The 56,108-nt window shown below is 62.4% G+C and carries 55 protein-coding genes, 3 tRNA genes and 1 pseudogene (1 of these 59 running past the window's edge); 21 read left to right on the forward strand and 38 right to left on the reverse strand.

What is annotated here, in order from left to right; translation table 11 throughout:
* The coding region (locus IEX64_RS15460; RefSeq protein ID WP_229710457.1) for an IS3 family transposase at positions 1–559 on the forward strand (559 nt) is incomplete at its 5' end.
* A 60-nt stretch (positions 560–619) separates the two neighbouring features.
* Here IEX64_RS15460 and IEX64_RS15465 read toward each other — a convergent pair.
* The 4 genes and pseudogenes from IEX64_RS15465 to IEX64_RS15480 form a co-directional block, all read right to left on the reverse strand.
* A pseudogene (locus IEX64_RS15465) lies at positions 620–1,433 on the reverse strand (IS91 family transposase); the annotation flags it as partial.
* Positions 1,434–1,437: 4 nt separating this feature from the next.
* Positions 1,438–2,346: a tyrosine-type recombinase/integrase gene (locus tag IEX64_RS15470; protein ID WP_066521558.1), complete on the reverse strand. Its 909-nt coding sequence runs from the start codon at positions 2,344–2,346 to the stop codon at positions 1,438–1,440.
* A 246-nt stretch (positions 2,347–2,592) separates the two neighbouring features.
* Positions 2,593–2,934, reverse strand: a complete 342-nt coding sequence (locus IEX64_RS15475) for a helix-turn-helix domain-containing protein (RefSeq protein ID WP_066521556.1) — start codon at positions 2,932–2,934, stop codon at positions 2,593–2,595.
* An 11-nt stretch (positions 2,935–2,945) separates the two neighbouring features.
* Complete coding sequence (locus tag IEX64_RS15480) at positions 2,946–3,197, reverse strand: type II toxin-antitoxin system RelE family toxin (RefSeq protein ID WP_099185760.1); 252 nt, start codon at positions 3,195–3,197, stop codon at positions 2,946–2,948.
* A gap of 145 nt (positions 3,198–3,342) precedes the next feature.
* Between IEX64_RS15480 and IEX64_RS15485 the strand changes: the two genes are divergently transcribed.
* Complete coding sequence (locus IEX64_RS15485) at positions 3,343–3,726, forward strand: MbcA/ParS/Xre antitoxin family protein (protein ID WP_066521569.1); 384 nt, start codon at positions 3,343–3,345, stop codon at positions 3,724–3,726.
* A gap of 358 nt (positions 3,727–4,084) precedes the next feature.
* Here the strand turns inward: IEX64_RS15485 and IEX64_RS15490 are convergent.
* The 7 genes from IEX64_RS15490 to IEX64_RS15520 form a co-directional block, all read right to left on the reverse strand.
* Positions 4,085–4,160: transfer RNA gene (locus tag IEX64_RS15490), tRNA-Lys, on the reverse strand.
* Between the two features lie 26 nt (positions 4,161–4,186).
* Positions 4,187–4,262, reverse strand: a tRNA-Lys gene (locus IEX64_RS15495).
* Positions 4,263–4,366: 104 nt separating this feature from the next.
* Positions 4,367–5,479 (reverse strand): rod shape-determining protein RodA, encoded by a 1,113-nt coding sequence (gene rodA / locus IEX64_RS15500; protein ID WP_188820981.1) that lies wholly within the window; start codon positions 5,477–5,479, stop codon positions 4,367–4,369.
* Entirely contained in the window at positions 5,476–7,569 is a 2,094-nt protein-coding gene (gene mrdA / locus IEX64_RS15505) for a penicillin-binding protein 2 (RefSeq protein WP_188820983.1), read from the reverse strand. The genes rodA and mrdA overlap by 4 nt, the downstream gene beginning before the upstream one ends.
* Positions 7,566–8,006 (reverse strand): rod shape-determining protein MreD, encoded by a 441-nt coding sequence (locus IEX64_RS15510; RefSeq protein WP_229710458.1) that lies wholly within the window; start codon positions 8,004–8,006, stop codon positions 7,566–7,568. Before IEX64_RS15510 ends, mrdA begins: the two co-directional genes overlap by 4 nt.
* 113 nt (positions 8,007–8,119) lie before the next feature.
* On the reverse strand, positions 8,120–9,004 hold the full coding sequence (locus IEX64_RS15515) for a rod shape-determining protein MreC (RefSeq protein WP_188820988.1): 885 nt from the start codon (positions 9,002–9,004) through the stop codon (positions 8,120–8,122).
* Positions 9,005–9,075: 71 nt separating this feature from the next.
* A complete protein-coding gene (locus tag IEX64_RS15520; protein ID WP_188820990.1) occupies positions 9,076–10,122 on the reverse strand; it encodes a rod shape-determining protein in 1,047 nt (348 codons plus the stop codon).
* 185 nt (positions 10,123–10,307) lie between these two features.
* Between IEX64_RS15520 and mutL the strand changes: the two genes are divergently transcribed.
* The 3 genes from mutL to IEX64_RS15535 all read left to right on the forward strand — a co-directional run bounded on the left by mutL (position 10,308) and on the right by IEX64_RS15535 (position 13,576).
* Positions 10,308–12,128: a DNA mismatch repair endonuclease MutL gene (mutL, locus tag IEX64_RS15525; protein WP_188820993.1), complete on the forward strand. Its 1,821-nt coding sequence runs from the start codon at positions 10,308–10,310 to the stop codon at positions 12,126–12,128.
* 90 nt (positions 12,129–12,218) lie between these two features.
* The gene (locus IEX64_RS15530) at positions 12,219–12,935 is read left to right on the forward strand and encodes a hypothetical protein (protein WP_188820995.1); all 717 of its coding nucleotides are present in this window, start codon (positions 12,219–12,221) and stop codon (positions 12,933–12,935) included.
* A gap of 134 nt (positions 12,936–13,069) precedes the next feature.
* Entirely contained in the window at positions 13,070–13,576 is a 507-nt protein-coding gene (locus tag IEX64_RS15535) for a hypothetical protein (RefSeq protein ID WP_188820997.1), read from the forward strand.
* Positions 13,577–13,585: 9 nt separating this feature from the next.
* Here IEX64_RS15535 and IEX64_RS15540 read toward each other — a convergent pair whose 3' ends face one another.
* From IEX64_RS15540 to ychF, 3 genes are all read right to left on the reverse strand, one after another.
* Positions 13,586–14,332, reverse strand: coding sequence for a MauE/DoxX family redox-associated membrane protein (locus IEX64_RS15540; protein ID WP_188820999.1), 747 nt, complete (start codon positions 14,330–14,332; stop codon positions 13,586–13,588).
* Between the two features lie 118 nt (positions 14,333–14,450).
* Complete coding sequence (locus tag IEX64_RS15545) at positions 14,451–15,263, reverse strand: DUF1206 domain-containing protein (protein WP_188821001.1); 813 nt, start codon at positions 15,261–15,263, stop codon at positions 14,451–14,453.
* An 84-nt stretch (positions 15,264–15,347) separates the two neighbouring features.
* A complete protein-coding gene (ychF, locus tag IEX64_RS15550) occupies positions 15,348–16,448 on the reverse strand; it encodes a redox-regulated ATPase YchF (RefSeq protein ID WP_188821003.1) in 1,101 nt (366 codons plus the stop codon).
* Between the two features lie 121 nt (positions 16,449–16,569).
* Here ychF and IEX64_RS15555 point away from each other — a divergent pair, with 121 nt between their 5' ends.
* Positions 16,570–18,093, forward strand: a complete 1,524-nt coding sequence (locus IEX64_RS15555) for a tetratricopeptide repeat protein (protein WP_188821005.1) — start codon at positions 16,570–16,572, stop codon at positions 18,091–18,093.
* Positions 18,094–18,203: 110 nt separating this feature from the next.
* Here IEX64_RS15555 and IEX64_RS15560 read toward each other — a convergent pair whose 3' ends face one another.
* The 5 genes from IEX64_RS15560 to IEX64_RS15580 form a co-directional block, all read right to left on the reverse strand.
* Complete coding sequence (locus IEX64_RS15560; RefSeq protein ID WP_188821007.1) at positions 18,204–18,578, reverse strand: PEP-CTERM sorting domain-containing protein; 375 nt, start codon at positions 18,576–18,578, stop codon at positions 18,204–18,206.
* A gap of 191 nt (positions 18,579–18,769) precedes the next feature.
* Positions 18,770–19,339, reverse strand: a complete 570-nt coding sequence (gene pth / locus IEX64_RS15565; RefSeq protein ID WP_188821009.1) for an aminoacyl-tRNA hydrolase — start codon at positions 19,337–19,339, stop codon at positions 18,770–18,772.
* Between the two features lie 87 nt (positions 19,340–19,426).
* Positions 19,427–20,065: a 50S ribosomal protein L25/general stress protein Ctc gene (locus IEX64_RS15570; protein ID WP_188821011.1), complete on the reverse strand. Its 639-nt coding sequence runs from the start codon at positions 20,063–20,065 to the stop codon at positions 19,427–19,429.
* Positions 20,066–20,220: 155 nt separating this feature from the next.
* Positions 20,221–21,063, reverse strand: coding sequence for a TraB/GumN family protein (locus IEX64_RS15575; RefSeq protein WP_229710460.1), 843 nt, complete (start codon positions 21,061–21,063; stop codon positions 20,221–20,223).
* A 19-nt stretch (positions 21,064–21,082) separates the two neighbouring features.
* A complete protein-coding gene (locus IEX64_RS15580; RefSeq protein ID WP_229710462.1) occupies positions 21,083–22,012 on the reverse strand; it encodes a TraB/GumN family protein in 930 nt (309 codons plus the stop codon).
* A 127-nt stretch (positions 22,013–22,139) separates the two neighbouring features.
* Here IEX64_RS15580 and IEX64_RS15585 point away from each other — a divergent pair, with 127 nt between their 5' ends.
* The 3 genes from IEX64_RS15585 to ppdK all read left to right on the forward strand — a co-directional run bounded on the left by IEX64_RS15585 (position 22,140) and on the right by ppdK (position 28,274).
* Entirely contained in the window at positions 22,140–23,057 is a 918-nt protein-coding gene (locus IEX64_RS15585) for a glycine--tRNA ligase subunit alpha (RefSeq protein WP_188821015.1), read from the forward strand.
* The gene (glyS, locus tag IEX64_RS15590; RefSeq protein WP_188821017.1) at positions 23,054–25,540 is read left to right on the forward strand and encodes a glycine--tRNA ligase subunit beta; all 2,487 of its coding nucleotides are present in this window, start codon (positions 23,054–23,056) and stop codon (positions 25,538–25,540) included. The genes IEX64_RS15585 and glyS overlap by 4 nt, the downstream gene beginning before the upstream one ends.
* Positions 25,541–25,610: 70 nt before the next feature.
* Positions 25,611–28,274 (forward strand): pyruvate, phosphate dikinase, encoded by a 2,664-nt coding sequence (gene ppdK / locus IEX64_RS15595; RefSeq protein WP_188821019.1) that lies wholly within the window; start codon positions 25,611–25,613, stop codon positions 28,272–28,274.
* Positions 28,275–28,293: 19 nt separating this feature from the next.
* Here the strand turns inward: ppdK and IEX64_RS15600 are convergent, their stop codons facing one another.
* Entirely contained in the window at positions 28,294–29,052 is a 759-nt protein-coding gene (locus IEX64_RS15600; protein WP_188821022.1) for a methyltransferase domain-containing protein, read from the reverse strand.
* A 73-nt stretch (positions 29,053–29,125) separates the two neighbouring features.
* Here IEX64_RS15600 and IEX64_RS15605 point away from each other — a divergent pair, with 73 nt between their 5' ends.
* The 3 genes from IEX64_RS15605 to IEX64_RS15615 all read left to right on the forward strand — a co-directional run bounded on the left by IEX64_RS15605 (position 29,126) and on the right by IEX64_RS15615 (position 31,297).
* The gene (locus IEX64_RS15605) at positions 29,126–29,908 is read left to right on the forward strand and encodes a ComF family protein (RefSeq protein WP_188821024.1); all 783 of its coding nucleotides are present in this window, start codon (positions 29,126–29,128) and stop codon (positions 29,906–29,908) included.
* Positions 29,909–30,211: 303 nt separating this feature from the next.
* The gene (hisI, locus tag IEX64_RS15610) at positions 30,212–30,589 is read left to right on the forward strand and encodes a phosphoribosyl-AMP cyclohydrolase (protein WP_188821026.1); all 378 of its coding nucleotides are present in this window, start codon (positions 30,212–30,214) and stop codon (positions 30,587–30,589) included.
* Between the two features lie 426 nt (positions 30,590–31,015).
* Positions 31,016–31,297 carry a hypothetical protein gene (locus IEX64_RS15615; protein ID WP_188821028.1) on the forward strand — a complete coding sequence of 94 codons (282 nt, stop codon included), beginning with the start codon at positions 31,016–31,018 and terminating at the stop codon, positions 31,295–31,297.
* Between the two features lie 69 nt (positions 31,298–31,366).
* Here the strand turns inward: IEX64_RS15615 and IEX64_RS15620 are convergent, their stop codons facing one another.
* From IEX64_RS15620 to tyrS, 6 genes are all read right to left on the reverse strand, one after another.
* Positions 31,367–32,071, reverse strand: coding sequence for a dienelactone hydrolase family protein (locus IEX64_RS15620; RefSeq protein ID WP_188821030.1), 705 nt, complete (start codon positions 32,069–32,071; stop codon positions 31,367–31,369).
* A complete protein-coding gene (gene cysK / locus IEX64_RS15625) occupies positions 32,071–32,988 on the reverse strand; it encodes a cysteine synthase A (protein ID WP_188821032.1) in 918 nt (305 codons plus the stop codon). Before cysK ends, IEX64_RS15620 begins: the two co-directional genes overlap by 1 nt.
* Positions 32,985–34,247: an MFS transporter gene (locus IEX64_RS15630; RefSeq protein ID WP_188821034.1), complete on the reverse strand. Its 1,263-nt coding sequence runs from the start codon at positions 34,245–34,247 to the stop codon at positions 32,985–32,987. The genes cysK and IEX64_RS15630 overlap by 4 nt, the downstream gene beginning before the upstream one ends.
* 55 nt (positions 34,248–34,302) lie before the next feature.
* The gene (locus IEX64_RS15635) at positions 34,303–36,474 is read right to left on the reverse strand and encodes a TonB-dependent receptor (RefSeq protein ID WP_188821036.1); all 2,172 of its coding nucleotides are present in this window, start codon (positions 36,472–36,474) and stop codon (positions 34,303–34,305) included.
* 145 nt (positions 36,475–36,619) lie between these two features.
* Positions 36,620–36,958 (reverse strand): PilZ domain-containing protein, encoded by a 339-nt coding sequence (locus tag IEX64_RS15640; protein ID WP_188821038.1) that lies wholly within the window; start codon positions 36,956–36,958, stop codon positions 36,620–36,622.
* A 106-nt stretch (positions 36,959–37,064) separates the two neighbouring features.
* Positions 37,065–38,294: a tyrosine--tRNA ligase gene (tyrS, locus tag IEX64_RS15645; protein ID WP_188821040.1), complete on the reverse strand. Its 1,230-nt coding sequence runs from the start codon at positions 38,292–38,294 to the stop codon at positions 37,065–37,067.
* A gap of 173 nt (positions 38,295–38,467) precedes the next feature.
* Between tyrS and IEX64_RS15650 the strand changes: the two genes are divergently transcribed.
* The 3 genes from IEX64_RS15650 (at position 38,468) to IEX64_RS15660 (ending at position 40,774) form a co-directional block, all read left to right on the forward strand.
* Positions 38,468–39,004 carry a DOMON-like domain-containing protein gene (locus tag IEX64_RS15650; RefSeq protein ID WP_188821042.1) on the forward strand — a complete coding sequence of 179 codons (537 nt, stop codon included), beginning with the start codon at positions 38,468–38,470 and terminating at the stop codon, positions 39,002–39,004.
* Positions 39,001–40,206 carry an exo-beta-N-acetylmuramidase NamZ family protein gene (locus tag IEX64_RS15655; protein WP_188821044.1) on the forward strand — a complete coding sequence of 402 codons (1,206 nt, stop codon included), beginning with the start codon at positions 39,001–39,003 and terminating at the stop codon, positions 40,204–40,206. The genes IEX64_RS15650 and IEX64_RS15655 overlap by 4 nt, the downstream gene beginning before the upstream one ends.
* 103 nt (positions 40,207–40,309) lie before the next feature.
* Complete coding sequence (locus IEX64_RS15660; protein ID WP_229710463.1) at positions 40,310–40,774, forward strand: YybH family protein; 465 nt, start codon at positions 40,310–40,312, stop codon at positions 40,772–40,774.
* Between the two features lie 39 nt (positions 40,775–40,813).
* Here the strand turns inward: IEX64_RS15660 and IEX64_RS15665 are convergent, their stop codons facing one another.
* The gene (locus IEX64_RS15665; RefSeq protein ID WP_188821046.1) at positions 40,814–41,995 is read right to left on the reverse strand and encodes a vWA domain-containing protein; all 1,182 of its coding nucleotides are present in this window, start codon (positions 41,993–41,995) and stop codon (positions 40,814–40,816) included.
* Positions 41,996–42,166: 171 nt separating this feature from the next.
* Between IEX64_RS15665 and IEX64_RS15670 the strand changes: the two genes are divergently transcribed.
* A complete protein-coding gene (locus IEX64_RS15670) occupies positions 42,167–43,093 on the forward strand; it encodes a L,D-transpeptidase family protein (protein WP_229710465.1) in 927 nt (308 codons plus the stop codon).
* Positions 43,094–43,269: 176 nt separating this feature from the next.
* On the opposite strand, the gene IEX64_RS15675 is transcribed toward IEX64_RS15670, so the two are convergent.
* A complete protein-coding gene (locus tag IEX64_RS15675; protein ID WP_188821048.1) occupies positions 43,270–43,695 on the reverse strand; it encodes a GFA family protein in 426 nt (141 codons plus the stop codon).
* A 1-nt stretch (position 43,696) separates the two neighbouring features.
* Entirely contained in the window at positions 43,697–44,542 is an 846-nt protein-coding gene (locus tag IEX64_RS15680; RefSeq protein WP_188821050.1) for an AAA family ATPase, read from the reverse strand.
* A gap of 128 nt (positions 44,543–44,670) precedes the next feature.
* Here IEX64_RS15680 and IEX64_RS15685 point away from each other — a divergent pair, with 128 nt between their 5' ends.
* The gene (locus tag IEX64_RS15685) at positions 44,671–45,891 is read left to right on the forward strand and encodes a glycosyltransferase family 87 protein (protein ID WP_188821052.1); all 1,221 of its coding nucleotides are present in this window, start codon (positions 44,671–44,673) and stop codon (positions 45,889–45,891) included.
* Positions 45,891–46,610 (forward strand): NYN domain-containing protein, encoded by a 720-nt coding sequence (locus IEX64_RS15690; RefSeq protein ID WP_188821054.1) that lies wholly within the window; start codon positions 45,891–45,893, stop codon positions 46,608–46,610. Before IEX64_RS15685 ends, IEX64_RS15690 begins: the two co-directional genes overlap by 1 nt.
* A gap of 124 nt (positions 46,611–46,734) precedes the next feature.
* On the opposite strand, the gene IEX64_RS15695 is transcribed toward IEX64_RS15690, so the two are convergent.
* The 9 genes from IEX64_RS15695 to IEX64_RS15735 all read right to left on the reverse strand — a co-directional run bounded on the left by IEX64_RS15695 (position 46,735) and on the right by IEX64_RS15735 (position 54,956).
* The gene (locus IEX64_RS15695) at positions 46,735–46,917 is read right to left on the reverse strand and encodes a hypothetical protein (protein WP_188821056.1); all 183 of its coding nucleotides are present in this window, start codon (positions 46,915–46,917) and stop codon (positions 46,735–46,737) included.
* Positions 46,917–47,696 (reverse strand): MBL fold metallo-hydrolase, encoded by a 780-nt coding sequence (locus tag IEX64_RS15700; RefSeq protein ID WP_188821058.1) that lies wholly within the window; start codon positions 47,694–47,696, stop codon positions 46,917–46,919. The genes IEX64_RS15695 and IEX64_RS15700 overlap by 1 nt, the downstream gene beginning before the upstream one ends.
* Entirely contained in the window at positions 47,693–48,469 is a 777-nt protein-coding gene (locus tag IEX64_RS15705; protein WP_188821061.1) for a TatD family hydrolase, read from the reverse strand. Before IEX64_RS15705 ends, IEX64_RS15700 begins: the two co-directional genes overlap by 4 nt.
* The gene (gene metG, locus IEX64_RS15710) at positions 48,469–50,028 is read right to left on the reverse strand and encodes a methionine--tRNA ligase (RefSeq protein WP_188821062.1); all 1,560 of its coding nucleotides are present in this window, start codon (positions 50,026–50,028) and stop codon (positions 48,469–48,471) included. Before metG ends, IEX64_RS15705 begins: the two co-directional genes overlap by 1 nt.
* A gap of 29 nt (positions 50,029–50,057) precedes the next feature.
* Positions 50,058–51,032 (reverse strand): DNA polymerase III delta subunit-related protein, encoded by a 975-nt coding sequence (locus tag IEX64_RS15715; protein WP_188821177.1) that lies wholly within the window; start codon positions 51,030–51,032, stop codon positions 50,058–50,060.
* Complete coding sequence (tmk, locus tag IEX64_RS15720) at positions 51,029–51,676, reverse strand: dTMP kinase (protein WP_188821064.1); 648 nt, start codon at positions 51,674–51,676, stop codon at positions 51,029–51,031. Before tmk ends, IEX64_RS15715 begins: the two co-directional genes overlap by 4 nt.
* On the reverse strand, positions 51,673–52,845 hold the full coding sequence (locus tag IEX64_RS15725; protein ID WP_229710469.1) for a D-alanyl-D-alanine carboxypeptidase family protein: 1,173 nt from the start codon (positions 52,843–52,845) through the stop codon (positions 51,673–51,675). The genes tmk and IEX64_RS15725 overlap by 4 nt, the downstream gene beginning before the upstream one ends.
* 61 nt (positions 52,846–52,906) lie before the next feature.
* The gene (locus IEX64_RS15730) at positions 52,907–53,938 is read right to left on the reverse strand and encodes an SPOR domain-containing protein (protein WP_188821066.1); all 1,032 of its coding nucleotides are present in this window, start codon (positions 53,936–53,938) and stop codon (positions 52,907–52,909) included.
* On the reverse strand, positions 53,922–54,956 hold the full coding sequence (locus IEX64_RS15735) for a lytic murein transglycosylase (RefSeq protein WP_229710471.1): 1,035 nt from the start codon (positions 54,954–54,956) through the stop codon (positions 53,922–53,924). Before IEX64_RS15735 ends, IEX64_RS15730 begins: the two co-directional genes overlap by 17 nt.
* 141 nt (positions 54,957–55,097) lie before the next feature.
* On the opposite strand from IEX64_RS15735, the gene IEX64_RS15740 reads away from it, so the two are divergent.
* The 3 genes from IEX64_RS15740 to IEX64_RS15750 form a co-directional block, all read left to right on the forward strand.
* Positions 55,098–55,187, forward strand: a tRNA-Ser gene (locus IEX64_RS15740).
* A 138-nt stretch (positions 55,188–55,325) separates the two neighbouring features.
* Positions 55,326–55,838, forward strand: a complete 513-nt coding sequence (locus IEX64_RS15745) for a GNAT family N-acetyltransferase (RefSeq protein WP_188821068.1) — start codon at positions 55,326–55,328, stop codon at positions 55,836–55,838.
* Positions 55,839–55,988: 150 nt separating this feature from the next.
* On the forward strand, positions 55,989–56,108 hold the beginning of the coding sequence (locus tag IEX64_RS15750; RefSeq protein ID WP_229710473.1) for a PilZ domain-containing protein. 204 nt of this gene lie beyond the right edge of the window; only the first 120 of its 324 coding nucleotides appear in the window; its start codon is at positions 55,989–55,991; the stop codon falls past the right edge of the window.

Raw genomic sequence — 56,108 nt, forward strand, 5'->3', positions numbered from 1 at the left:
CGTATGCGCTGAAAGGTGCACGTACGGTTCGGGGAGGGGAAGCGCTCATGCGCTTCCTACTCCACTTCCGATGTGCCGGGGTTTCCTGTATCTGGTGGCTATCATGGACTGGGCCACCCGCAAGGTGTTGGCCTGGCGCCTGTCAAACACCATGGACGCCGGCTTCTGCGTTGCGGCACTGGAGGAGGCGCTGGCCCGCTATGGCAAGCCCGAGATCTTCAACACCGACCAAGGCAGTCAGTTCACGTCGCAGGCCTTCACCACGGTGCTGCGCGAGGCCGAGGTCCGCATCAGCATGGACGGCCGGGGCCGGTGGATGGACAATGTCTTCATCGAGCGGCTCTGGCGCAGCCTGAAGTACGAATGCGTCTATCTCCACGGCTTCGAGACCGGTTCAGAGTTGCGGGCTGGCCTTGCCCGGTGGATCACCTATTACAACACCCAACGCCCGCACTCGGGGCTAGCCGGGCGAACCCCGCTCGAGGCCTATCGGCAGATCGGGCAATCAGATCATGGGGGGCATGCCCACCATGATCTGATGATCAAACAGGCGGCATAACGACAACCGGGACTAGCGTAACTCAGCCGCCAAACTGTCCAAGAAGGCGGGACCACCTCACTCGTCGAAGGCAATGAGGCGCCGGTTCGAGATGGCAACGCGGTGCGTGTAGCGCGAGAGTTAGGCCAGTACGGCCTGTGGTCCGGCAAAGGGCGGCTTGGCATAGACCATCCAGCGCTTCCTCCGGATTGGCGACAGATACCGCAGGAAGGCCTTGCGTGTCGTGAGGTCAGCCATGGTGCCGAAGAAGCCCAGCTTGCCGGCGTCGAACAGCGCCAGCAGGCGGATGAGGAACAGTCGGCGGAACAAGGCGCCCAGCACACGCACCGGCAGCAGGAACGCGGGGCGCGATGAGATCCATCGCGTGCCGTCGAGCGCGATGCCACCACCAGGCACGATCATGTGCACATGCGGATGGTGGGTCAGCGCTGATCCCCATGTGTGCAGCACGGCGGTGATGCCGACGCGCGCGCCAAGGTGCTTGGGATCGGCAGCGATGGTCAGCATCGTGTCTGCGGCGGCGCGGAACAGCAGGTCATAGACCACCGCCTTGTTCTGCCATGCAATATCCGCGATCTCGGCAGGCACGGTGAACACGACGTGGAAGTAGCCCACCGGCAGCAGGTCGGCCTCGCGCGCGGCCAGCCACGTGCGCGCCGCAGCGCCCTGGCATTTAGGGCAATGCCGTGTAAGCGATCCGCCAGTGCCCGCAGTCGTCGCAGGCCTCGACGTGACCGCCCAGCGCGGCGGTGCGGCAATTCTCGATGGCCGTCATGACCTTGAGCTGGCCGAGGTTGAGATGCCCGGCATGGGCCGCGCGATAGGCGGGCCCGGCGCTACGAAAGATATCGGCGACCTCGAGCGAGGCGCGCAACGGCTCAGCCGGGCGGCGCTACCTGCGCCTCGAGCAGCGTCGTCAACTTGTCCAGCGGACTGATGACCGCACGCACGGTTCGAGTTGCGACCGTAGTGTAGAAGGCGGTGGTCTCAAGGTTCGCATGCCCCAGCAGCGCCTGGATGATCCGAATATCGACGCCGTCTTCCAACAGATGCGTGGCGAAGCTGTGCCGCAGGGTGTGAGGGCCGACCCGCTTCTTGATACCTGCGGCCTCTGCAGCATCGACAACAATGCGATGGAGCTGTCGGGTACTCAGCGGCTTGAGATAGTGCATTCCCGGGAACAGCCAGCCATCGGCGTGCATGACGCCTTGCTTGCGGCCCACCGTCCACCACTCACGCAAAAGAGCAAGAAGGTCAGCGGGCAGGAGCGCATTGCGATAGCGCCCGCCTTTACCGCGCTCCACTCGCAGGAGCATGCGCTTGCTGTCTACATCGCGGACCTTCAGCATCGTCACTTCGGCGGCGCGCAAACCAGCGCCATACGCAACGGACAGTGCAGCCTTGTGCTTCAGGCAGTTGGTCGCGCCGAGGAGAAGCACGACCTCTTCGCGGCTGAGGACAATGGGCAAGGAGCGCGGATTCTTGACCGTGTAGAGCTTGCGGGACAGATCCGGGCGATCAATGGTGTGAGTGAAAAAGAAACGCAGCGCAGAAACGATGCTGTTCATGGTCGGGATCCCTATACCCGCTTCGCGCTGTTCGACCTGGAATTGCCGGAGCTCTTCAACAGTCGCAGTATCGGGAGGGCGCCCAAGATATGTAGCGAACCTCGCGACATGCCGCACGTAGTCGAACTGGGTCTTCCGCGTAAACCGGCGCATATTCATGTCTTCGATCATGCGCTGACGCAGCGAAGTGACGGGGGCATCAGATAGAACATTGGTCATGATACGACTCCTTGGTTGAAAGGAGCCGCAATCGTCTGCCTACCTGGCCCAGACCTCAACTTAGACCCAGACCGCCGATCACTGACCAGGCCTCAAAACAAACGCCACTCCCGCGCCAGCGGGTTCGTACTTGTCCCAAGTCAGGTCGCTCGCTACCGCACGTCAGCTTGATGAATGAAGGGCAGGTTTCAGGGAGCCATCTTGAACGGTGGAACGTCCGCAAAGTTAGCGTTTCCTGCGGTGCCTTTAAATCAGTTCATCGAGAGTAATGCCCAAGGCTTCGGCCAGCTTCTTGACGGTCTCGATTGAACCGCTCTTCCGTCCGGATTCGATATCCGCGATCTGCACGCGGTTGACGCTCGAAGCTTCGGCGAGGGCGGTCTGGGTGAGGCCACGAAACTCGCGCCAGGCGCGCAGAGGACTTTCGCCGGAGAGCATGCGCTTCACGAACTCGGTAGGGAGCATTTCCTCATCGCCGTTTGCCAACTGCGCCAGAGCACGGTCATAGGCTTGCAGATCGGCCAGCTGTTCGGCGGCGGCCTGCAAGCTACGGTATTCCTCAAGCGGGATCGAAATCATTTCACCCATATCTGCCTCCATCAACCGTAGATGCTGCCACGTGGTCCTATATCGAGAACCGTCAGAACAACGCCTTCATCATTCATGATCACGCGCCGATCACCCACTCTTAAACGGATACCTTCCCGCCCCTTAAGAGCCGTGACATTGTTGGCCTGCGAGGTTGGGTCGGCGGCATATTGCTCGATCTTCCTTATGATCCGTTCGGCTATGTCCACGGGCATCTTGCGAAGGGCCTTCAACGCAGCCCGCGTGTAGGTGACTGGTTTCATTTCCTGCAGTGTAGCTCATGGCTTATATGTAGTCAATGGCTACAGTTTATGGGAATGGCGGGTGGCCGCCGCCGTGTGGATCACACCATGCCCTCATGTTATGAAGTCTCCGAGCAGATTTCGATTTTGCGAGGATTTGGAGCAAATGCTCGGCGAAGTTTATGCCATCGATGCCCAGCAGGAAGCTGCCGCGTTCTTTCGTACGAGCCTGAACCTTTTCGAGAAATGGGGCGTGACGGAGGAGCAGGCGGCCATGCTGCTGGATTTGCCGTTGCGGACCTATCGGCAATGGAAGGAGAAGAGCTTAGCGAAGTGCTCTTCAGAGTGCCATGCTCGATTGTCGAATTTGATGGGCATCCAGGAGGCGCTCATGACAATCTTCCGGAAGCCGGAGCGAGCCTATTCGTGGATACGAATGGACAATGCCGCTTTTGATGGCGTGAGCGCACTTCATCTCATGCTGAACGGCGAGCTGGCGGACATCATACGTGTCCGGCGCTACCTGGAAGCCGAATGCGCTGGTGGGTGATTGTCGAGGCGGAAGGTGCGGTGACTGGCGCTGAAGACTCGGCAAATCGCCGCATAAAATATGCGCTTCGCCGCATCGAAATTCTGGGGGTATCAGTGGGGGTATTTGGGGCGCGACCCTCACGGAAAGCATTATATATCAGTATGATAAATGTCTAAAAAATACTCCTCCTCCGCTACCATCCGCACGCTTCCACAAAAGTCCACATACCACCGCGTTCGATAGACATCGGCCAAACGAGCGCCGCTTTAGGATATGCGGAAATCTTGCCTGCTACCTAGAAAGCTACCTAGCCCTGGAAGCGAACGAAAAGCCCACTTCTGGAAGTAACTTAAAAGCTTGATATATAGTGAAAAAATGGTGGACGCACTAGGGCTCGAACCTAGGACCCGCTGATTAAGAGTCAGCTGCTCTACCAACTGAGCTATGCGTCCCCACGGATACCGCAGGAGGAAAGGCTTGGTGGACGCACTAGGGCTCGAACCTAGGACCCGCTGATTAAGAGTCAGCTGCTCTACCAACTGAGCTATGCGTCCACGCTGCCTTGCCGGAGGGCCTTGCAGCCCCGCGCCGATTCGGCGGCGGAGGGGCTCCTATAACGTATGTTTCGCCCATGAAAAGGGGGAAACTTTCAGGAAAGTCAGGAGAATGTGCTGGGCCTCTGATTCCAGCGGTTTACGGCCATGATCGTGCCCAGGCAGATCATGTTTGTCAGCATCGAGGTGCCGCCGTGGCTCATGAAGGGCAGGGGGATGCCCACCACCGGCGCAAGGCCCATGACCATCATCAGGTTGATGGCAACGTAGAAGAAAATGGTCGCGGTCATGCCGGCTGCCAGCAGGCTCGAGAAGCGGTCAGGGGCGTTGCGGGCGACCCGCAGGCCCCAGGCCATCAGCACACCGAACACGAAGATGACGAAGAGACCGCCGATGAATCCCCATTCCTCTGCCATCGTGGCAAACACGAAGTCGGTGTGGGCTTCGGGCAGGTATTGCAGGTGGCTCTGTGTGCCGTTGCCGAAGCCCTTGCCGAAGATACCCCCCGACCCGATCGCGATCTTGGACTGGGTGATGTGATATCCGGTGCCGAGCGGGTCGCTTTCGGGATCGAGAAAAGTCAGCACGCGCTTGCGCTGGTAGTCGTGCAGCAGTGTGAAGAAGGCAACCGGCGTGCCGACCACCGCGACACCGCCTGCCCCCAGGAACCAGGAAAGCGGCAGGCCGGCGAGAAACATGGTGACGGCGCCGCCGAAACAGATCGCCAGTGCCGTGCCGAGATCGGGTTGCAGGATGACCAGCGCTGCGGGAATCCCGATGAGGACCGCAGCCGGCACGAGCCCGCGCATGCTTGCCGTCATCGGCGGGGGCAGCGTCTCGTAGAACTTGGCCAGGACCAGCACGATGGCCGGCTTCATCAGCTCCGATGGCTGCAGCGTCATGAAGCCGAGGTTGAGCCATCGCTGACTGCCGCCGCCGACGGCGCCGATAGCTTCCACAAGCACCAGCAGCACCACGATGCCGCCATAGATCGGATAAGCCGCCATCCGAAACAGATTGCGGCTCATCAGCGAAATGACGATCGCCATGACCAGGAAGACGAGAAAGCGGATCACATGGCTCAGCGCATAGGGCTGAAGATGACCGCCCGCTGCGGAATAGAGGACGGCGCCGCCCAGCGCGACGAGCCCGAACAGCGGAATCAGCATCTGCCACGGTTGGCGGGCGACGGGCTCGGGGACAATCGAACGGCTCATTGTGGATTGGCCCCGGAACCATCACTCTCGGTCGCGGGAGGCGGCGTAGCCTCTCCGGCGGGGGCTTCGGTGCCCGTAGCGACCGGTTCGGGTGCGGGCGTCTGCGCCTCGTTGACGATGGGTTGGACGCTCTGCTGAGTGTTCTCCGCCTGTCGCACGTCCTCTGCAGAGACGGCAGGCACGTTCACGCCATATTGCGCGGCATAGGCACGATAGCGGGCATCGAGCCGCTCACTGGGAGTGCCGCCCCACTGCTTTTCGAACTCCAGCAGCTTGTCCATGGCTTTCTCTTTGTCCCAGAGATAGGTCATGACATCACGGGCAACCGGATAGGCCGCGCCCGAACCGCCCCCGTGCTCGATCACGACCGCGCAGGCATAGCGCGGCTTGTCGAACGGGGCGAAGCAGATGAAGTGGCCGTGATCCCTGTACTTCCAGAGCCCACCCTTGCCGCTGCTGACACTCAGGCTGACAACCTGTGCCGTACCGGTCTTGCCAGCTAGATTGACGCCCTCGATGGGCAGCGCAGCGCGGTGCGCGGTACCCGGACCGTTCACCACGTCCGACATGGCCTGATGCACGTAGTCCAGGTGTTCCTGCGTGACTCCCAACGAGGGTGCTCCTCCGCGCTTGTCCGAATAGAGCAGACTGGGCATCAGTTCCTGCCCGCTGGCAATGCGCGAGGCCATCACCGCCTGCTGCAGCGGATTAACCAGGAAGTAGCCCTGGCCGATGGTTGCGTTCACGGTGTCGTAGGTTTGCCATTCGCGGCCGTACTTCTTCAGCTTCCACGCGGGATCGGGGACGGTTCCGTAGGACTGCCCGACAACCGGCAGGTCGAATTCCTGCCCCAGTCCCAGGCGCCGGGCCATCGCTGCAATCGGGTCCATGCCGATCTTCTGGGCGAAGTAGTAGAAGTAGACGTCGCAGCTCTGGTAGATGCCCTTCGCCATGTTGACCCGGCCGTGTCCGCGCCGGTTCCAGCAGTGGAACACGCGATTGCCCACGCGCAGGCCGCCGTTGCAGACGACCGATTCCTCGGGATCGAGCCCGGCCTTCAGGAAGGATAGCGCCACCATCGGTTTGACGGTCGACCCCGGCGGATAGAGCCCGCGCAGGACCTTGTTGCGCAAGGGCACATGGTCGTCGTCCGACAGCATCTTCCATTCGAGACGGCCGATGCCGTCGGAAAAGCTGTTGGGATCGAAGCTGGGCATCGAGGCCATCGTCAGGACGTCGCCGGTATGGCAGTCCATGACCACGACCGCGCCGGATTCCGGACCGATCCGCCGCGCTGCATATTCCTGCAAGCCGGCATCGATGGTGAGCTTGATGGTCTGGCCCTGCACGTCCTCACGCGTTTCGAGATCGCGCACGATGCGGCCCGAGGCGGTCACTTCCACGCGGCGCGCGCCGGGCTTCCCGCGCAACTGCTGCTCGAAGACCTTTTCGATCCCGTCTTTGCCGACCTTGTAGCCGGGTGTGATGAGCAGGGGATCGCGGTCCTTTTCGTAGTCCTCTGCCGAGGCGGTGCCGACATAGCCGAGCAGATGTCCTACGCAGGGGCCCGCCGGGTAATGGCGCGAGAAGCCGCGCTGTGTGACCACGCCGGGCAGGTCTGGAAGGCGAACGCTGACTGCGGCGAAGCGCTCCCAGTCGAGGCCCGAGGAAACTTCCACCGGGGCGAACCCGCGGGCCTTGTCCAGTTTGTCGTGCAGGTCCTGCATCTGGATCGGCGTCAGCGACAGCAGCCGGCCAAGCCGGTTGATGGTTCGCTCGGGATCGCTCATCCGGTCCGGAATGATGTCTACGCGAAAGTCCGCGCGGTTCGACGCCAGCGGGGTGCCGTAACGGTCGAGGATCCAGCCGCGGCGCGGCGGGATCAGCGAGAGATTGACGCGATTGCTCTCGGCCTCGAGCTTGTACTTCTCGTTCTCGAAGACAGCGAGATAGCCCATGCGCGATGCCAGCAGGACGCCGATCCCGCCCTGAACCGTGCCGATAACCATACTGCGCCTGTCGAAACTATTGCGCAGCGTTCCTGAAGTCGTGTGGCGTTCGGGAAAGAACCGCCGGAAATTGATCTTCATCGCAAGACCGTGATCGGCGTAAGCCGCAAGCGATCCATGACTGCAACGAAGCGCCCGACAAGCGGATAGGAGAGAACGGAAATCACGATCTGCGGCAATATGATTCTTACAGGGGCACCGGCGCCGGCCAGGTTGTTAAGACCCAGACACAAAACGATATAGGATACGATCAGGCCAATCGCCAGAAGCCACTCGGTGAGAAAATTTCGCCACGGCACGCGTGCTTCGACGAATTCAAGTGCAATCGCCGCTAGCGACCACAACAACACGGCAGCACCGAACGGTTGACCCGAGAAAAGATCGTCGAACAGGCCCAGCGGCAGCGCCGACCAGATAGGCAGGAGGCCGGGCCGCAATTGCCGCCATGCAATGAAAAGCAGAAAGCCCAGCGGCGGCATGACCGGGGCTGACGCGATGAGCAGCCAGCCGGGGATCATCGAGCCCAGCAGGATCGTCAGCCAGGGCAGGGTATGGGCAAGAACCGGGGAGGGAGCGCGGTTAATCCGCCGTCTGGATGGAGGAGGCCCGCCGGAGGTAAGCCGTGGCATGCTCAGTCGCTCTCCGCATCCGGATTGAGGGGCGGGGGCGGCTCGTTCGGGCCCCAAACCTCTTCAACCATAACGAAGTCGGTATCCGAAGGGTTGCTCAGCACACGGGCAATGGCGCCGTCGCGCAGGATCTCGGTCACGATCGCCATTGGCGTGCCGGGACGGTAGAGACCGCCCGAGCCGGAGGAGACCATGACATCGCCCTTCTTGAGCGGATTGATGCCAAGGTTGATCAGGCGCACCCGGATCGTCCCGTCTCCATGACCCTGCGCGAACGCGGGCACACCGTCGCTGGCGCGACGAACAGGAACAAGGCTTTCGGTGTCGGTGATCAGCAACACGCGCGCACTCGTCGCGCCCACTTCGAGCACGCGGCCAACCAGTCCGGTTGCCGACCGTACCGGCATGCCCTTGGTGACACCGTCCTTGCGGCCAACATCGATGATGGCGAAGCGACGAACGCTCGCACTTGTGGAGCGGGTGAGACGCGCGGAGGCAACAACGTCTGGTTCGACGTCCTTGAGCGCGAGCAAGCGCTTCAGGCGACGGTTCTCGGCTTCGGTCGCCTGGGCCTCGACAAGGCGTACCTTGGCTTCTGCCAGCTCGCGTTCCAGCCGCGCATGTTCGCGCCCCGAAGTGAGATACCCGGCAATGCTCGCAAAGAAGTTCTTGCTGTAGCTACGGCCCGCTGCTGTCGCTTGCCCCATGGGCTCGGTCGCGTCCGTTGCAGCGGTGCGCACACCGGCAAAGGCTTCGGGTTTGACGATGGACACCGTAACCAGGCCGATGCCCACGACAAGACCCACCACGCCAGCAGTGTAACTCAGGAACGTCGCATTTTGCGCCCGGCGCGAAAATCCGAAGCGCCTATTGGCAGGCGGGGCCATGCGCCATGCACTCCTGTATTCCTGGCGGCGGTCCCCTTGAGAGGCTGGCGCCGCCTCTTTGGCGACCTAAGTCAGGCGGACATCAGGACGCCGCGGTAGATCGGGTCCTCCATCGCGCGGCCGGTACCCAGCGCGACGCAGGACAGCGGATCTTCCGCAACGCTTACGGGGAGGCCGGTTTCCTCGCGCAGATACTCGTCGAGGCCCTGGATCAGAGCGCCGCCGCCGGTCAGCACTATACCCTGATCGACAATGTCGGCGGCCAGTTCCGGCGCGGTGTTCTCAAGCGCGATGCGCACGCCCTCGATGATCGCACCGATCGGCTCGGCAAGGGCTTCGGCGACGTTCGCCTGATTGATGGTGATTTCCTTGGGCACGCCGTTGACGAGGTCGCGGCCCTTGATGTGGATCGTCTCGCCGATGCCGTCTTCGGGGACCACGGCAATGCCGTAGTCCTTCTTGATCCGCTCGGCCGTCGCATCTCCAATGAGGAGGTTGTGGTGGCGGCGGACGTAGGAGACGATTGCTTCGTCCATCTTGTCACCGCCCACGCGCACCGAGGTGGTGTAGGCCAGGCCGCGCAGCGAAAGCACAGCAACCTCGGTAGTGCCGCCGCCGATGTCGACGACCATGGAGCCGACGGGTTCGGTCACCGGCATGTCGGCACCGATCGCGGCAGCCATCGGTTCCAGAATCAGGTAAACTTGGCTTGCACCGGCGTTGCTGGCGGCGTCGCGAATGGCTCGGCGTTCGACCGAGGTGGAGCCCGAAGGCACGCAGATCACGATTTCCGGATAGCGGAAGAGGTTCTTTTTGCCGTGCACCTTGCGGATGAAGTGCTTGATCATTTCTTCCGCGATTTCGATGTCGGCGATCACGCCATCGCGCAGCGGGCGAATGGCCTCGATATTGTCGGGCGTCTTGCCCATCATCATCTTGGCATCATCACCAACGGCCTTGACCTTCTTGATGCCGTTGAGCGTTTCGATGGCAACAACCGACGGTTCGTTGAGCACGATTCCCCGGTCCTGGACGTAGACGAGCGTATTGGCGGTCCCAAGGTCGATCGCCATGTTCTGGGAGCCGAGTTTGAAGAATCGCGAGAAGGGGCCGGCCATCTAAAATCCGTTTTTTAACCAGTCTCTTGCCCGAAATAATTCGGAACAGTCGAAAGGCAGGTTGGCATGGAAGGGGCCCCCTTAGCCCATCGATTCGGGAAACGCCAAAATTTTGTGTCGATTTCTGGTGGGTTTCTCTCGGCATCCGTCTCGAATTGAAGCCGTTTCATCGCTAGGTCTTGGTCATGCCCACAATTCGCCGCCTCCCTGAACATCTCGTCAACCGCATTGCTGCCGGTGAAGTGGTCGAGCGTCCGGCTTCCGCGCTCAAGGAACTCGTTGAAAACGCCATCGATGCCGGTGCGAATCAGATCACGATTCGGATCGCGTCGGGCGGGCTCGACATGATCGAGGTCACCGACGATGGGTGCGGGATGTCGCCAGACGAGATCGCGCTAGCGCTCGAACGTCACGCGACATCGAAGCTGCCCGACGAGCATATCGAGCAGGTCGCCACGCTGGGTTTCCGCGGCGAGGCTTTGCCATCGATCGGGTCGGTGGCGCGGCTGACGATCGAGAGCCGGCCGCACGACGCCGGCGAGGGCTGGAAGCGCGCCGTCGATCATGGCGAGACCGTGGCGGATGGCCCCGCTGCGCTGCCACCGGGGACGCGAATTCGGGTAGAGCAGCTCTTTGGCAAGGTTCCCGCCCGGCGCAAGTTCTTGCGCACGCCGCGCTCCGAATATGCCGCCTGCCAGGATGTCGTGCGCCGTCTCGCGATGGCCCGTCCGGACGTCGGGTTCGTGCTGGAGCATGACGGTCGCCGCGTCATTGCCGTGCAGCCGCGTGAGGAACTCGCGGCCCGTGTAGCCCGCCTTGTCGCGCGTGAACTGGCGGAGGACGGCGTGGTGATCGAGGCCGAGCGGGGCACGTCGCGGCTTACCGGCGTAGCAGGTCTGCCGACGTTCAACCGCGGTGTCGCCGATCACCAGTACCTGTTCGTCAACGGTCGTCCGGTGAAGGACCGGCTGCTCGTTGGTGCGGTGCGCGGCGCATACGCTGACATGCTCGCGCGGGACCGCCATGCGGTGCTGGCGCTGTTCCTCGAAATTCCGCCCGAGGAAGTCGACGTGAATGTCCATCCGGCCAAGACCGAGGTGCGTTTTCGCGATCCGGCCTTCATCCGCGGGTTTCTGGTGGGCGCTCTGCGGCATGCGCTCGAAGGCGCAGGACAGAAGAGTGCGCAGCCACCGTCCGCCAGTGCCATGGGCAATTGGCAGGTGGAACCTGTCGCTACTCCATCGCCCGCTGCACCCGCGCTGGGCTCACTCTTTGCGCGCGAATATTCCGCGCCCCGCACGCATGTGGGGGGCGCGCGGGTATCGGAGGCCGGCACGGCCTGGCGCTCGTATGAGGCCGAAATCATGGCCGAGCCGTCCGCCCGCGCAGAGGCGGTGGCGGAAGAGGCCGAGGAGGCGCTGCAATATCCGCTGGGGGTCGCCCGCGGACAGGTGGCGGGAACCTATATAGTTGCCGAAGCGCAGGACGGGCTTGTCATCGTCGATCAGCACGCCGCGCACGAACGTCTCGTGCTCGAACGGCTGAGAGCGGCAGGCGCCGAAGACGCCATGTCCCGCTCGCAGGCGCTGCTGTTGCCGGAAGTCGTGGAATTGGAGGAAACCGCCTGCGACGCGCTGGAAGACAAGATCGCCGATCTTGTTCGCTTCGGTCTTGCCATCGAGCGTTTCGGACCGGGGGCGATGCTGGTGCGCGCCGTTCCCTCGGCGCTCGGCAAGAGCGACGTTCAAGCTCTTGTGCGCGATGTCGCCGACGATCTGGCGAAGAACGGCGATGCCCTGCTGCTGGGCGAAAAGCTCGATCTCGTGCTGGCCACAATGGCCTGTCACGGCTCCGTGCGGGCAGGGCGTTCTTTGAACGTTGCCGAGATGAATGCCCTCCTGCGTGAAATGGAGCGCACCCCGCGTTCGGGGCAATGCAACCATGGCCGCCCTACGTGGGTAAAACTGGCCCACGGTGATATCGAGAAACTGTTCGGGCGCAAGTAGGGTAAGCTGACGGTGTCTTCTAAGGGAAAAGTGGGGCTGGCGCTAGTCTTGGCAGTCTTAGTGACTGCAGGTTTGGCGGAAATGGTGAACTTGACCCATGACACGTGTGCCACCCGTCCTGACGGTAGTTTTCGTTGGACAAGGCCGCTCGAATGGTATTCGCACGCGGATTGTGATGTCTGGGAGGGCATTGAGCCAAAGAAGCCGATCCATTCGTTTGAGATAGATTATCGCAGCAGCAGGGTCCGGTTGCATCCCGATGGGCGCGCCTCCATCATTCTGAAGAAGGTCCGGAACGATGATTTCGGCATTTTCGGAAGTGGATCTGGGATGCTGAGGGTGAAATCTGAAGAGGCGCTTCGGCGCGAGGATTACGTCGTCGTTTCAGGGATCGTCTCACCCGAGACGACCGCTCAAGTCACTGACTTGATTTCGCCAATGCGTGATTTTGCTGGCTGGACGTTCAGTGGAGAGAATCTGCAGGAATTCCTGTTCCCCGGTCTGACAGGTGAGGCGAAGACTCAGCTTGGGGATTACTTCCGCCTCGACGATGGTCGCACTCGGGTCGCGGTTTGCGCCGAACGGATTTTCGATTCAGGGCGAGGCTGGAGCATCCTTCACTGGAACGACGCCGATCAAAATTTTGGCGGTGTTTCGTCATTTGCCGACATAGGCTGTAACAGCCCGGCGGCTTCTGCCGGGGAGAGGCGGGCGAACAAAGCGGCAGAAATCCTCATCGAGGCGCTGGGTGCAAAAGATTTGGTCGACCGCAATTATGCGCGCGTTGCCCACCCGGCGTGGCCGTGAACGGAACCTAGCGGACACACATTGGTTTTGATGGCCATGGGCAGGCGAAGCCGATGTTTTCAGATTGTCTTTTGTGACTCCACCTTGGTTAAACTAGCCCATCAGGATATAGAAAAGTTGTTTGGGCGAAAGTGATGCATTGGAAATTGCGAAGTCTGGTCGTTCCCGTCGCGGTGATGGGAGCGATGATCGGTGGCTGCGACACCAAGGAGGTCGAGCAGCAGGCCAGCGATACTGCGCGTGACGTCGCGATGGTGGAACGCATGAGCGAGCCGCCGTTGCAGCCTGTCGTTCCCAGCCCGATTTCGGATGAGGACATGCAGCGTTACGGGCTGGACCGGGCTTCCTGCGCATTTCGCAAGGAAGGTGTCGAGCAGCCGTTGTTCCTTGCCGGGAGCCGGGAGGGTTTCACTCGCATTGATAACGAGATTCAGCGCTATGCGGCTAAACGCGCAACAGCGGATTTGCCCGGCGATGCGCGCACGAGCTATGTCGGTCTGGCCGGGTGGGTCGATCTCGTGAGGCTTCCCGACGAGGGTACCGGAGCAGGGCAAAACCATTGGCCCGCCCGCCTGATCCTTCACGACGCGCGTGAGCGCGTGGCCTTTACTGCTGATGGTTGGGTGACCTGCAAGGGCTGAGCGCGGCGGCTAGATCGGCCTGATCAACATCCAGAGCGCCATGCCCATCATGAAGAGGTTCTCGGTCAGCGAAACGAACCCGAGCGGCACATCGCCCGCGCCGCCTACGCAGGCGCATTTCAATTCGCGCTTCTGAACATAGACCGCGTAATAGACCGACACGGCGCCGATGCTGCCGATGGACAGGGCTATGGGTATTGCAAGCCAGGGCAGGATATGCGCTGTCATCAGCGCGCCCGCCGACCACTCGAGAAACGGATAGGCGTAGGCATAGGGGACCCATCTGCGCGCCAGCAAGTCGTAGCCCAGGAACATGCTCGAGAACTTCGCGATGTCCTGAAGCTTGAGCATGGCGAGCAACATCATGGCGATCGACACGAACCATTCTGCCGAAAATACGGTCAAGGGGGTGCCGAATGATGCGGTGCTGGCTGCCAAGGCGGCGACGGCAGCGGTGATGAAGACGCAAAGCACCGGAACATAGCGCCCAATTGCGTTGTGGCTCGCTTCAAGACCGAAGAAGTTTCTGAGGTCTTCGTAGCCGCCGATGCGCTGCCCCGCGATGAAGGTCTGAGGCGTTGTGTCGACACCGTGTTCCCGTTTGAACGCGTCTGTTTTCTCACGAGACGTCAGCCAGTGATCTTCGATCCGGTATCCCTTGGTTTTCAGAAGGTGCTTGGACTTCAGGCCGAAGGGGCAGACGTGCTTGTCCATCACCATGCGGTAGACGACGGCTCGCTTGTTGGGGTCTGACATTGGGCCACGCTATTGGTTCGTATTAAAAATCCTTGATGTTTAGCCAACGCAGCCCAGCTGCATTGGTGCCCGAAACGCGACGAACGGAGCGAAGAAATAAATCTGGCGCCTCAAGAGGCTACGAAAAGGTGCGTTTTGCACGCCCCATGTGGCTGCTGGGGTCGAGGTCCGGAATGACCCGGTACCGGGCGACGATAATGCTGAAGATGCCGAACAGCAGCAGGCCGAGAGCCACCAGTGTATGGACGGCGCCCATGTCGCGCATGTCGGCAATGGCGTTGCCCAGCGAGAGCGCCTCTTCGGTTTCCTCGAACCATGCCGATCGCAGCAGGGACCAGCCGATGAGCAGGAAGACGAGGCCGCGCGCTGCATAGCCGAACCGGCCCAGCCAGCACGTCCACGACGGAGCACGCGACGATACCCGCTTCATGAACTGCAGAGTGAGGGCCTGTTTTGCCTGGTAAATGCCGGCACCGAGAAGTCCGATTCCCACGATGCCGAGCGCGAGCGATCCGAATTCGTAAGAGAGCGCGGTCGATACCATTGCATGGGTCCGGTCTCCCGCATCCTGCTTGCTGCCGATGGCGAATTGCAGGGCGGACCATGCCAGGCCGAAATGGAGCAGGGCGCTGCAGAAATGACCCAGCCGTGCGGCCAGCCCCTTCGCTTCGGTCCCGTGATTTTCAGTATCCAGCAGAGCGCTGGACAGGCGGAACAGCCCGTAGCCGAGCAGCCCGACCGCGGCGAGGAACATGATTGCCGTTCCGCCGGGGATACTGTTCAGATATTCCAGCGCGCCCGACTGCCCTTGCTTGACGGTCTGGCTTTCAGCGGACGAAAGAGCCAGATACCCGAGCAGGGCATAAACGATGCCGCGGGCGACGAAGCCAAGCCTCGCCATCCAAACGACCTTCTCAGACTTGTCGACCATTGGCTGTGCGTTTCCTCTGTTCCCTCACGGGACAGCTAACGCATAACAATGGGCAATGTGCCCGAACGCGGCGGTGCCTCGGACTTAGACGTTGAACTTGAAGTGCATGACGTCACCGTCGCGCACCACGTAGTCCTTGCCTTCCTGACGTAGCTTGCCGCCTTCCTTGGCACCGCTTTCACCGCCCAGCGCCACGAAGTCCTCGTAGGCAATGGTTTCGGCGCGGATGAAGCCGCGCTGCATGTCGGTGTGGATTTCGCCGGCTGCGTCCGGAGCCTTGGCGCCCTTGTGAACGGTCCAGGCGCGCGCTTCCTTGGGACCGACGGTGAAGAAGGTCAGCAGGTCGAGCAATTCGTAACCGGCGCGAATGATCTGGGCGAGGCCCGCCTCGTGCAGGCCCATTTCCTCGAGGAACATCAGGCGTTCGTCCGCTTCCATGCCTCCCAGTTCGGCCTCGATGGCGGCAGATACAATGACGGCGGTGGCATTCTCGGCCGCGGCCTTCTCGAAGACGCGCTTGGAGAATTCGTTGCCTTCTGCGGCGGCTTCCTCTTCCACGTTGCACACGTAGAGCACCGGCTTCGCGGTGAGGAGCTGGGCCTGACGGAAGACGCGGGCTTCTTCCTCGTCCCTGGGCTCGGTCAGGCGGGCTGGCTTGCCCTCTCGCAGCAGTTCGAGCGCCTGTCCCAGCACGGAGGCGGCGATCTTCGATTCCTTGTCGCCGCCGGTGGCCCGCTTCTGAGCGGCGGGCACGCGCTTTTCCAGGCTCTCGAGGTCCGAGAGCAGCAGCTCGGTCTCGACCGTCTCGGCGTCGGCGATGGGATCGACCTTGTTGTCGACGTGCTGGATGTCGTCGTTCTCGAAACAGCGCAGCACGTGGATGATCGCATCGACTTCGCGGATGTTGCCGAGGAACTGGTTGCCCAGGCCTTCACCCTTGGAAGCGCCGCGAACCAGACCGGCAATGTCGACGAAGGACAGCTGGGTCGGAATGATCTTCTGACTGCCGGCGATTTCGGCCAGCTTGTCGAGGCGCGGATCGGGAACGCCGACCTGCCCGACGTTGGGCTCGATCGTGCAGAACGGATAGTTCGCCGCCTGCGCCGCCTGTGTCTCGGTCAGTGCATTGAACAAGGTCGACTTGCCAACATTGGGCAGGCCCACGATCCCGCAACGGAAACCCATGTGATACTCCGGAAATGAAATTTGGCCGCCCATAGCGGCAGTGATCGGACTTGACCAGTTTGCCGAGAAAAACCTGCACGAGTTGACGGAAATTTCAGGCCTTCTGCGTAGGAAGGCGCGCATGAAAAGGATTACCCGACTGGCCGTCCCCCTCGCTGCCCTCGCCGTCCTTGCCGGATGCGGCGACAGTCCCGAAACACTCCTTGCAAAAGCGCAAGAAAGCTATGCTGCGGAGAACTATCAGGCTGCGCGCCTGCAGCTGGCCTCGGCGCTTCGCGAAGAACCGGAGAACCAGAAGGTTCTGGCGTTGATGGCGCGTACGCAGCTACGCCTTGGCGAACCGGACGGCGCCGAAGGCATTCTGACACGCCTCGAGCGCATCGGATACAAGAGCGCCGATCTTTCCTGGATGAAGGCACAGGTCGCTCTTCTGCGAGAGAACCCCGAACAAGCGCTGCAGCTCGTCGGCAACGATACCTCCACCAATGGCTGGCGTGTCCGCGCCGAGGCTCACCTTGCCCTTGGCCACGATACCAAGGCGGTCGACGCCTACAAGAACGGCATGGCCGCAGGCGATGACATTCAACTTGCCGAATCCTATGCGCGCTACCGGCTCGTTTCGGGAGATCCGGATGGTGCCGGATCGATCCTGCAGCGCATGGAAAAGATGGCGCCCGATGCGTACGAGACGAAGGCTCTTGCCGGGGATCTCGCCGCGGCGCGCGGGCAAACCGACAAGGCCATCGCAATCTACAAGAAACTCGTCGCGGACTTTCCCGGTCGGACAGGGCCCTTGCTCGCACTGGCCAACCAGTACGACGCCAAGGGCAAGGTGGACGAGGCCAGCGACCTCGTGAAGGAAGCCGGAAAGCTCGATCCTGACAATGAACAGGTGGAAGCGCTGACGTATCAGCTCCTCGCCGAGAAGGGCGAGTGGGACAAGGTGCGCCTCGGCCTGCAGGGCAAGGAATCGCAGCTCGATCCCGGTTCAGGGCTGCAGATGCGCTACGCCGAAGCGATGCTGCGTCTGGGCCATGCCGAGCAGGCGCGCGTGATGTTCAACCGCGCGGTTCTGGCCTTGCCGGGCAATCCCTACGCAAAGATGATGCTGGGCGAGGCGCAGCTGGCGAGCGGTGATGCCGAAAGCGCATGGGCGACACTCAAGCCGCTGGCGATGAGCACGCTCGCGCCGCCGCCGATTATCGAAAGCGGCGCCAAGGCTGCCAAAGCGGTCGGCGCGCCTGAGGCGGCCAGCCTTGAAGCTCGAATGGAACCGTCGCGCCTCAAGCCGACCATGGCGCTGGTGGAAAAGGGCAATCTGGCCGTCATGCATCAGGACTGGCCGCAGGTGCTGAGGGTGTTCAGCAAGTTGCTTGAGAAGGGTGAGGACCCTGAAGTCCTGAAGCGTCTGGCCCTGGCCACGAGCAATCTCGGACGCCCGCAAGAGGCCATCGGCTATGCCGACCGCGCTCTGGCGAAGTCTCCCACCAATCCCGACTATCTCTATCTGGCCGGCCTCGTGCGTCTCAACGCAGGGCTGGATCTGGTCCGCGCGCGCAACCTGCTGCAATCCGCGGCAAGCGCCGATCCCCGCAACACCGTGATCGCCCGCGATCTCAAGAAAGCGGAAGCCGCCGTCGGCTGAGACCGACGACGGCTTCGAATTCCGGCCCCGACGGGAGCGACGGGCTGGATTTTCTTCCCTCTTGGCCGTTTCCGCGATGGGCGCGTGGAAACGGCCGGGAATTTCTGAAATCAGGCGCGGGTCTTGCGGCGACGGGCGTAAGCCAGGCCGAGCAGGCCCATGCCCATCATGCCGAGCATGCCGGGCTCGGGAACGTCGGTGCCGCCCGAGGTGGAGCCACCCGAAGTAGAGCCACCCGAGGTCGTGGTGCCGCCCGAGGTCGTCGTGCCACCCGAAGTCGTCGTGCCACCCGAAGTCGTCGTGCCACCCGAAGTGGTGGTGCCGCCCGAGGTCGTGCCGCACTGCGCCGAGCCGGTGGAGTCGCCGCAGTTGCAGTAGTGGGTGTGGCCCCACGAGCCGCCCCACCACGTCGCCTGCGCAGGTGCGCTGAACGCCATGACCGAACCGGCAGTAAAGGAAAGTGCGAGAAGCGTCTTGCGGATCATTTGAACTACCCCTTTTCTCAGAATTGCTTGACGCCCTTCTTCGCAAACGGCGTGCCAATTGGAGATTTCCGGGGTTTTCGCTGGTTAACGGGTCTGAGCAGCCCTGCTGGTTGTAAGCTAACTCGACACTAATTCAGCTTTACAGCGCCTAACATGTGTTAACGAATTCGATTGCAATAGTTTGCGGGAATTCAATCCTGCTGTCGCAGGGCAACATCGTTCATGAAACGAGTGTCATCGCCGGCTGCGAGGTAATCGGCTTCGCCGGCAATTGCACCGAGCATGTCGGCAAGCGGATCCATTTCCGTCTTGGCAAAATTGCCCAGCACATAACCCGTTACCCGGTCCTTGTGGCCGGGATGACCGATGCCGAGGCGCACGCGGCGAAAGTCGGGGCCGAGATGCTGCGTGATGGAGCGCAGGCCGTTATGCCCGGCGTGGCCGCCGCCCTGCTTCACCTTGACCTTGAACGGGGCGAGATCGAGTTCGTCGTGGAAGACGGTGAGGGCGGACAGGTCAAGCTTGTAGAAGCGCATGGCCTCGCCCACGGCACGGCCGCTCTCGTTCATGAACGTGGCGGGCTTTAGCAGCAGGATTTTCTCAAGGCCTATGCGGCCTTTCTGCAACCAGCCCTGGAACTTCTTCTGGACCGGACCGAAGCTATGAACTTCGGCAATGGTGTCGACGGCCATGAACCCCACGTTGTGGCGGTGCATCGCATATTGCGGTCCGGGATTTCCGAGGCCGACCCAAAGCTGCATGGCAATTCCGTGTCTGTAGAAAAGAGAAAGGCCCTTTCCGCGCACCGGTATGCCGGGGCGGAAAGGGCCGTTTCAAGTCTGAAAGACTTATTCGGCTCCGGCTTCGCCTTCGGCCTCTTCACCCTCTTCCTTGGTCGTGTCGCCTTCCTGGCTCTTGAGAGCGGAAGGCGCCGCGATCGTCGCGATGGTGAAGTCGCGATCGGTGATCGCCGATTCGGAGCCTTCCGGCAGCGAAACGTGGCTGAAGTGGATCGATTCGCCCACGTCGAAGCCGGTCACGTCGATAACGATCTCGTCGGGGATCTTGTCCGCGTTGCAGACCAGTTCGAGCTCGTGACGAACAATGTTGAGAACGCCGCCGCGCTTGAGGCCCGGGGACAGCTCTTCGTTGATGAACGAAACCGGCACGTTGACGTGTACGGTGGCGTTCTTCGCCAGACGCATGAAGTCGACGTGGAGCGGACGGTCGGAGACCGGGTGGAAGGCAACGTCCTTGGGGAGCGTGCGCACCTTCTTGCCGCCCACTTCAACTTCGACGATCGAGTTGAAGAAGTGACCGGTGCCGAGCTGACGGACCAGCTCCTTTTCCTCGACGTGGATCGCTACGGGGCCTTCCTTGGCACCATAGACAACGGCGGGGACGCGACCTTCACGACGCAGAGCACGGGAGGCTCCCTTGCCTGCCCGTTCGCGCGTCTCGGCCGGCATTACAAGCGAATCGCTCATGAGAACTTGCCTTTCGAAAACTGGATAAATCTCGGCAACCGGCCGTTCATTCGCCCGGTGCCGCCCATCACGCCTCCAGGGATGACCACGATGGGAAGGGCGGCCCCTTACGCGCAAAGCCGCACAAAGACAAGCTTCTGCGTGCTTGCGGGCGGCTAATCCACGCGCGTGACGGAAAAGCCTTGCCGCGCGAGCATTGCGGGCAGGCCATCGGGGCCTGCCATGTGCGCTGCGCCGACCGCGACGAAGGGCTTTCGCCCCGCCCTGACAGCTTCGGCAATCCGGGCCGTCCAGCGGCGGTTGCGAGCCGTGAACAGCACCTCGCGCAGTTCCGGATCGGCCAGCAATCCCTTGCGGGTTTCCGCCTCGATCGCGGCCATGTCGCCGCTGCGCCAGGCGGCGGACAAGTCGCGTTCGGGATCAGCTGCCTCTCGTGCCACGGCGCCCAGCAAGTCGCGCTGTTCGCTCTCGGGCAACGAGTCGAAGAGGCTCAGCTGTTTGGTGGCGCCTTCCAGTTCGATGATGGGTCTCGGCCCGGCCTGCGCCACGACGGCGCGGTCCACGCCGTTTCGCGCATCATCCCTGCCGGCATTGTTGCGCGCCAGCGTCAATGCCGCAGCCCAGGTGTCCATCGCGGTAAAGTCGCCGTCCTTGTAGCCGGTGCTCTTCAGCAGGGCGATGAGGGCAGGGCGGTCCGCCGCGATCACGCGCTGGGAAATCGGTGGTTGGCCTGAATTCTTCGCCAGAAGGGCGAATGTCGCCGAGACTTCGGCTTCATCGGCAAGGTTGCCGACTTCCACGACTACCGCACCGGCATCTTCGAGCGCTGCGCGTACCGGAGGAGTCTCCCAGTCCAGCGGGCGCGGCGAGCTGTGGATCGTCCCGAACAGCCAGCCCACCTGACCCTCGGGACTTTCGACCTTCCACAGCGCCGGATCCGCATGCTGCGGGATCGACGAACATCCGGCCAGCGCCAGAGCCGCAAGCAGAAGGATCACCCAGTGCCGCATCGTTCGGTTACTGCACCCGCGTGGAGGTGATGCCGTACCGTGCCAGCTGGTCCTGCACACTGCCCTTTCCGGCGAGGTGTCCGGCCCCCACGGCCACGAAGACCGTGCCCGGCTTGTCGAGGCGGGCCTTCAGCCACTTGGCCCAGGCCTTGTTGCGGTCGGTCAGCAGGACCTTGCGCAGCTTGGGATCGTCTTCCTCTTCATTGAGAAGCCTGGCGAGGTCCTTGGCCTTGCCGGCCTTCCACGCGTCGACCATGGCATCGATGTCGGACTTCACCGTCGGCAGCGCTTCCACGACCTGATCGAGATAGGCGTGCTGTACCTTTCGCGGCAGGTCGTCGAACAGCGCGATCTGGTATTCGGGGCTCTCCAGCGCCGCATTTTCCATGTGCCGGGCCTTGGCCTTGGCGCTGATCTGGGTGTCGACGCCGCTTTCCAGATTGTAGCCCGAAACCTTGAGCGGGATTAGTGTGAGCATCAGCGCTGCGTACCAGGCATCGTTCTTGTCGAAGAGCTGCGGGGGCAGGCCGATGGAGGCCATGCCGGCTTCATAGTCCGCGCGTTCCTCGTCGGTCAGCGTCTCGCGCAGGGTCTTGCCGTCTGCGCGCAGGCTCTTTTCGGCAATTATGCTCTGCGACTGCTGCGCGGCATCGAGCGGGATTTCGGTCACGAGTTCGCTGGACTCGTCGAAGGCCTTGGACACGGGGCCGGCATACCACGCGATGTCTTCGGGCAGGATGTGGATCGTGCCGAAGAGCCAGATCGTCGTATCCTCGTCGGCGACTTTCCAGAGCGCGGGCTGCGCAGGCGCGGGAGCGGCGGTTTCGGCCGCCGGCGGCGCCACATCCTCGGCAAAAGCGGGAAGGGTGGAGAACAGCGCCACGGCACAGGTGGCGGAACGAAGCAGGGTCTTGAGCGGTACCATGGTCATAGCCATGCGCGACAAAGGCCAAACGTGGGCTTAATGCAAGGATATCCTCCGCCCATAGCGGTTGATTTGACCCGTGCGATCCGCCAAAGGCCGCGCAGTCACGAATGACACCACGATTTTTGACGGAACCGCGATGTCCACCGCCGCTTCACAGGCTGACTCCCAGCCGCTCAGCTTCCAGGACATGATCCTGACGCTCCACAATTTCTGGAGCGCGCAGGGGTGCCTGATCCTTCAGCCCTACGACATGCGCATGGGCGCCGGTACGTTCCACCCGGCTACGACGCTGCGGGCGCTGGGCCCCGAACCGTGGAAAGCGGCCTACGTCCAGCCTTCGCGCCGCCCCACCGACGGCCGCTATGGCGAGAACCCGAACCGGCTGCAGCACTACTACCAGTATCAGGTAATCCTGAAGCCGAACCCGGAAAACCTTCAGGAACTCTATCTTCAGAGCCTCGCGGCAATCGGCATCGATCCGCTGGCGCACGATATCCGCTTCGTGGAGGACGACTGGGAAAGCCCGACGCTGGGCGCCTGGGGCCTGGGCTGGGAAGTCTGGTGCGACGGCATGGAAGTGACGCAGTTCACCTATTTCCAGCAAGTCGGCGGTTTCGACTGCAAGCCGGTCGCCGGCGAGCTGACCTACGGCCTCGAACGCCTCGCGATGTACATCCAGGGCGTCGACTGGGTCTATGACCTGCGCTTCAACAACGAAGGCGTCAGCTACGGCGACGTCTTCCTCGCCAACGAGCAGCAGCAGTCGAAGTACAACTTCGAGATTGCCGACACGGACTCGCTCTTTGCCGGCTTCAAGGCTGCCGAGGCCGAGTGCATGCGCTGCATCGATGCCAAGATCCCGCTCGCGGCCTACGATCAGGCCATCGAGGCCAGCCACCTTTTCAACCTGCTGCAGGCGCGCGGCGTCATATCGGTGCAGGAACGCGCCAGCTACATCGGCCGCGTCCGCGATCTCGCCAAGGGGTCGTGCGAGGCCTGGATCGAAAAGAACAAGGACGAGTGGGAAGCGAAATTCCCGGGGTGGACCGTATGACCGACTTCCTTCTCGAACTGCGCTCCGAGGAAATCCCCGCCCGCATGCAGGCCGGTGCCCGCGCCGATCTGGAAAAGCTTTTCCGCAAGGAAATGGATGCTGCCGGTGTCGCGCTCGGCCACATCATCGTGTGGTCGACCCCGCGCCGTCTGGCGCTCATCGCCAAGGATCTGCCCGAAACCACCGAGGCCGTTCGCGAGGAAACCAAGGGCCCGGCCACCAGCGCGCCCGAACAGGCGCTCGAAGGCTTTCTGCGCAAGACCGGACTGACCAGGGATCAGCTCGAAGTTCGCGACATCAAGGGCAAGCAGACGTATTTCGCGGTCGTCGAAAAGCCCGGCCGCGCCGTGAAGGACGTGTTGGCAGAGGCTATCCCCGCCATTGTCCGCGCTTTCCCCTGGCCCAAGTCGCAGCGCTGGGGCTCCGCCTCGATCAGCACGGAGAGCCTGCGCTGGGTTCGCCCGCTGTCCGGCATCGTCGCCATCTTCGGCGAGGAGCTGGTCGAATGCGAAGTCGGCGGGATCAGGTCCGGCTACACGACGCGCGGTCACCGCTTCCATGCGCCGGGCGAGATCACCATCGGCGGTGAGCATGACTACGCCAGCAAGCTGTCGGCCTGCCATGTGATCGTCGATCATGAGGAGCGCCAGAACCTCATCCGCGACGAGGCCCGCAATGCCGCAGAGGCCGCCGGGCTGACGCTGGTCGAGGACGAGGGGCTGGTGATCGAGAACGCCGGTCTTACCGAATGGCCCGTGCCGCTGCTGGGCCGCTTCGACGAGGCGTTTCTGGAAGTGCCGCCCGAAGTGATCCAGCTCACCGCGCGCGTGAACCAGAAGTACTTCGTGTGCGAGAAGGACGGCAAGCTCGCCAATGCCTTCGTGTGCACCGCCAACATCGACGCCAGCGACGGCGGTGAGGCGATTGTCGCGGGCAACCGCAAGGTTCTCGCGGCCCGCCTGTCCGATGCGCGCTTCTTTTGGGAGCAGGACAAGAAGACCAGGCTGTCCGAGCACGCCGAAAAGCTGGGCCGCATCACCTTCCACGAGAAGCTGGGCACCGTCGCCGACAAGGTCGAGCGCGTGGCCAAGCTGGCTCGCTGGCTGGTTGAGGAAGGCATCGTCGGCGACACCACTGCCCGTCATCCCCGCGAAGGCGGGGAACCCGCTTCATCTTCGAGCCCAGCAGCAAGCGGGGCCCCCGCCTCCGCGGGGGCGACGAAAGAGGAACTCGCCGATCAGGCCGAACTCGCCGCGCGGCTGTGCAAGGCCGACCTCGTCACCGAAATGGTGGGCGAGTTCCCCGAACTGCAGGGCCTCATGGGCGGCTACTACGCCCGCGCCGAGGGTCTGTCCGACGCCGCGGCCGACGCCATTCGCGATCACTACAAGCCGGTGGGGCAAGGCGACGAGGTGCCTACCGCGCCGGTGACGGTAGCGGTGTCTCTGGCGGATAAGCTGGATACCATTGCTGGATTCTTCTCGATCGGAGAAAAGCCAACAGGATCAAAAGACCCATTTGCACTTCGGCGTTCCGCTCTGGGGTTTGTGCGTGCAACTCTGGATTGTGGGCTTCGATATTCATTGAAGGATGTCTTGGTCGCAGCGCGCCACATTGCGATTGAATGTGAGCGCGACCGACAGATTGACGTTCTCACTGCTCGGTTTCTGCAAGAGCACGACTACGCGGTAATGAAGGTGGGTGAGCTTGAAGCTGCCCAAGATCAGAGCTTCAATCATATTGTCGGTCTCTGGCGAGAAATGGAAAAAGCGAGTCACCGGCTCCCATTGACGGAGGCTCAGGCTCGAAACTTGGCCGAGGCTTACGCAGCGAAAGAAGCGCAAGTAACATATCAGTCGGTTTGGTTTGTTGTTGAGGAGATGCAAAACTTCTTCGCCGACCGCCTCAAGGTCCAGCAGAAGGAAGCCGGCGTCCGCCACGACCTGATCGACGCGGTTTTCGCACTCGGCGGGGAAGACGATCTCGTCCGCCTGCTCGCCCGCGTCCATGCGCTGCAGGCCTTCGTCGCCAGCGAGGACGGCACCAACCTGCTCGCCGGCTACAAGCGCGCGGCCAATATCCTCAAGAAGGAGGACTGGAAGGGCTCGGGCAAGTCCGAAGGCATCGAGCGCACCGGCGAGGAAGATCCGCTGGCGCTGGTCGACGATCCAGACCTCGCTCCAATCATCGCTGCGGAATTTGCTGCGCACAATTCGCTGTCCTACACGCCCGAACCGGCGGAAAAGGCTTTGATCGAGGCTCTCGATCAGGCCGAGCCGCAGGCCGCGGATGCTGTCGAAAAGGAAGACTTCGCAGCGGCCATGGCAGCATTGGCTTCGCTCAGAAAACCTATCGATGCGTTTTTTGAAGAGGTGACGGTGAACGATTCCGATCCCAATAAGAGAACTGCACGTCTTGTATTGCTTGATCGTTTCCGTGCTGCAGTGCACAACGTCGCGGACTTCTCGCGGATCGAGGGGTAGAACTGTTCTGCCTCTGGACCGTGTCAACTGTGTCAACCAAAGTGACTAAATACAGAAAGACAGGGGATAGATGAGCAGGCAGGTCTATACGTTCGGTGGCGGAGCGAAGCATGACGATCCGCGCGCCAAGGACAAGATCATCACCGGCGGCAAGGGCGCGAATCTTGCGGAGATGGCCGGGATCGGTCTGCCGGTGCCTCCGGGCTTTACGATCACCACCGAACAGTGCGTGCAGTATCTGGCCGAAGGCGGCGACTTCTCGGACGAACTGCGCGCCGATGTTGCCGAGGCGTTGACGCACATCGAAAAGACTGTCGGCAAGTCCTTCGGCGATGCCGCTGATCCGCTGCTGGTCTCGGTCCGCTCGGGCGCGCGCGTCTCGATGCCGGGCATGATGGACACCGTGCTCAACCTCGGCCTGAATGACGAAACCGTCGAAGGCCTCGCCAAGACGTCCGGCGACGACCGCTTCGCGTGGGACAGCTACCGCCGCTTCATCCAGATGTATTCCGACGTTGTTCTCGGCGTGGAGCACCACCTGTTCGAGGAAGCGCTGGAGATCGCCAAGGAAGACAGCGGCTATCTCAACGACGTCGAGATGACCGCCGACGACTGGCGCAAGATCGTCAAGCAGTACAAGGACATCGTCGCCAGCGAACTGGATCGTCCGTTCCCGCAGGACGTGAACGAGCAGCTCTGGGGCGCGATTCGAGCCGTGTTCGATTCGTGGGATTCGGAACGCGCCAAGGTCTATCGCCGGCTTAACGACATCCCCGGGGGCTGGGGCACCGCGGTCAACGTGCAGGCCATGGTCTTCGGCAACATGGGCGATACGTCCGCCACCGGCGTCGCCTTTACCCGCGACCCGGCGACCGGCGAAAAGGCCTACTACGGCGAATATCTCGTCAATGCGCAGGGCGAGGACGTCGTCGCCGGCATCCGCACGCCGCAGTACCTCACCAAGGCCGCGCGCGAGAAGGCCGGGGCCAAGCCGCTTTCGATGGAAGAGGCGATGCCCAAGGCCTATGGCGAACTGGCTGAAGTCTTTGAACTTCTCGAAAAGCATTACTGCGACATGCAGGACATCGAGTTCACGGTGCAGCAGGGCAAGCTGTGGATGCTGCAGACCCGCTCGGGCAAGCGCACCGCCAAGGCCGCGCTCAAGATGGCGGTCGACATGGTCGATGAAGGGCTGATCGACGAGGCCACCGCGATCAAGCGCGTCGATCCCATGGCGCTCGATCAGCTTCTGCATCCCACGCTCGATCCGAAGGCCCCGCGCGACATTCTCGGCCGGGGCCTGCCTGCGTCGCCGGGCGCGGCTTCGGGCCAGATCGTGCTCGATGCCGATACAGCGGAAAAGCGCGCGGAAATGGGCGAAGCGGTCATTCTCGTGCGCGTCGAGACCTCGCCGGAGGACATTCACGGCATGCACGCGGCCAAGGGCATCCTGACCGCGCGCGGTGGCATGACCAGTCACGCGGCCGTGGTGGCACGCGGCATGGGCCGTCCCTGCGTCTCGGGCGCGTCGGGTCTGTCGATCGACATGAAGACGCGCACGCTCAAGATGGGCGGGCGCGAACTCAAGGAAGGCGACATCCTCACGCTCGACGGCGCTTCGGGCGATATCATGGCTGGCGAGGTGCCGACCATCGAACCCGAGCTGGCCGGCGACTTCGCCACGCTGATGGTGTGGGCCGACAAGCACCGCCGCATGAAAGTGCGCACCAACGCCGAGACGCCGGCGGACTGCAGGATGGCCCGCCAGTTCGGCGCCGAAGGCATCGGCCTGTGCCGCACCGAGCACATGTTCTTCGATGCCAGCCGTATTTCCGCCGTACGTCAGATGATCCTGGCCGAAGACGAAGCCGGCCGCCGGGGCGCGCTTGAAAAGCTGCTGCCCGAACAGCGCGCGGACTTCCACGAGATCTTCGACATCATGCGCGGCCTGCCGGTAACGATCCGCCTGCTCGACCCGCCGCTGCACGAATTCTTGCCGCACGAGGATGCCGAGTTTGCAGAACTCTCGGACGAGATCGGCATCGGTGTCGAGACGCTGAAGCGCCGGGCAGGCGAGCTCCACGAGTTCAACCCGATGCTCGGCCACCGTGGCTGCCGCCTTGGCGTGACCTTTCCCGAGATCTACGAGATGCAGGCCCGCGCGATCTTCGAGGCCGCCTGCGATGTGGCTGCCGAGCATGGCGAAGCGATCGTACCGGAAATCATGATCCCGCTGGTGGCCACCGCCAAGGAGCTCGAAATCCTCAAGGCACTGGTGGCCAAGGTCGCGACGCAGGTGTTCGAGGAGAAGGGCGCCACGCTCGAATACATGGTCGGCACCATGATCGAGCTGCCGCGCGCAGCCCTGATGGCGGGCGACATCGCCGAAGCGGGCGAGTTCTTCTCGTTCGGCACCAACGATCTCACGCAGACCACGCTGGGCCTCTCGCGGGACGATGCGGGCAAGTTCCTGCCCACTTACGTCCAGAAGGGCATCTTTGCGCGCGATCCGTTCGTCAGCCTCGACATCGAGGGCGTCGGGCAGCTTGTCGAACTGGCTGCCGAGCGTGGGCGCAAGACGCGTCCGGACATCAAGCTCGGCATCTGCGGCGAACATGGCGGTGATCCGGCCTCGATCGCGTTCTGCGAGAAGACCGGCCTCGATTACGTCAGCGCCTCACCCTATCGCGTGCCGATCGCGCGTTTGGCTGCCGCGCAGGCCGCGCTGCCCTGAGGAACCTGCGGGCTGGAAGTCAGCGCTTCCAGCCCGACAGCGTCAGGATTTCGAATACTTCGACTGTGCGACCGTCTTCGCCGGCATCGGCAAAGGCTGCGCGTGCCCGGTCCAGGGCTTTCTTGCTCAGCGGCGGGCCGGGATCGGCCAGAACGTTCGAGAGGCCTTGCGCGCGCAGATCGCTGACAAGCCTGTCGAGGCTGCGAAAGGCGACCTTGAGCGGGCGCTGATCGATAACCGGATCGGCGAACAGGGTGCGCTGCAGCAGTTGCCCACCGGCGCGAACGTCGATGGAGGGATGCAGGCGCGGGGAAGGGCGGTCCCCGTCCGCGGCGAACATGATGTCGCGCAGCACCGGAAGGCAGCCCGCCGAAGCAAAACTGGCGATCATCATCCCGCCTTGCGCCAGAGCCTTGCGGATGTGCACGAGAGCGCCCGGAACATCGTTCACGGTATCAAGCGTTCCGAGACTGGCGATCAGATCGAACCCTTCGAAGGGATAGGGCTGCTCCTCGGCGAACCCATCCGCCGGTTCCGCTTGCGTCACTTGCACACCTTGAGCCTCGAGCGTCCGTCCAAGTTTCCCGCTGTAGTCGCCGACGATCAACGCACTGGCTGGCTCGAAGCGCAGAAATGCAAGGCGTTCCAGCACGTCTTCAACCATGTCGTCGATCATGTAACGGGGCGCATCGGGCAGGGTCTGCAGGCCGAGCATTCGGCGGCGTGCGGCGATGCGGCGCGTGGGGGAGAAAATGCGCGGGGGTGCTTTGCTGGCCATGCCTTCCCCCTGCAACCTCGATGAAAACCTTGCAACCGCTTGTGACCAGCGATGCCGGGGATACGATCCGGCCATGGTACTCAACCGGGCCCTGGCTCCCCTCGTCGATCTGGTCTTCCCGCCGCGCTGCCCGCTCTGCGGTGATGCCATTGGTGCGCAAACAGGATTGTGCCCGGATTGCTGGAGCGACCTCATCATTCCCGGCGAGCCGGCGTGCATCCAGTGCGGCCGCCCGTTCGCTGACGGAACTCCGGAAGGCGCGATTTGCGCGCCCTGTCTTGGCCAGCCGCCCCGCCATGATGGCATCGCGGCGGCAACGATCTACAACGAGACCTCGCGCAAGCTGGTTCTGGCCCTCAAGCATGGCAACCGGATTGCGCTTGCCCCGCTCATGGCCGGGCTGATCGCGCCGAAGTTGTCGGGTGTAGGTCCGGACTGGCTGATCGTGCCGGTGCCGCTTCACCGTTGGCGGTTGTGGAAGCGCGGCTACAATCAGGCTGCCGAGCTGGGGCGGCAGCTTGCGAGACGGACCGGCGCCAATCTCGCCGTCGATGCGCTGGTTCGGCGCAAGTACACGCCGTCACTGGGCGGACTTGGGAAGAAGGCGCGCAAGCGCGCCCTTACGGGTGCCATCGCGGTCAATCCGAAGCGCGCTTCCTTGCTGAAGGGCGCAAACCTGATTCTTGTCGACGACGTGTTGACCAGCGGCGCAACCAGCGATGCTTGCGTCTCGGCTCTCAGGCGCGCCGGTGCCGAAACTGTGGTGATCGCCTGTTTCGCGCGCGTTCTCGATGAAGTTTCCGTTCGTCCTAAAAGGAAAACGCCCGGAACCGAAAAGTCCCGGGCGCCCTCGTGACGAAACTCTTGGGCCCTGCCATGCAGTTCGACGACACCCCTGATTGCCGTCTGGTCCGATCCCTCATCAATTCGACCGAAGCGGAACGTGTCACACTTCGATCATTCGTCCCTGAACCGTGGCGCTTGTGTGTCAGCGACCTGTGGGTCAGAAGCAGCCCCCCAGCTGCAGCTGCAGCTGCAAAATCCGACGAATCCGGCCTTTTGAAAAGGGCTTTCATGCTGATACGTGGATTTTGCTCACCAGCTGTTGTTATCGTGCAACATTACAATACTGAAAGACTGATCGAGGAAATGTCCTGAAATGACCGAAGTCTCCACTGCCGAACGAGAACTTGGCACAGCCTTCCTGCCGCGCTTCGATGCGAAGGGCTTGCTCATTGCGATCGCCGTCGATGCCGAGAGCAAGGACATCCTCATGGTCGCGTATATGGATGCGGAGGCTCTGGAGAAGACGCGCGAAACCGGTCTGGCGCATTTCCATTCGCGCTCACGTGGCAAGCTATGGCTCAAGGGCGAAACTTCCGGGCACTTCCTGCGCGTTCAGGAGATTCGCGTCGATTGCGATCAGGATGCGTTGCAGCTCATCGTGAAGCCCGAGGGACCGGCCTGCCACACGGGGGCGAAGAGCTGCTTCTACCGGCAGCTTGATGGGGACACTCTTCGGAAAATTATCCCTTAAGCCATCTTAACCTTTGTTAATAAAACGAAATTAATCCCGCGAGTGGACTTCTGTGTACGACGAAGCGCTTATCGAGGCATTTCGTTTCCAGGGGTTTTCATGACGTTCGATTGATGCGGTTCCTGTCCGGTCTGTGTCCAAATTCTGGGAAAGACCCGCCGCCCTTGGCTGAGTGAAGATAATAGCCGCGATCATCCCCGAGTAATCGAGGCGGGGCCATGAATCGCGGAATAGCTACTCCGCGTTGGTCGCAACGCCATACAAGAAGTCTCTGTTGAGCTGGGCGGAGTAGCGGTTCCGGCTGCCTGAAGTGGTGGCTGTCTTTCAATGCCCGAAAGCTAGCGAAGCATCCGCTGCGGGTGCCGGGACGGAGAGCCATGTCCGGAAGGGCGACGATGAAGCTCGTCCATTTAGGAGACGTCTATTATGAAGCGTATCGCACTTTGCGTCGGCACGGCGGCGGCAATGGCTCTTGTTCCGGCAAGCGCATTCGCCGGGACCAAGGCAAGCCAGTCCATGCCGCACTTTTCGCCGTCCGCGTTCAAGAAGGCCGCGTTCGGCAGCTTCGATGAACCGCCGGGCCGCACGGAGCACGGCCAGGGAAAAGGCCATGGCACGGGCAAGTCCGACAACGGCAATCACAAGGGCTGGGGTAAAGGAAACCATTATGGCTGGGGCAATCGGGGCAATGGCTCCGGCGGCTGCTAAACCGTTCACGATCTGAAAAGGAAATGGCCGCACCTTCAACAAGAGGCGCGGCCATTTTTCGGTGCAACGTCAGGCCAGGACTTCGGCGAAGAGGCTTACCATCGCAGCCCATGATTGCCGGTCCGCGCTGGCGTTGTACTTGACCGCATCGAAGCCGCGGGCGTCGCTGCCTGGATCGGTAAAGCCATGCCGCACCTGGCTGTAGGTGTGAAAGTGCCAGTCGGCGCCCGCAGCATCCATTTCTTCCCAGAAAGCCAGAACCTGTTCGCGCGGCACGAGTGGATCGGCATCGCCATGGCAGATCAGAAGGCGCGCCTTCATCGCATCCGGCTGCGCGGGCCTGTCGGTCGACAGGATGCCGTGAAAGCTGACCGCAGCGAGAAGATCGTGCCCGTCGCGGGCAGCCTCCAGCGCGGCCTGGCCGCCCATGCAGTATCCGGTCGCCAGCATCGGCAGGCCGGCGGCTTCAGGCAGGCCGCGAAGAGCGCCTAGGGCGGCGGCAATCCTTCCCCGATAAAGCGAGACGTTGCTGCGAAGTTGGTCGGCAAGCGTGCGGACCATTTCCGGATCACTGGTCGCCTTGCCATAGAAATCGGCCACCATGGCCAGATAGCCCAGCCCGGCAAGCATGACGGCGCGCCGTTCCACTGCGGCGTTGATGTTCGCGATGGTCGGGAACACCACCACCGCCGCACGGGGAGAGCCGGCAGGACGGGCAAGCCATCCCGCCAGATCCTGCCCCGCGTGGCTGTAGCGGACCGGTTCGAGCGCCATTATTCAGGCAGGAAGTCGGGCACCGAGAGGTAGCGTTCGCCGGTGTCGTAGTTGAAACCGAGCACGCGGCTGCCCGCCTGCAGGTCCTTCAGCTTCTGGGCGATCGCAGCGAGCGTGGCCCCCGAGCTGATACCCACCAGCATACCTTCCTTGGTCGCGCACTGGCGCGCCATTTCCTTGGCGTCTGCGGGATCGACCTGAATGGCGCCGTCGATGGACTGGGTGTGCAGGTTCGACGGGATGAACCCGGCGCCAATGCCCTGGATCGGGTGCGGGCCGGGCTGGCCGCCCGAGATCACCGGCGAAAGCGTCGGCTCGACGGCATAGGCTTTCATGCCCGGCCAGGTCTTCTTGAGCGTTTCCGCGCAGCCGGTGAGATGGCCGCCGGTGCCGACACCCGTGATGAGCACATCGATGGGGCTGTCCGCGAAGTCGGCGATGATTTCCTGCGACGTCGTCTTCACGTGGATGTCGACGTTTGCGGGATTGTCGAACTGCTGCGGCATCCATGAACCCGGAGTGGCCTCGACCAGTTCCTTGGCCCGGTCGATCGCGCCCTTCATGCCCTTTTCGCGCGGCGTCAGATCGAACTCCGCTCCATAGGCCAGCATCAGGCGGCGGCGTTCGATGGACATCGACTCGGGCATGACGAGGATCAGCTTGTAGCCCTTCACCGCTGCGGCCATAGCGAGGCCGATACCGGTATTGCCCGAAGTCGGCTCGATGATCGTGCCGCCCGGTTTCAGGCTGCCGTCGGCTTCCGCCGCCTCGATCATGGCCAGCCCGATGCGGTCCTTGATCGAGCCACCCGGATTGGCGCGCTCCGCCTTTACCCAGACATCGTGATCGGGAAACAGGCGCGAGAGGCGGATGTGCGGGGTATTGCCGATAGTGGCAAGAATACTGTCGGCCTTCATGGCTTTTGCTCCCAGGATGCTTCGAATTTACGAGCGCGCCGGATTTCCGGAAATAACCACGCCCACATCACAGTAATGACTATGGCACCGGCGCCGCCGAAAACAACCGCCCCGGTCGGGCCGAGCAACGCCGCAGCGACGCCGGACTGCATTTCACCGAGTTCGTTGGAGGCGGAGATCGCAAGTCCAGAGATCGCAGAGACCCGGCCCCGCACATCGTCCGGGGTCCGCAGCTGGACGAGCGAGCTGCGGATGAAGACCGAGATCATGTCCGCCGCGCCCAGCAGCGCCAGAAATCCCAGCGATAGCAGGAATTCGCGCGACACCCCGAAAGCCACCGTCATGGCTCCATAGACGCCGACCGCGACCAGCATCTTCACGCCGACATTGCTGGCAAGCGGGCGGAAAGAGAGCCATAGGGCGACGACGGCTGCCCCTGCAGCAGCGGCCGCGCGCATCTGCCCCAGCCCCTCAGGCCCGACATGCAGGATGTCGCGCGCGAAGACCGGCATGAGGGCGGTCGCGCCCCCCAGCAGAACCGCGAAGAGGTCGAGCGTGATGCAGCCGAGCAGAAAGCGTTCCCGCCAAACGAAGTGGAATCCGTCGATGATCTGGCGCACCGGGTGCGCCTTGCGCGCATCCCGGTGCATTTCGGGCAGGTTGTTGATGGCCAGAATGGATATGGCGGCGACCACCTGCATGACCGCTGTCGTCCAGTAGGGAAGCGCGCGGTCGGCGGCGAAGAGGAAGCCGTAGGCGGCAGGGCCGATGATCATGCCAGCCTGCATTGCAATGGAATTGAAGGCGATGGCGCGGGGGATGAGACTTGTCGGTACGACATTGGGCGCGATTGCCCCCATGGCGGGCCCGATGAAAACGCGCACAACGCCGTGAAGGACGGCGAAACCGAACAGGACCGGAAGGCTGCGCACTTCCAGCTCGGTCGTAACGCCCAGACCCAGGGCCACGCAGACATCGAGCAAGGCCGCGAAGGCGGCTACCTTGCGCCTGTCGAACCGGTCAGCGATCACGCCCGCGACAGGGGTCAGCAGGAATACGGGTAGAAACTGTGCGAAGCCCAGCAGGCCGAGCTGGAACGAGGCCTGCGCCATCGACATGCCGTATACACTGCGGGCGACGTCGTAGAGCTGATAGCCGATGATCACGACCATGCCCGTCGATGCGAGCATGGCGCTGAAACGGGCAAGCCAGAACTTGCGGTAGTTGGCAATCTGAAGGGGGGAGGTGGGGGTGCTCACGCGCGGTGCATGGCACCACCTCCCGCCCTTGCCAAGATTAAGCCGTGTTTTCTGCTCAGTAGGTGAACTTCGCGGTTATCCGCAGGTCACGTCCGGCGATGGGCACGAAGTCCCGCGTGAACGATGCGGAGCGCCGACCGACCACGTCGAACAGGTTGTTTGCAGAAAGCAGTAGCGTGACCGGGCCTTGCTCGCCCATGGGATGCCAGTCCGCACTCAGGTTGACGACGGTGAAGCTGCCGGTCGGATACTCATAGGCGCCCACGCGATCCTGCTTGGCATTCCATTCCACTTCGCCGCGCAGGTGCAGGTCGCCCAGCGTAACGTCACTGCCGCCGCGAAGACGCAGGGCCGGAATGCGGGGAACCGGTCCCAGGTTCTTTATCTGGGCGTGTGTGTAGTCGGCCGAGGCGTCGAAGCGCAGATCACCGTCCCCCCAGTCCATGGCCTTCACGCTGCCCGATGCCTCGAAACCCTTGAAGGTCGCATCGACCGGCGTGTAGCGGTAGACCGGTTGGCCGTCCTGTTCGGCGCCGGTTGCAAGCGGCGCGATATAGTTGCTGAACTTGGTCAGATAGCCGGTCACGGACAGGTTGATGATAGGCGTCTGATAACGGACATAGGCCTCGAAACCATTGCTCCGTTCCACACCAAGCGTTTCGTCACCCACCTCGTAGGCCTGCGTGGCCACGTGGATGCCATCACTGAGCAGTTCCTCAGGCGAGGGCGCGCGTTCGCCATGGACGAAGTTGGCACCGATGCCGAGCCCGTCGCCGGACTTCCATGAGACACCGGCTGCCCCCGACCAAAGATCGAAGCTGCGTGAGAACGATGCGCCCCGCGACTTGACCCGCGAAGAATCGTAACGCCCCGAACCGTCAATCGTGAAGCCGCTGCCGATATCGAACGACTGCAGTGTGAACATGCCGATGCGTTCGATATCGTAGTCGGGCACGACGGCTTCTGGCCCGGTAACGGTCAGCGTGCGCCACAGGTATTGAACGCCGCTGCGCCCGCGCCAACCGCCGCGGTCCGACTGGACGAGGTCGGTGCGCATTTCGATGCCCTGGCCATCGAAGATCGTACCCTTTTCATCACCTTCGTATTCGATGTGGCGGTAGTCTGCATAAGCGCCGCGGACCTGCACCCGGTCGAGGAATCCGCCGAGCTTCAGTTCGCCGCGCAGATCGAAGCGATCCTGCACCAGATCGATGTGGACGGGCGCCTCGTCATGATCGTGCGCACCTTCTTCGTGGGTTTCGCCTTCCTCGTCGTGGAAGGTCGCGGGACGGTCGGGCACACCATAAACGGTGTCGTAATGCTGATAGGAAATGCCCAGGCTGCCGCCGGCATCGATGAAAGCCAGACCGGCGCCGATAGTAGTGGTGCGTGCCGCCGAATTGGGAATCTTGCCGGTGCGATTTGCCTCGGACGTGAGTTCGGCGGCTTCGTCCGTCTCGCCATCGGCGGCCATTTCTTCCGCCGAGTGCAGCATTTCGGCCCTCAGTTCGGGCGAATAGACGTGGCCGCCGGTGCGCAGGTTATCGCTCTTGCGCCAGGATGCATCGACATGCGCAACGAAGCGGTCACCCAGAGGGACTTCCGCAGCGCCGCTGGCCGAGCGTTCGCTGGCAGCGGAGCCATAACCGGCAATCCCGGTCGCCTCGATGCGGTCGGGGACTTCACGCGGAATGCGCTTGTCGATGGCGTTGACTGCGCCGCCGATGGCGTTGCCGCCGAACAGCAGCACGGAAGGGCCGTGGAAGACGTCGATGTGATCGACGGTCAGCGCATCGAACACGACTGCATGGTCGACCGAAACGTTGGAAGCATCCAGCGAGCCGATACCGTCGGTCAGGACGCTGACACGGTCACCGCTGAAGCCGCGCAAAACCGGACGCGAGGCGCCGGGAGAAAAGCTGGTTGAGGAAACGCCGGGCAGCTTGTTGAGGACCTCGCCGATCTGCGACCGAACGTTCGAGACGAGCGTATCCCCGGTGATGCTGGTGGTCGCTGCGAGCAGCCCGTAGTCCGTGGGCGGGTGGCCGACGACGACGATCTCGTTCCCGGCGGCATGTGCATCCTTGTGCGGGTCGGAAGAACTCTGATCCGTGTTCGCACTCGCAGCGTCCTGGGCGAAGGCCGTACCCGGGACGAGGAGGCCCGTGGTGATTGCAAGGACACTGGCGCAAGCCAGCGCGGTGATTCGGGGGGAGGGGCTGTTCATGCCCGTCCTGCTAATTGTGATGATATATTATATCAAGACTCAAAAGCGCGCGTTGAACACAAATGCGCTGCAGCGCCGCAAAGGCGCTTTACCCGGCTGTGGCAACCGCTGCGAATTGGTCGGCGGCTCTGATCGTATGTGGCGGTTAGCGGCGAGGACGCAGGCGAGGATTGGGCTGCAGCGTGTCGACCAGTTTCAGGAAGTCATCGACGCGGATGATGCGCTCGAACTGGAAACCGGCGCGACCTTCGTGCGACCAGATGAGGTGCGCCTCGATGCGTCCGACTACCGGCAGGCGCATGACAACGCGTTCGCCGCGCTCCAGACCGAGGTCGCCATCGACCATGAAACCCTGGGCCGAGACGTTGACGATATGCAGCGGCAGGTCGCCCAGCTGGCGATGTTCTGCAATCACGGAATAGTCGACCGGATGGCGTGCCGCCCGGCGCTTATCGGTTACAGAAAGCTGCGCACCCGCACTCATTATCATTGCCTCAGTTCGTGACCTTGAGGACAGATAATGCGCCGAATTGGCAAACAATCGGTAAAGCCGGCAGTAATGTGCCGGACGAGCGGTGTATTTTTGCCGGTCAGGCGCCTCTGAGGATGCCGTGCTTCTTCTTGCCCAGGCTGAGTTTGCGCGATTCGCCCGGTGCAATCGATATCAGAAAGCCGGGGTCGCTCATCACTTCGTCGTCGAGCTTGACTGCGCCTTCCGCGATCTTGCGCTTTGCCTCGCCGTTCGATGCCGTGAAGCCGAGAGCGGTGCAGGCGGCACCCAGACGGACACCCTCTGCATCGACTTCGACCGTGGGAAGATCCTCGCCGGCGCCCCCGCCTGCAAAGGTCTCCCTGGCTGTGGCCTCGGCTGCCTTTGCTGCTTCCTCGCCGCGGCAGAGCTTCGTTGCCTCGTTGGCGAGCACGATCTTGGCATCGTTGATCTCGCCGCCTTCGAGGGCTTCGAGCCGTGCGATTTCATCCAGCGGAAGGTCGGTGAACAGGCGCAGGAAGCGGCCGACATCGCGGTCGTCGCAATTCCGCCAGAACTGCCAGTAGTCGTAAGAGGGCAGAGAGGCTTCGTTGAGCCAGACCGCGCCGGAAACCGACTTGCCCATCTTGGTGCCGTCCGCCTTGGTAATCAGCGGCGTGGTCAGGCCGAATACCTCGGTAGAATCCATGCGGCGGGTCAGTTCAACACCGTTGACGATATTGCCCCATTGGTCGGAGCCACCCATTTGCAGGCGAACATCCTGCGTCTGGCACAAGTGCCGGAAATCGTAGCCCTGCAGGATCATGTAGTTGAATTCGAGGAAGGTCATCGGCTGTTCGCGCTCAAGGCGCAGTTTTACCGAATCGAAGCTCAGCATGCGATTGACGGTGAAGTGTGTGCCAACCTTCTGGAGCATCTCGATGTAGCCGATCTGGCCCAGCCAGTCGTGGTTGTTGACCATGACTGCGTCTGTCGGACCGTCGCCGAACGTCAGGAAGCGCTCGAAAGCCGTGCGGATCGAGGCGATATTACCCTCGATCGCTTCGTCCGTCAGCATCTTGCGGACTTCGTCCTTGCCGGTCGGATCGCCAATGCGCGTCGTTCCGCCGCCCATCAGGACGACAGGCTTGTGCCCGGCCTGCTGCAGGCGGCGCAGCAGCATGATCGACACGAGATTGCCGACATGCAGCGAAGGCGCGGTGGCATCGAAGCCCACATAGCCCGGTACGATCTGCTTTGCGGCCAGGGCATCGAGGGCCTCGGCATCGGTTACCTGATGGATGTAGCCACGCTCATCGAGCAGGCGGAGCAAAGAAGATGAGTAGGTCATGTCCGTGACTTCGGCTTGTTCGGGAGCGGCGCGCCTAGCACGCGCGGGGCGGGAAACAAAGCGGTCACCTGCACCGCGGTCCGCGCCACGGGGAAACGATCGGTCGTGCCATGTCCGACGTCGGACGATTCACGATTGCCAGCGTTGCAAACGGCGCTCTAGGGCTCCGGAATATGGTCCAGCTTATATCTCATCCCGCTCATCCGCCCTCCGCCGTCCGCAGCATCGAGGCCCGGCTTGTCAGCTTCGATGCGAGCTGGCTTCGCGTGCGCTGGAAGATCATGGGATGTGGAAAACTGGTCGTGCCGGCATTTGCCGGAAAGGGAAGGGCTGACGAGCTCTGGAAAACGACTTGCTTCGAACTGTTTCTGCAGGCGCCCAACGATGCCGGATACATCGAGATCAATCTCTCGCCGTCCGAGCGCTGGAACGTATATGACTTCTCCGGTCGCCGCGAGGGCATGATCGAACGGCCGATGCCGCGCGAGCCGGACTGCACGATACGGCTCGGGACCGACATGGCCATCTTCGATGCGGCCATTCCCGCGACGGGCCTGCCGCCAGCACCGTTGAAGGCCGGTTTCACTGCCGTGATCGAAGAGCAGGGCGGCGTGAAAAGTTACTGGGCTGTCATGCACAACGCAGACGCGCCCGATTTCCACGATCCGGCTTGCTTCCTCGAGGAGGTTGCGGCACCCAGCGCTGCATGAAGTTCGGTATCGACCGCCTGCTGGCGGACTCCGCACTGCGCAAGCCCCTCGAAGGCAAGCGCGTAGCTCTCGTCGCCCATCCGGCGTCGGTGACGGAGGATCTTGCGCATTCACTCGATGCGCTGATCGCAGCAGGGGTCAACGTGACCTCCGCTTTCGGCCCGCAGCACGGGCTCAAGGGGGACAAGCAGGACAACATGGTCGAGACGCAGGACGATACCGATCCGGTCTACGGCATCCCGGTGTTCAGCCTTTATGGTGAGGTGCGCAGGCCGACGGACCAGATGATGTCCACGGCCGATGTGTACCTGTTCGATCTGCAGGATCTTGGCTGCCGCATCTACACCTTCGTGACCACGCTCCTCTATTTGCTGGAAGCCGCAGCCGCGCAGGGCAAGAGCGTCTGGGTCCTCGATCGGCCCAACCCGGCAGCCCGTCCCGTAGAGGGAACGATGCTGATCCCGGGGCAGGAAAGTTTTGTCGGCGCGGGACCGATGCCGATGCGGCACGGCCTGACGCTTGGCGAAATGGGCCACTGGTTCGTCCGGCACTACAATATCGACGTTGATTACAGGGTGATTGCCATGGAGGGCTGGAGGCCCGATGCCGCTCCCGGTTTCGGTTGGCCGGAAGACCGCATCTGGATCAATCCCAGCCCCAATGCCGCCAGCCTGAACATGGCGCGGTCCTATGCCGGTACCGTCATGATCGAGGGGGCCACGCTCTCGGAAGGCCGGGGCACCACGCGTCCGCTCGAAGTGCTGTTCGGCGCACCCGATGTCGATGCGAAGGCGGTGAAAGCCGAGATGGAGCGACTGGCACCCGACTGGCTGGCCGGTTGCGCGCTGCGAGAATGCTGGTTCGAGCCTACGTTCCACAAGCACCGGCACACGCTCTGCAACGGACTGATGATCCACGCCGAGGGGCCGTTCTACGACCATGCGGCGTTTCGGCCGTGGCGGCTTCAGGCGCTGGCATTCAAGGCGATCCGCAACCTCTGGCCGGATTACCCGATCTGGCGGGATTTCCCCTACGAATACGAGCTCGATCGTCTTGCCATCGACGTGATCAACGGCGGTCCGGCCTTGCGCGAATGGGTCGACGACGCGGCTGCCTTGCCGGGCGATCTCGACGCCATAGCATCGCGTGACGAGGCGGCGTGGCGCCAATCCATCGAAGGACTGCTTCTCTACAAAAGTTAAGCGCCTTGCCATCGGGCAGGGCGGGCTTAGGCTCTGTGGTTGCGAGCGTTGCAAAGGCGCCGCGCAAAACAGAGGGGATGTCATGCGAAATGGATCTTTCGCGTTGGGGCTTGCGGCCCTGACATTGGGAGGTGCCGGTCTTTCGGCCTGCAACTCGCAACCGGCGGTGGAAGCCGCACCACCATTGACCGAGGCGCAAGCCGGAGCCATTCTATCCGACTTTGCCAAGGCTATGGGGTCGATGGATCTCACTGCCATCGATAAATGGTACGCCAATGACATAGTGGCCTATGAGCCAGGGAAAGCCGGGCGTGTCAGTGGCCAGGTGACGATGCATGTGAGCAACGCGCAGTTCGTTGACATGAAGTTCGACAAGGCCGAAATGCCGGATCCGAAAATCCAGATCCTAGGGCCGAACCTGTTTATCGCGTCTGGTCTTGCCCGCCTTACCAGCAGCGCCGGCAAGGTGAAGGAGGCCGACATTCGTTATACGGAGGTCTTCCAGAAGCAGGCAGACGGTTCGTGGCAGTCCATTCACGAGAACGTCGCCTATCCGTCGGAAACCTGACCTCGTGCCGCCGGGCCGTTTCGGCAGCGAACGGCTCGGTCAGCTCTTCTTGCGGGTCAGTTCCTTCATCGCCGCATCCAGCCCGTCGAGCGTGACGGGATACATGGCGCCGCCCATCAGGTCGCGGATCATGCGGGTCGAACTCGAATATTCCCACTGCCGCTCGGGCGTCGGGTTAAGCCATACGGTGGCCGGATAGGTCTGCATCACGCGCTGCAGCCACACGGCGCCGGCCTCTTCGTTCATGTGCTCGACCGAGCCGCCGGGATGGCTGACTTCGTAAGGGCTCATCGAGGCATCGCCGACGAAGATCACCTTGTAGTCGTGCCCGTACTTGTGAAGGATGTCCCAGGTCGGCGTGCGCTGCGACCAGCGGCGGCGGTTATCCTTCCACACGCCTTCGTAAAGGCAGTTGTGGAAGTAGAAGAACTCCAGGTTCTTGAATTCGCTGGTGGCGGCGCTGAACAGGTCCTCCACCAGCGAGATGAACGGGTCCATCGATCCGCCGACATCGAGGAAAAGCAGCACTTTTACGGCATTGTGCCGCTCTGGCCGCATATGCAGATCGAGCCATCCCTGCTTGGCGGTGCCGCGGATCGTCTCGTCGAGATCCAGTTCTTCGGCAGCACCTTCGCGGGCGAAGCGGCGCAGACGGCGCAATGCCACCTTGATGGTGCGGGTGCCTAGTTCCTTGGTGTTATCGAGATTGGCGAACTCGCGCTTTTCCCAGACCTTGATCGCGCGGCCATGCTTGCCCTCGCCGCCGATGCGAATGCCTTCGGGGTTGTAGCCCGAGTGACCGAAAGGCGAGGTACCGTTGGTACCGATCCACTTGTTGCCGCCCTGGTGGCGCTTTTGCTGTTCCTCGAGCCGCTTCTTGAGCGTGTCCATAATCTCGTCCCACGAACCGAGGGACTTGATGTTCTCCATCTCCTCTTCGGAGAAATAGCGCTCGGCGAGCTTCTTCAGCCAGTCCTCGGGGATATCCACCGGCTGCTGGCCGTAGTCGGTGAGAATTCCCTTGAAGACCTTCTGGAACACCTGATCGAAGCGGTCGAGCAAGCCTTCGTCCTTCACGAAGGTGGCGCGCGAGAGGTAGTAGAACGCCTCGGGCGACTGCTCGATCACGTCCTTGTCGAGCGCTTCGAGCAGCACCAAGTGTTCCTTGAGCGAGGCAGGAATACCTGCGACGCGCAATTCATCGATGAAATTCAAGAACACCTTAATGCGCTCCTTTGCCTTGCCTAGCTGATACGGGAGAAGCAGGGGCCGGAGCAAGGCCTTCGATCGTGTGGGAGACCACGATCCGGGCCGGTTACAAAACAAGAATCGGGTTGAGCCGCAGGGCTGCATGACTAATCGTTAACGCGATTAGTTAACAGGGCAGTGCAGATGATTCGTTTGGCCTCCAGCGTCGGCGCGGCGATATTGATGGTTTTGCCCGCAAATCTGGGGGCAACGGGACCCGGTGCTGTGCCGCGAGCGGCACCGTTACCGGCTATGCAATCTGCAGCCGTCGAAAAAGCCGCTGCACCGGCGCCGAAGAAATTGCATCCCACCGTCGAGGACGTAATGCAGTCCGGCACGTTGATCGTTGTGAGCAAGGCATCGCAACGAATGTACGTTTTCAAGGATGGTGAGCCCTGGAAGGAATCTCCGGTCTCCACCGGGAAACGTGGCCATGCGACGCCGTCGGGTGTTTTTCCGATCCTGCAAAAGGCCGTGAAGCACCGTTCCAACCTCTATGCCAACGCCCCGATGCCCTACATGCAGCGGCTGACCTGGGACGGGATCGCCATTCACGCAGGACATTTGCCTGGCTATCCGGCATCGCATGGCTGCATCCGCGTACCGTATTCCTTCGCGCGCGCCCTTTTTGCCCAGACTCGTGCCAGTTCGACGGCAGTCGTCGTGACGAGTGAGTCGCTCGCTTCCCACTCGTCTGCCGGGGTGCTGGCGCTTAATACGGCGAGGCCGGAAAAGGCGGATTCGCGCGCACCGCAACTGGCGGTCGCTTCGGAATCCAAGGAAACGGCGTCTCCCAGGATCGCCTATCTGCCTTTGTTGGATTCACCTGCACCAGCACAATCGGATCTGGAAACAGTGCAACTCGCTGCGTCATTGAGCCCGGATGAAGCCGATGCGCATTGGGCCTTGTTGGTCAGCAGGCATCCCGAGTTATCCAATGTCCGAAAGACCGTTACGCCAGCAGTTGTTGGTGCGCGGCGCTACTACCGTTTGCGGATAACGGCCCCCGATGCGCACGCAATCTGCGCGTCGCTCAAGGCGGATGGTCAGGCCTGTTTCAACGTGGGCTGACGGGGCAGGGCGCGCTCTCGGGGGCGGTGCACCGCCGCGACGATGACGAACGAGATGTACATTAGCAGATACCATGCCCGCCAACCGGGACACGGTTCAAAGGCTTCCAGACGCGCGCGGAGCCGCGCAAAACGGGTATGTTCGACCGGGTAGCTGCCGGATTCAAACACCAGGGCTCAGCTCGCTGGCGGTGGGGGAGGTTGGCGCGGGAACAACTCCACTGTGCCGCCGTCCTTCGCCCAGTCGGGGGCTTCGTCCAGCCAGATGGTTGAGGACGGCCGCAGATCGTGCGGCGGATCGATAAAGCCGAGGCGGACGACCAGCGCGCCCAGACGCGCGGAATTGCGGCCGAAGATTTGCGTGCCGCAATTGGAGCAGAAACCCTGCTCGATGGTGTTGCCGCTTTCGGCGATATAGCCGTTCCAGCGAACCTCGCCGGTCAGCTTGATGGCATCGCTAGGGAACAGGGCATTGGTGGTTGCGCTGCCCGATGCTGCCTTCTGGCATTGCCGGCACCAGCACTGGCGCACCCAGGCGGGCTCTGCATCGATGGTCGCCGTCACCGCGCCGCAGTTGCAGCTTCCGGAGTAGGGCGCGCCCATCTCAGCTTCCGCGGCGCGCCATGAAAGCGAGCCGTTCGAAGAGCATAACGTCCTGCTCATTCTTCAGCAGCGCGCCGTGGAGCGGCGGGATCGCCTTGCTGGCGTCCTGGTTCTGCAGGACCTCGAGCGGCATATCCTCATTCATCAGCAGCTTGAGCCAGTCGAGCAGTTCGCTGGTGGAGGGCTTCTTCTTGAGGCCCGGCACTTCGCGCAGCTCGTAGAAGATCTCCATCGCCTTCTTGACCAGAGTCTTCTGAATGTTGGGGAAGTGGACGTCGATGATGGCTTCCATCGTCTCACGGTCAGGAAACTTGATGTAGTGGAAAAAGCAGCGGCGCAGGAAAGCGTCGGGCAGATCCTTCTCGTTGTTCGAGGTGATGACGACGATCGGGCGCTCGATGGCCGCCACATGCTCGCCGGTCTCGTAGACGTCGAAAGCCATGCGATCGAGTTCTGCGAGAAGATCGTTCGGGAACTCGATATCCGCCTTGTCGATCTCGTCGATCAGCAGCACCGGCAGCTTGGGCGCGGTGAAGGCTTCCCACAGCTTGCCCTTGCGGATGTAGTTGGAAATATCATGCACGCGCTCGTCGCCGAGCTGGCCGTCACGCAGGCGGGCCACGGCGTCGTACTCGTAGAGGCCCTGATGCGCCTTGGTGGTGGACTTGACGTTCCAGGTGATCAGCGGCGCATCGACGGCTTTGGCGATTTCCTCGGCCAGTACCGTCTTGCCGGTGCCGGGCTCACCCTTGACCAGCAGCGGACGGCGCAGGAGCACTGCGGCGTTGACCGCGACCTTGAGGTCATCGGTGGCGACGTAGTTGCTGGTGCCTTCGAAACGCTGCATCGGCTGATCCTGTCCGTTTAAGTGTTCGATCAAGCCCTATGTTGTGCGTCGCAGCAAGGCAAGACCGTTCCGGGCCGCTTCCTGCAGGCCCATGGACAACCCCGCCGCAGCGTTGCACAAGCCCAGGCATGGGGGCTTTCCTGAAACAGATGGACTGGCTGGGGAGGGCGCGCGCGCTCGGATATCTGCGCCTGCTTGCACTGCTGAACGTGGCGATGCTGGTCTTTCTGGTGGCGACATCGCGAGGCGGGATAGACCGCAATGGCTTCCTGCTCGGCAGCGATTTCATCAGCTTCTGGACCACCGGGTACATGCTGCATCGGGGCGCAGACGTCTATGATGCCTCTGTGCACATCGCCGCGCAGCGCGCATTCTACGCTTCGGACACCGGATATACGGCGTTCTTCTATCCGCCCTCGTTCCTGCCGATGTGCTGGCCACTCGGTCTGCTCGCCTATTTTCCCGCGCTTGCCGTATGGCTCATCGTGACCGGCGTCGCATACATCGCCGCCGTGCGCCAGTGGTGGCTGCGGGCAGGGGAGACGGCCCCGCTCTGGCTGCTTATTCTGGCTTTCCCGGCGGTTCCGATTGTCGTGACGCATGGACAGACGTCGTTTCTGGTGGCGGCTTTCCTCGGGCTGGGCGCCTTGCTGGTGCGGAGCCGTCCGGACATGGCCGGTGTCTTCTTCGGCCTGGCAACGGTCAAGCCGCAGTTCGGCCTGCTTATACCGCTCGCGCTGGTCCTCACCCGCGAATGGCGAACGGTGTTTTCGGCTACGGCTACGACGCTTTTGCTGATGATGATCGCCGTCGTCCTCTCCGGTCCGCAGGTCTGGGTTGATTGGCTCGCGGCAAGCAGCCGGGCGACGACAGCCATGGAGGCTGGCGCCGTTCCTTTCGGCAAGATGGTGAGCGTGTTTGCCGCCGGGCGTCTGCTGGGTATGTCGGTAAGCCTTGCCTATGCCCTGCAGGTCGCGGCCGCCATCGGTGTGGGATTGGGGATCGGGTTGCTGTGCCGCCAGCACCGCTGGACGGGTGCGGTCGCCGCAAGCGTGCTCTCAGGCGCTTTGCTCGTGACGCCCTTTGCGTTGGACTACGATCTTGTTCTCCTTGCATTCCCTGCGCTCTGGTTGTTGGGGGAAGGGCTGCGGGGTGGATTCCGCGACTGGGAAAAGCTCGCGTTGGCACTGGCTTTCATAGCACCAGCCTTCGCACGGCCGCTGGCGCTCAATGCGTCTATACCGATCATGCCGGCCGTGCTGGCGCTTCTTTTCGCCGTGATCGTGCGCCGGGCAACCAATCCGGCGCCTATGCATTGGCAAGAAAACGAATTGCAGGGGATTTCCTAATGGCCAGCGCCAGTACTCACCGCAGCCGCAACATCGCGTTGCTCATCGATGCCGACAATGCCTCGCCGTCCACGCTCGATGCGGCGCTGACGATCCTGGGCGATCTCGGCACGGTGAACGTGCGGCGCATCTACGGCAACTGGAGCAAGCCGGCGCTCAAGGGTTGGGCGGGCCTCGTCCATCGCCATGCGTTGGAGCCGCAGCAGCAGTTCGACCTCACCAAGGGCAAGAACGCGACCGACATGAAGATGACGATCGATGCCATGGACTTGCTCTATGACGGGCACGTCGACGGTTTCGGCATCATGTCGAGCGACAGCGATTTCATGCCGCTCGCGATCCGCATCCGCCAGAACGGTACGCCGGTTTACGGTTTCGGATCGAGCCGCACGCCCGAAGCCTTCCGCGAAGCCTGCACCCGCTTTATCGATCTCGACGCGATGTCGGCCAAGGATGCCGATAACCAGCAAGGCGCGAAAGCGTCCAAGCCAGCCGTGGACGATACGCTGATCAATCTGCTTGGCGATGCCTGGAAAGCCAGCAAGCGCGATGACGATGGCTTTGCCAGTTTGTCCGAAGTCGGCCAGCGCGTGGCGAACCGGTCGAGCTTCGATGCGCGCAGCTACGGTTTCTCGCGGCTCTCCGAACTGGTGCAGAGCCTGCCGAACTTCGCGACCGAGAAGCGCGAGAGTGGGCTCTACGTGAAGCGGCTGCGCTGAAAACCCGAGCTTTTCGAGTTTTTTCCCGAAAGAGGGCCTCTCCTAAAACACGAACGACAGAATGATAATATATATTATGTTAAATGGTGGAGTGTATAAAAGGGGGTGCGGGCCCCCTCAAGCGCTACTGCTCGATACTAAAACCGCTCACCTGAATGATGACGACCAGGCCGACGATGATTGCTACCCAGATCAAAGCGTACTTCATCGTGCCGCTCATACCGAGATTGCGAAATGGTGCGCTCCGCGTCGCCAGGATCAGGCACGCGATCACGGCAATCACCGAGACGATCGTTGCGGTCTGCATCACAGCTCCATAACCATGCCATCGTACGCGACCGCCGCGTAGTCAGGCACTTCACTGCTGAGCTTGGCGAAATCCATGCTCTTGTCGAGATGGGTCAGCACCACGAACCCGGCTTGGGTTGCTTCCGCGAATTCCAGTGCCATACCCAGATGGGCATGCGTCGGATGCGGCTCACGGCGCAGGCAATCGACCACAAGCGTGTCGCAGCGAAAGCACAGGTCGATCATGTCGCGGGTTATTTCACTGAAATCAGTCGTGTAGCAGACGCTCTTACCGTCGCATTCGAACCGATAGCCGGTCGACTTGGCCGGGCCATGCGGCATTTGGACGTGATCGACCTTGAAACCCTCGCAGATCCGGACGGTGTCTAGATTGTCGAGCGTGACGATCGTCGGATAGCCTTCCTGGCCGGCGAAAACATAGCCGAAACGCTGGCGCAGGCGGCGAACGGTTTCGGAGCCCGCATAGCCCGGGATCGGGCCGGCGCGGCCATAACGCAAGGGCCGCAGGTCATCGATGCCGTGGCAGTGATCGGCATGATCGTGCGTCCAGAACACGGCATCCAGCCGATGGATATCGTTGGCCAGAAGCTGCGCGCGCAGATCGGTGGGCGTATCGACAAGAATGCGGCTGCCGGCCTGACTCTCCAGCATGATCGAAACACGCGTGCGCCGGTTCTTCGGGTTGGCGGGGTCGCACTTGCCCCAGTCCGCGCCATGCTCGCCACCGAGGCGCGGTACGCCGGTCGACGTACCGCTGCCGAGGATCGTCAACTTCACGCGGAGGCCTTCCGGAACAGCGCGAAGAAGTTGCGCGTCGTCACCTCGGCCAGATGTTCCGGCGAAACGCCGCGCAAGCCGGCGACGAAACGGGCGGTATCAGCCGTGTAGGCCGGCTCGCACTTGCGTCCACGATGCGGCACCGGCGCGAGGAACGGGGAATCGGTTTCCACCAGCAGCCGGTCTTCGGGAAGCTCTGCAGCAACGGCCTGCAAGTCCTTAGCGTTCTTGAAGGTTACGATGCCGGAAAGCGAGATTGTAAGTCCCAGATCGAGTACTTTGCGGCCGAATTCGGCACTCGCGGTGAAGCAGTGGATGAGGGCGGGGAACGCGCCCTTCTCCGTCTCTTCCTCGAGAATGCGTGCCGTATCGTCTTCCGCATCGCGCGTGTGCACGATCAGCGACAGACCCGTTTCACGAGCCACGGCAATATGCGTGCGAAACAAGGCCTGCTGCACCGCGCGGTCGGACTTGTCGTAGTAGTAGTCGAGCCCGGTTTCACCGATACCGATGACCTTGGGATGGGCTGCCGCTTCCAGCAGAGCCCCCTCGCCCAGATCGGCATGCTGGTCCGCCTCGTGCGGATGAATGCCCACCGAGGCCCAGACATCCTTTTCGCGCGCCGCGGTGCCGACAACCTTGTCCCACTCGCGCTGGCGGGTGGAGATGTTGAGAAAACCGCCGATACCGGCCGCACGGGCGCGGTCCAGGACGCCTTGCTGGTCCTCGACGAGGCCTTCGTACTCGAGATGGCAGTGGGAATCGATCAGCATCAGGCCGACGCTTCCTCGGGCATTTCGAGACGCGGAAACACACCCTCAGGCTTCGCAATTGTGAAGCCGCTGGCAGCGAGCGTTTCGAGCCAGTCCGACTGTTCCAGCGCCGTATAGTCGCGCGCATCGGCAGCGACGCCCATCTGGTCTAGCAGCTTGTCGATGGCGGTCGGAACCACGGGACGTACGGCAATCGCCAGACTGCGCACACAGCGCAGCAGCGTCATCAGCACGGCTTCCATGCGTTCCGGATCGGTCTTGCGCAGCGTCCAGGGCGCCTGTTCGTCGACATACTGGTTGCAGGCAAAGACAGCGCGCATCCACGCTTCCAGCCCAGCCGAGAAATCGAGGTCCATGAACGCCCGGCGCATGCCCCCAACGCCGACGGCAACGGCATCGGCCAAGGCCACATCGGCGTCGTCGAGCGGCAAGCTCGGCTTAAGAGTGCCATCCATGTTCTTGAAAATCATGGAGAGCGTGCGCTGCGCCAGATTGCCGAAACTGTTTGCCAGTTCGGCATTGCACCGCGTCACGATGGCTTCGTGCGACCAACTCCCATCCTGCCCGAAAGCGACTTCACGCATCAGGAAATAGCGCAGGGTATCGACCCCGTAGGCCTCTGCCAGATCGATCGGATCGGTGACATTGCCGAGCGTCTTCGATTCCTTCTGCCCCCGGTTCAACAGGAAACCATGACCGAAGACCTGCTTGGGCACCGGCAGGCCGGCGCTCATCAGGAAGGCTGGCCAGTAGACGGTGTGGAACCGCACGATGTCCTTGCCGATCAGGTGCAGGTCGCCCGGCCAGTACTTCGCGAAATCACCGCCCTCGGCCGGAAAGCCGAGCCCGGTGATGTAGTTCGTGAGCGCATCGACCCACACGTACATCACGTGGTTCTCGCTGCCCGGCACTTTCACACCCCAGTCGAAGCTGGTGCGCGATACCGAAAGGTCACGAAGTCCGCCTTCGACGAAGCGCATCACCTCGTTAAGACGGCTTTCCGGGCGGATGAAGTCGGTCGATTTGTAGAGATCGAGCAGTCGGTCCTGATATTTGGAGAGCCGGAAGAACCACGATTCCTCGACGGTCCATTCGACGGGCGTATTCTGGGGAGAGAGCTTTTGCCTCCCCTCGCCTTCGATCAGCTCGCTTTCGTCGTAGTAGGCTTCGTCGCGGACCGAATACCAGCCTTCATAGCGATCAAGATAGAGATCGCCGTTGGCTTCCATGCGGCGCCAGAGTTCCTGCACCGACTCATGGTGACGCGGTTCGGTCGTGCGAATGAAGACATCGTAACTGACATTGAGTTTGTCACACATGTCAATGAAATGCTGCGACATTTCCGCTGCCAGCTCCGCCGGCGTTATGCCGAGGTCGCGCGCCTTCTGGGCCATCTTCAGACCGTGTTCGTCGGTGCCGGTCTGGAACCGCACGTCGAAACCCTCGGCCTTGTGATGGCGCGCGATGACGTCTGCGGCAATCGCCTCATAGGCATGGCCGATATGCGGCTTGCCATTGGGATAGCTGATCGCGGTGGTAATGTAATATGGCTCGCCCATGGGCGGTCGCACTTTCTCTTCAGGTGTGACTAGCGAGCGGTTTCTCTAGGCATCGCGGTCGAGGCCAGCAACCCGCCAATTTCCATTATGAGCAGTCCGGCATCAAAATTGTAGGTCGGGGCCTGCATGCTGATCTTGCTCAGCGTACCGTGCGCCTCGATAATGCGGAGTTGGCGAGCTCTTGAGGAACCGGCCAGTTCGGAAACGAGCACACTGCGCGCCAGTTCCAGTGCGGCGACCTGCCGTTCCCGTGTCGGACGCGCGCCCATTTCGTCTGCAAGAGCCCCGCGTAAGTGATAGTCCGCGTCGCCTTCGTGCAGGATGCGCAGCATCAACTCGTGGATCCTGCCCAGATCCTGTTCGACGAACGTGAGCGCCATGCCGGGCGATCCCTGCGCCGCCGAGATGGCGGCTTCGCGCGAGGCGCTGTCGGCCTCGGGCACATCGCGGCGGATGACGGCATCTAGTTCGTCTGCGCCCAGCGCTGCGAAACGCAGGATGCGGCAGCGGGACCGAATTGTGGGCAAGAGCCTTCCGGGCTGGTGCGTGACCAGCAGAAAATAGGTGCCGACCGGTGGCTCCTCAAGGCTCTTGAGCAAAGCGTTCACGGCGTTCTTTTCGAGATCGTCCGCCGGATCGATCACGATGGCGCGGCGGCTTCCCAGAGTCGGGCGCGTGGTAAGCCGCTGCTGCATCCTACGCACCTGGTCGATGGTAATGTTGCGCTTGGTCTGGAAGGGTTTGCCGTCGGCCTTTTTCTTGGCCTCGTCGTCATTTGCCGGCAAATGTTCGAGAATATGCACGTCCGGATGGGTGAGCGGATCAGGCGTCTTGCTTCCCGGCTCGCGCACCAGTTCAGCCGCCGCTGCACGCGCAAAGGCACGCTTGCCCAGTCCCTTGGCGCCGGAAAGCAGCCACGCGTGGTGCATGCGCTCGGATTCGATCGCCCCCGTCCACTCACGCCAGGCGGCATCCTGACCGATGAAAGATGGGCCGCCACTCATGCCGGAGGCAAAAGCGGTATGAGCGCGTCCCATACACCGGCCCGGGTTTCTTCCGGCGTACCGTTGCCATCGATACGGGCAAAACGCTGCGGTTCGGTTTCGGCAAACGTCGCGAACGCCTGCGCGACGCGCGCATGGTAGGCGGTGTCGCGGCCGCCGATACGGTCGGTTCCATGCGTATCGCGCAGGGCAAGCCGCTGTGCGGCAACGTCGGGCGCGACTTCGATAAGCACGGTCAGATCGGGGAGCATGCCCTGACTGCCGATGGTATGGAGCGCGATGATATCGTCATCGGACAGGCCACCGCCACCACCTTGATAGGCGCGGCTCGAATCCAGAAACCGGTCGCACACGACCCAGCCCCCGCGGGCCAGCGTCGGTCTGATCAGGCTTTCGACATGGTCGGAGCGCGCGGCGGCGAAAAGCAACGCTTCTGCGCGCGGATTCCATCCTGCGCCTTCGTCGCCGGGTGCGCCTTCAAGCAGAAGCTTGCGGATCGCTTCCGCGCCCGGGGTGCCGCCCGGCTCACGCGTCACCACGACTTCGATCCCGCGCGCGCGCAAAGCCTGGGCAAGAAGCCGGGCCTGGGTCGATTTACCGGCCCCTTCCCCACCCTCGAGCGCGATGAATCGTCCTGTCGTCATGAGAAGAGGATGATAAGCCCGTTCCACAGCCTGTCCAGCGTCCCCGCCTTGCCCACATCGCGCGCTGCGTAGAGCGGGATGTGGCCCGGAGAGAGGCCTTCGACCTTGATTTCCAGTGCCCCGACCTCTTCACCCTTGCGGATCGGGGCTACCAGAGGGCCGCGATAATGCACGGAAAGGGAAATCTTGCGCTGGCTGTCCTTGGGCAGGGTCGCATGCACCTCGCGGTTGGCAACCAGCGGAACGGAGAGCGCGTCGCCGTTCTGGACTTTGGCTTTCGCGACGGGCTGCCCCTTGTCGAACAGGCGACGCGGCGCCCACGCGGAAAAGCCCCATTCCATGAGGGCCCTTGCGGCTTTATCGCGAATGGGCGTTGTCGGCGATCCCGCCAGAACCATCACGAGCCTGCGGCCGTTACGCTCGGCCGTTCCGACGAAGTTGTAGCCCGCTTCGCGCGTGTAACCGGTCTTGATCCCGTCCGCCCCGGGCACGACGCCGGTTATGGGATCGTGGCTGCGCATGTTCACGTCCCCGGCCATGCCCTTCCAGAACCAGCGCTTGTGGCCCGAGAACTCGCGATAGAGCCTCGGATGACGGGTGACCATCGCATCGGCGAGCTTCACCATGTCGCGGGCCGTAACGTAGGTAAGTCCCTCGTCCATCCAGCCATTGGGCGTGTGGTAGTGACTGCGCGTCATGCCGAGGCGCTGCGCCGCTGCGTTCATCTTCGCGGTCCACTTGTCCACGCTACCGGCATAGCCTTCGGCGAGCACAACGCATGCGTCGTTTGCCGACTGGGTCATAACTCCATGAAGCAGATCGCGGGTTGTGGGCCTGTCCTCCACGGTAAGGTACATATTGGTACCTTTGGCGAACCATTCCTTTTCGGTCTCCGGCCGTTCCACGAACACCCGGTCCAGCGAGAGCCGTCCGGCGTCGATCTCCTCGAACGCGACATAGGCGGTCATCACCTTGGTAACCGACGCCGGTAGGAAGGGCGTATCGGGGTGGCGCGCGTCGAGAACCTGGCCCGACCCGAGATCGACCAACAGGTGTACCGGTATCGGCTTCAGTTCCGCCGGAGGCACCGGGTTCGCAGCACTGGCAGCCGTGGCGACGAGGCCCACCGGCAACGCCATTGCCACCGCAAACTTCACGATCGACTTCAAGACCCGACTTCTCCCGCGCGCCACTACTCGCGCCTGATTTCTGCGGAGCCGGTTCTTCCGATCAATCCGCAGACTGGATTCGTGCGTCGCTATAGCCCGCGCTTTTCGCCTTCTCCAGCGCGGGCGCAGCTTGTGCACGGTTTGCGAAGGGGCCGAGTTGCACGCGCCAGTACTTGCCGCTGTGGCTGATGTTGCCATCGAGCTGCTTGGCAGCCTTCTTGGCGTTGGCTTCCACGCCGAATGCGGCGACCTGCACGACCAGCGTTCCCTTCGCCGACGGCGGCGTTGTCGCGGCTTCCGTCGTCGCCGGCTTCGGCGCTTCCGGTTTTGGCGCAGCAGGCGGGACGGGAGCTAAAGGCGCGATCGCGGCATCCGGATCGACCGAAACGGGCGTTGCAGGCACCGGCGAAGGCTCGGGCGTCGGCATCGTCTTTGGCGGCTTGCTCGTTTTGACATCCGGCTTCGGCGCAGGGGTCTTCGTCACTGACGGGGAGACCTCTTTCGGCATTGCAGGCGGCGTCGATGGCGATGGGCGCAGTGGCTCCTGCTCGGCCAGCTTGCGGCGCAGCACTTTCAGAAGCCCGTCGGGCGTTTCCATGCGCTCTGGTGCGCGTTTGCCGGTGCGCAGCAGCGACCGTTCGGGTTCTGGCGGATTGACCCGCCGCACGCGAACGGGCGAATGCTGCCCAGGTGCCAGGCCGAGTTGCGCGGCGGCCATCGGCGAGAGCTGGATCAGCACGTCGTTGACCATGGGGCCACGCTTTTCGAGGCGCAGGAGGATAGTCTTGCCGGTATCGAGAGCGGTAACTTCGACATAGCATGGCAGCGGTAGCGTCTTGTGCGCGCCGGTAATACCGGACAGTTCCTCGCCGCCGATGGTGGCATAGCCGACCGCGTCGTAGTTGAGCTGGTCCGTTGGGGTCCAGACGGTGTTGCCAATGGTGAAAGGCTCGCCGACAACCACCGGATAATCCGCCGCCGGTCCCGTTACCGGAGCGGCAGGCCTTTCATCGCGGTCCTTTGCATATGCGGGGCCTGTACTCAGCAGGAGAAGCGCCGCAAGCGGCAGAACGCGTTTAACGGGCAATCTCATCAGCAAGCAATCCCACGGACATGGCATAATAGTTTGAGCAGTTGTACTGCAGGATTACCCGATAATTCCCGGTTAACAGATAAGCGGGCGTGCCAGGTCCGTCGGGCTGGAACAGCGATGCAAGCATGTCGTTACCGATCGGCTTGAGCGGTGAGATGCCGAGTCCGCGCCACTCCGACACAGTCTTCCACTGCGAATGACGGGCGTGGACGCGGTCGCAGCTCGGTGCATTGAGCTTGGTCGTGTAGGTATCGACATCGAAGCCGGAAGGCACGGCGACACGCACGCCCCAGGGCTGCCCCTGCCGCCATCCGGCATCGCGGAAGTAGTTCGCGATCGATGCGAGGGCATCGGCGGAATTGTCGAAGATATCGGCATTGCCATCACCATCCCCGTCCACCGCCAGGCGCAGATAGACGCTGGGCAGGAATTGCGGATAGCCGAAGGCTCCGGCCCAGCTGCCCTTCAGCTTGTACTGGGGCACGCCGCGGTCCACCATCTTCATCAGGGCGATCAGCTCGCCCTCGAACAGGTCGCGCCGGCGGCCTTCCCACGCGAGCGTCGCCAGCGAACGGGCAAGATCGAAGTCTCCGGTATAGCTGCCGTAGTTCGTCTCATGCCCCCAGATCGCGAACAGCACGGGTGCTGGCACACCATAGCGCTGTTCGATTCCCGGCAGGATCGAGGACAACGAGGCATAGCGCGACCGGCCACGGCTCACGATCGAACTGCCGACGTGCCGGGCGATATAGGGTGCCATGGGCGGCGGCGCGCTCTGGCGACCGGGCTGCGCAGTGTCGAGCTCTATCACGCGCTGGTTCGGCGTCAGGACGCCCAGGACCGAATTGATGGTCCGTGCACTGACCCCCTCGCTGCGGGCATGCGAGGCGACGACCTCCATGTACGAGGAAAAGCTCTCCTGCTGCGCATCGGCGCGCATGGCCGGCAAGGGCACCATCGCGAGAATGGCGGCAATGAGGGGTAGGCGCAGGCGCTTGCGTGTCGTGTTAGCTGTCATCCCTTTGAATTTCGCACAAACCCGCGCCCTTGCAAACCGTCCGTTCACCGTTCCGGTGGACAGCCGGCGCACAGGCAATCCCGTTCACCGACGCACACCCCCTTGCACGGCGGACACATTCGGTTATGCGCAAGGGCGAGCGGACAGGTGGCCGAGTGGTTTAAGGCAGCGGTCTTGAAAACCGCCGTGGGTTCACGCTCACCGTGGGTTCGAATCCCACCCTGTCCGCCAACTCTTCCGAACCAGGTCGAACGCGTCGATGGTCATCTGGATCGTGGGCGCCAAACTTCCCTGCGTGATCTCGATCAAGGCATGCGGTACAATACCGGCATAGGGACCGGTCATTCCTCTCATCGGAGTTCACCTTCCATGTCTGTTGACGCCCTGACGCTCGCCACGCGCTCCGGTATCGATATCGATGTCCGCCCCGTCACGGAGGCAGACGAGCCCGAAATCGCTGCGTTTTTCGATCGGGTTTCGGATGACGACCGGCGTTTCCGGTTTCTGGCCGCCGGAGATCATGTCACGCATGAGCAATTGCAGCCGCTGGTGCACACCGACCACTTCCGGACCGAATCGTGGCTTGCGTTCAATACGGCGAGCGGGCGTCTAGTGGCTTCGGGACTCTTGGCCTGCGATGGTCCGCTGGACACTTGCGAAGTTGCCATTTCGGTCGGCGGCGATCATCGCGGCAAGGGCATCGGGTGGGCCATGCTCGATTTTCTGGCGAAGCAGGCTGAAGCGCGTGGATGCCGCCGCGTGATCTCCATCGAAAGCCGGGACAATCACGCCGCGATCGATCTGGAGCGCGAAAAGGGCTTCACACCGGAGCCCTTCGACGGCGATCCGACCCTGGTTGTGCTTTCCAAAACCTTTCGCTGATGGGCCCATCAGGTGCGCTCGGCATCCGAACCACGCACTTCGTTGATCTTTAAAGACTTATCCACTGAATCCTGAAGGTGCAGAGCCTGTCGCTAACGGTATGGTAACGCCGGGCAGGCACATGCGTCTTCAGCACACAGGGAGACAGTCTTGTACCAGGAACGGATTTCCGCCCCGAAGGATCAACGAACCGAGCGCAAGGAACGCGTCGGCGTGGTTCTCCTGTGCGAAGTGCGTCAGGGTACACGGCCGTGGAAGATGGCACGGCTC

Origin of the sequence: Novosphingobium indicum, from assembly GCF_014645195.1 — a bacterium.
Classification (GTDB): domain Bacteria; phylum Pseudomonadota; class Alphaproteobacteria; order Sphingomonadales; family Sphingomonadaceae; genus Novosphingobium; species Novosphingobium indicum.

Coding starts and splice junctions, on each gene's coding strand:
- IEX64_RS15470 (WP_066521558.1), bottom strand. CDS start 2,346: ATGACCAATGTTCTATCTGATGCCCCCGTCACTTCGCTGCGTCAGCGC.
- IEX64_RS15475 (WP_066521556.1), bottom strand. CDS start 2,934: ATGGGTGAAATGATTTCGATCCCGCTTGAGGAATACCGTAGCTTGCAG.
- IEX64_RS15480 (WP_099185760.1), bottom strand. CDS start 3,197: ATGAAACCAGTCACCTACACGCGGGCTGCGTTGAAGGCCCTTCGCAAG.
- IEX64_RS15485 (WP_066521569.1), top strand. CDS start 3,343: ATGCTCGGCGAAGTTTATGCCATCGATGCCCAGCAGGAAGCTGCCGCG.
- rodA (WP_188820981.1), bottom strand. CDS start 5,479: ATGAGCCGTTCGATTGTCCCCGAGCCCGTCGCCCGCCAACCGTGGCAG.
- mrdA (WP_188820983.1), bottom strand. CDS start 7,569: ATGAAGATCAATTTCCGGCGGTTCTTTCCCGAACGCCACACGACTTCA.
- IEX64_RS15510 (WP_229710458.1), bottom strand. CDS start 8,006: ATGATCCCCGGCTGGCTGCTCATCGCGTCAGCCCCGGTCATGCCGCCG.
- IEX64_RS15515 (WP_188820988.1), bottom strand. CDS start 9,004: ATGGCCCCGCCTGCCAATAGGCGCTTCGGATTTTCGCGCCGGGCGCAA.
- IEX64_RS15520 (WP_188820990.1), bottom strand. CDS start 10,122: ATGGCCGGCCCCTTCTCGCGATTCTTCAAACTCGGCTCCCAGAACATG.
- mutL (WP_188820993.1), top strand. CDS start 10,308: ATGCCCACAATTCGCCGCCTCCCTGAACATCTCGTCAACCGCATTGCT.
- IEX64_RS15535 (WP_188820997.1), top strand. CDS start 13,070: ATGCATTGGAAATTGCGAAGTCTGGTCGTTCCCGTCGCGGTGATGGGA.
- IEX64_RS15540 (WP_188820999.1), bottom strand. CDS start 14,332: ATGTCAGACCCCAACAAGCGAGCCGTCGTCTACCGCATGGTGATGGAC.
- IEX64_RS15545 (WP_188821001.1), bottom strand. CDS start 15,263: ATGGTCGACAAGTCTGAGAAGGTCGTTTGGATGGCGAGGCTTGGCTTC.
- ychF (WP_188821003.1), bottom strand. CDS start 16,448: ATGGGTTTCCGTTGCGGGATCGTGGGCCTGCCCAATGTTGGCAAGTCG.
- IEX64_RS15555 (WP_188821005.1), top strand. CDS start 16,570: ATGAAAAGGATTACCCGACTGGCCGTCCCCCTCGCTGCCCTCGCCGTC.
- IEX64_RS15560 (WP_188821007.1), bottom strand. CDS start 18,578: ATGATCCGCAAGACGCTTCTCGCACTTTCCTTTACTGCCGGTTCGGTC.
- pth (WP_188821009.1), bottom strand. CDS start 19,339: ATGCAGCTTTGGGTCGGCCTCGGAAATCCCGGACCGCAATATGCGATG.
- IEX64_RS15570 (WP_188821011.1), bottom strand. CDS start 20,065: ATGAGCGATTCGCTTGTAATGCCGGCCGAGACGCGCGAACGGGCAGGC.
- IEX64_RS15580 (WP_229710462.1), bottom strand. CDS start 22,012: ATGGCTATGACCATGGTACCGCTCAAGACCCTGCTTCGTTCCGCCACC.
- IEX64_RS15585 (WP_188821015.1), top strand. CDS start 22,140: ATGTCCACCGCCGCTTCACAGGCTGACTCCCAGCCGCTCAGCTTCCAG.
- glyS (WP_188821017.1), top strand. CDS start 23,054: ATGACCGACTTCCTTCTCGAACTGCGCTCCGAGGAAATCCCCGCCCGC.
- ppdK (WP_188821019.1), top strand. CDS start 25,611: ATGAGCAGGCAGGTCTATACGTTCGGTGGCGGAGCGAAGCATGACGAT.
- IEX64_RS15600 (WP_188821022.1), bottom strand. CDS start 29,052: ATGGCCAGCAAAGCACCCCCGCGCATTTTCTCCCCCACGCGCCGCATC.
- IEX64_RS15605 (WP_188821024.1), top strand. CDS start 29,126: ATGGTACTCAACCGGGCCCTGGCTCCCCTCGTCGATCTGGTCTTCCCG.
- hisI (WP_188821026.1), top strand. CDS start 30,212: ATGACCGAAGTCTCCACTGCCGAACGAGAACTTGGCACAGCCTTCCTG.
- IEX64_RS15615 (WP_188821028.1), top strand. CDS start 31,016: ATGAAGCGTATCGCACTTTGCGTCGGCACGGCGGCGGCAATGGCTCTT.
- IEX64_RS15620 (WP_188821030.1), bottom strand. CDS start 32,071: ATGGCGCTCGAACCGGTCCGCTACAGCCACGCGGGGCAGGATCTGGCG.
- cysK (WP_188821032.1), bottom strand. CDS start 32,988: ATGAAGGCCGACAGTATTCTTGCCACTATCGGCAATACCCCGCACATC.
- IEX64_RS15635 (WP_188821036.1), bottom strand. CDS start 36,474: ATGAACAGCCCCTCCCCCCGAATCACCGCGCTGGCTTGCGCCAGTGTC.
- IEX64_RS15640 (WP_188821038.1), bottom strand. CDS start 36,958: ATGAGTGCGGGTGCGCAGCTTTCTGTAACCGATAAGCGCCGGGCGGCA.
- tyrS (WP_188821040.1), bottom strand. CDS start 38,294: ATGACCTACTCATCTTCTTTGCTCCGCCTGCTCGATGAGCGTGGCTAC.
- IEX64_RS15650 (WP_188821042.1), top strand. CDS start 38,468: ATGGTCCAGCTTATATCTCATCCCGCTCATCCGCCCTCCGCCGTCCGC.
- IEX64_RS15655 (WP_188821044.1), top strand. CDS start 39,001: ATGAAGTTCGGTATCGACCGCCTGCTGGCGGACTCCGCACTGCGCAAG.
- IEX64_RS15670 (WP_229710465.1), top strand. CDS start 42,167: ATGATTCGTTTGGCCTCCAGCGTCGGCGCGGCGATATTGATGGTTTTG.
- IEX64_RS15675 (WP_188821048.1), bottom strand. CDS start 43,695: ATGGGCGCGCCCTACTCCGGAAGCTGCAACTGCGGCGCGGTGACGGCG.
- IEX64_RS15680 (WP_188821050.1), bottom strand. CDS start 44,542: ATGCAGCGTTTCGAAGGCACCAGCAACTACGTCGCCACCGATGACCTC.
- IEX64_RS15685 (WP_188821052.1), top strand. CDS start 44,671: ATGGGGGCTTTCCTGAAACAGATGGACTGGCTGGGGAGGGCGCGCGCG.
- IEX64_RS15690 (WP_188821054.1), top strand. CDS start 45,891: ATGGCCAGCGCCAGTACTCACCGCAGCCGCAACATCGCGTTGCTCATC.
- IEX64_RS15695 (WP_188821056.1), bottom strand. CDS start 46,917: ATGCAGACCGCAACGATCGTCTCGGTGATTGCCGTGATCGCGTGCCTG.
- IEX64_RS15705 (WP_188821061.1), bottom strand. CDS start 48,469: ATGCTGATCGATTCCCACTGCCATCTCGAGTACGAAGGCCTCGTCGAG.
- metG (WP_188821062.1), bottom strand. CDS start 50,028: ATGGGCGAGCCATATTACATTACCACCGCGATCAGCTATCCCAATGGC.
- IEX64_RS15715 (WP_188821177.1), bottom strand. CDS start 51,032: ATGAGTGGCGGCCCATCTTTCATCGGTCAGGATGCCGCCTGGCGTGAG.
- tmk (WP_188821064.1), bottom strand. CDS start 51,676: ATGACGACAGGACGATTCATCGCGCTCGAGGGTGGGGAAGGGGCCGGT.
- IEX64_RS15730 (WP_188821066.1), bottom strand. CDS start 53,938: ATGAGATTGCCCGTTAAACGCGTTCTGCCGCTTGCGGCGCTTCTCCTG.
- IEX64_RS15735 (WP_229710471.1), bottom strand. CDS start 54,956: ATGACAGCTAACACGACACGCAAGCGCCTGCGCCTACCCCTCATTGCC.
- IEX64_RS15745 (WP_188821068.1), top strand. CDS start 55,326: ATGTCTGTTGACGCCCTGACGCTCGCCACGCGCTCCGGTATCGATATC.